The organism is Paeniglutamicibacter quisquiliarum, from assembly GCF_019084045.1.
Classification (GTDB): Bacteria; Actinomycetota; Actinomycetes; order Actinomycetales; family Micrococcaceae; genus Paeniglutamicibacter; species Paeniglutamicibacter quisquiliarum.
Window position 1 is genome coordinate 57,672 of the sequence record NZ_JAHRED010000010.1, and the last position, 57,671, is coordinate 115,342.

The following is a 57,671-nucleotide window of genomic DNA, read 5'->3' on the forward strand; positions in this document are numbered from 1 at the left end:
TACGAAAGTGAGCTTAAGGTCTTTCGGGGTGACCTGGCGATTACCGCAAAGCGGGAGATCGTACAACACGACTCGTCAGACGGTGTATCGACCCTTCACTTCCTTACGAACTCGCTTCCGCATACGGGAAGCGGATATGCCCAGCGTTCGCACTCGATCCTGACCTCTTTGCGAGACGAAGGGTGGAAGATTGAAGTCCTCACGCGGGCGGGCTACCCGCTTACGGTCGGGAAGATCCGGGCAAAGGGACAAGACATCGTTGATGGTATCGCCTATCGGCGGGTGTTCCCCGCTCGTTACAGGTCGGATATGGGATCCAAGATCCAGCAGCAGGCAGATGCCCTCGCCAGTGCCGTGGAGCGTCTGCGACCCAGCGTCCTCCACACCACAACCGACTTCTCCAACGCCCTAGCCGTCATGAGCGTTGCAGAGGCGTATGGGCTGCCGTGGGTCTACGAGGTTCGTGGGCAGCTGGCGGATACTTGGGCCTCCACTCGGCCCGAGAGTGCGAGGTCCTCCCAACGCTACCGATTGTTCAAGGAACGAGAAGCCTTTGTCGCAGCGCGCGCGACACATGTTGTGACCCTGGGCGAAACCATGAAGAGTTTGCTTGTGGCACAAGGAGTCCCAAGCGACAAGATCTCCATAGCACCGAACTCCATCGGTGATGCCTACTTGGAGGAGCCCATCGAACGCTCGTGGGCCCGAGCGAGCCTCGGCTTGTCCCCTGACCTGCAATATGTGGGCACGGTCAGTAGCTTGGTTGCCTACGAAGGATTGGACCTACTGATCCGGGCTGCTGCGGAGCTTATTCCGGAAAATCCGAAGCTTCGCGTCTTAATAGTCGGAAGTGGTGTTGAATCTAACAACCTCAGGGAACTCGGCATCGAACTGGGAATCGATGAATATTGCATCTTCACGGGACGCGTGCCGCGTAATGATGCTCGGACTTATCATTGTGCCCTGGACATTTTCGTGGTTCCACGCAGGGATCTTTCGGTGACCCAGGCAGTAACCCCCTTGAAACCCGTTGAGGCATTGGCCTGTGAAGTCCCAGTGATTGCAGCGGACTTGCCAGCCCTTCGTGAGATTGTTGCCGATGGGGTAACTGGCAAGTTGGTCCCGCCGGAAGATGCAGGAAAGCTGGCCCGCGCGATTCGATCATTGCTCGAAGACCCGTCCAAGAGAGCTTCAATGGGGGTGGCCGGAAGGCGAACCATGCTGGCCGAGAGGACCTGGTCGGCGAACGCACGAAAGTTGTCTGAGACATACAAGTTGATCACCGACAAACTGCAATGAATGGATGAATGCAGTATTCTGGACGAGGTTACGAATCGTAGCCTCCTGAACTTCAGTGCCTGTGGCGGGTTGCTTTGCACGCCTAGGTGCGCCCACTATTACCAAGGGGAAACGTCATAGTGACGAGTATCAAAGAAGTTGCCGTAGTTGGACTTGGCTACATCGGGTTGCCTACGGCAGCAATCCTGGCGTCGAAGGGGATCGTCGTCAAGGGAGTGGACGTCAGTCCGCGGACGGTTGATGCCGTGAATCGTGGAGAAGTTCCATTTGTTGAGCCCGCGCTCGGTGACTTCGTTGCTGCCGCGGTGGCTAACGGCACCTTGAGCGCCGGCTTGGACACCCCGGCAGCAGATGCCTACATCGTGGCCGTTCCGACTCCGTTCAATGCCGACCACAGCGCCGATCTGTCCTACATCGAGGCCGCTGCCGACAAGATTGCTCCTCAACTTCGCGGCAACGAGCTGGTCATCCTTGAATCGACCTCCCCCCCAGGTGCCACGCAGCACATGGCCGACCGCTTGTTTGCCGCGCGGCCGGATCTAGATTCCTCGAGCATCCATATTGCGCACTGCCCGGAACGAGTATTGCCCGGCCGTGTCATGGAAGAACTCGTCACCAACGACCGAATCGTCGGTGGCATCACGCCCGAGGCCGCACAAATGGCCAAGGGCCTGTACAGCGTGTTCTGTGAAGCTGAAATCCTGGTCACGGACGCAACCACCGCCGAAATGGCCAAGTTGGTTGAAAACTCCTTCCGCGACGTCAACATCGCCTTCGCCAACGAGCTGTCGGTGATTTCCGACAAGGTCGGCATCAACGTTTGGGAGCTCATCGAGTTGGCCAATCACCACCCGCGCGTAAACATCCTGCAGCCGGGCCCGGGCGTTGGCGGACACTGCATCGCCGTTGACCCCTGGTTCATCGTCGCAGCGGCACCCGAGGAATCCAAGTTGATTCGACAGGCGCGCGAAACCAATGACGCAAAGCCTTCCTGGGTCGTGGACAAGGTCATCAAGTCGACCGAAACCCCGGGCTTCAACGGCAAGGTTGCGGTTCTGGGCCTGGCGTTCAAGGCCAACATCGACGATCTGCGCGAATCCCCGTCCATCGCGATCGCCAAGTCTCTGTCGGAAAAGGCACCTGGCGTTGAATTCTTCTTGGTTGAGCCGCACATCGAGGAATTGCCCAGAGGCCTGGCCGGAATCCACAACGTATCCTTGCGCAGCACCGAGGCCGCCCTTGAAGAGGCTTCCACGGTCGTGGTCCTGGTTGACCACGACCAGTTCAAGACCGTTCCCGCCACCGCCTTGGCTGGCAAGGATGTCATCGATACTCGCGGACTGTGGCGCTAGGCTGTTGACAGCACGTCGAACCAACTCAATATTCGCCCCAACGGATAGGTTATCGTGAAGAAGATCATGCCGATTTACGGCACTCGGCCGGAAGCCATCAAGGTGGCACCGATTGTGAAGGCCCTGCAGGAATCCGAGCTCTTCGACTGTGTGGTGACCGTTACCGGCCAGCACCGTGAGATGCTCGACCAGGTCAACGAACTTTTCGACATCACACCTGAATACGATCTCGACGTCATTCAGCCGCGGCAGACCCTCAACTCGTTGCTCACCAAGACCATCAATGGCTTGGATGCAATCTTTGAAAAGGAAAAGCCGGACGCCGTGGTGGTCCAGGGGGACACCACCACGTCTACTGCAGGTGCCATCGCCGCGTTCTACCGGGGTATCCCGGTGGTCCACGCCGAGGCGGGGCTTCGCAGCTACGACATCTTCTCTCCGTTCCCGGAGGAAGCGAACCGCAAGATGACGTCCCAGATCGCCAGCTTGCACCTTGCTCCAACGACACTGAGCCAGCTGAATCTGATCAACGAGACCATTGATCCGAAGACCATTACGGTCACGGGCAACACCGTCATCGACGCCCTGTTCACGGTGGTTGAAAAGAACATTCCGTTCGGCGACCCCAAGCTTGAAGAGCTGGTGTCGTCCGGCCGCAAGATCGTCTTGGTGACGACACACCGTCGCGAGAACCAGGGTGAGCCCATGCGCGGCATCGGCCGCGCCTTGGCACGCCTCTCGGCTGCGGAGCCGGAGGTTGAATTTATTCTTCCCCTGCACCGCAACCCCGCCGTGCGTGAAGCTTTGCTTCCGGAAATCGAGGGGCGCAAGAACATCACCCTGACCGAGCCGCTGGCCTACGGCGAGTTCACCCGGCTCATCGCCGCGGCCAACATCGTGCTGACCGACTCCGGCGGCGTGCAGGAAGAAGCTCCGAGCCTTGCAAAGCCGGTGCTCGTCATGCGCCAGAACACCGAGCGACCGGAAGCCGTTGTCGCCGGCACCGTGAGGCTCATCGGCACCGACGAAGAGAAGATCTTTGAATCGGTCGAGCTCTTGCTCAATGATGCTGCCGCCTACGAGCAGATGGCCATGGCGACCAACCCCTACGGTGACGGCAAGGCGGCTATCCGCACGGTTGCAGCGATTGCCGAGCTGCTTGGAGTTGGCACGCGCATGGAGGACTTTGACTCGAACTTGCCCTCCGAGGACAGCCTGGTGAATGCCGCGAGCATGTAGTTCGAAGCACATCAAGAGGCACTGATTACCAACGCCTTGTTGGAGATCAGTGCCTCTTTTATCTGGCAGCTGTCGCTACTGCGCCAGGGGTCGTCCAAGCGTGAAATCGGGCCGAAATCAGCGCCCGAAAACTAGGGCGAGACTATTCCGGTCTCGTAAGCGATCACGACAGCTTGCACGCGATCCCGTGCGTTGAGCTTGGCCAGGATGTGCCCCACATGCGTCTTGACCGTTGCTTCGGAAAGAAACAGTTCGGCGGCGATTTCCGGATTAGACCGGCCCAAGGCAATCAATTCAAAGACTTCGCGCTCTCTTCTCGTTAGGGACTGCACCGACACGACATGGGAGCTGTCCGGAAGGGTGGAGCGTCTCAGCATCGGCGCTACATGGTCAAGAAGGCGCCGGGTCGTGGACGGTGCTATGACTGCATCCCCGCGGTGGACGGTACGGATGGATTCAAGCAGCTCCTCCGGGGGAGCGTCCTTGAGCAAGAAGCCGCTGGCCCCGGCCTGAATGGCTGCCAGCGCGTACTCGTCGAGGTCAAAGGTCGTGAGGACAATGACCTTGGGCCCGGGTGCAGCCTTGGATTGTCCTGAAAGCAACAGCTCGGTTGTTTCTATCCCGTTCATTTCCGGCATGCGCACGTCCATAAGAATGACATCCGACGCGGCAAGTGCAGGGGAGGCGATGGCCTCGCGGCCGTTCGATGCCTCGGCAACAACCTCAAGATCAGCCTGGGAATTGATGAGCATCCTAAAGCCGCTGCGGACCAGGAGCTGGTCATCGACCAGCGCGACGCGGATGGGGTTTTCTTTTGGCAAAGCTTTTTAGTCCTCGGTGTAGGGGATGAATACGGAAACGCGGAAGCCTCCGCCGGGTGTGGGTCCTGCTTCGACGTCACCCTCGTAGAGGGCAACTCGCTCGGCCATTCCCCGAAGGCCCTGGCCGGATGCGGAGCTTCCCAGGGCACCGGCCCCGCGTCCGTTGTCAGATACCAGCAGCTGGAGTCCCCGATTGTCCCAGCGCAGAGTCACGCCGGCCGCGGCTTCGGGTCCGGCATGCTTCAGGACGTTGGTCAGGGCCTCCTGCATGGCCCGGTATACGGTGAGCTCGGCACCTGCCGGAAGCTCGCGCCGGGCGGTGCCAACTTGTGCGAAGTTGATGGCCAAGCCGCTCATGCGCGTGGCATCCAGCAATTCGGGAACGTCGACGAGGGCGGGGAGGGGACGGGTTGAAGCCTCCTCATCGCTGCGCAGAACACCCAGCAGCCGGCGCATCTCGCGCAACGAGCTTCGCCCCGTCTGCGAAATGGTGGCGAGGGTTTCCCGGGCGATCCCCGGATCGTGTTCACTTGCGTAGCGCGCACCATCGGACTGCGTGATGATCACCGAAAGTGAATGGGCAACGATATCGTGCATTTCTCGCGCAATGTGGCTGCGTTCATCGGCAGCGGCCAAAGCGCGTTCCTGCTCCCGCTCAATTTCGAGCCTTCTGGCGCGGTCCTCGAGCGTTTGCAAGGTCAACCGTCGGGTCCGGGCCAAATCCCCAAACGTCCAGGCCACCAAGACCAAGAGGCCGAGACCGATGAAATTGCGCACCGCACCTTCCGGTGAGCTGCCTGCGGACCAGGACCCCACTCGAATACTGGCAAGAAGGGCGCCCACGAATCCTGCGGCGAGACCAGCGAATGACTGCCAGCGTCGTCCATAGGCGGCCAACGAATACACCGTAATCGGCACGGCAATTTGGGAAGGCAATAACTCGTCGGTGACGGCAACTTGGATGAGGTGGGCGAGGACAATTATTCCGGCAGCCAGCCCAGGGTGCCGGCGGCGCCAAATCAATGGAAGCGTTTGGACGGTACCCAGGATGGCCAATTGCCAGCCGTTTCCCGAAACTCCAAGCATGATTCCGGCGAGAAGTCCGAAGACGAGCCATATGCCGAGGCCAAGGATGAGGTCGACCTTGTGTGGATTCTGGCGAATCCACTTATCTAGGCTGCGGTGTGGCGTCATCGATTCCTGCACGGGCAATGGGGCTGCTTCTTCTTCCTTGATTAGCCTACGGTGTTGAAGTGCGGCATTCGTCATGCCGTGGCATGAGAATTGGAACGTAATCGCTGCGTCGCTCACTATGTGAGATGGGTTGCTCACATAGTGATACGAGTCGATAAACTCGTAGGCATGAGCGAATCCTTGAATATTGCCGTCATTCCAGGTGATGGCATTGGTCCTGAAGTAATTGCCGAGGCCGTGAAGGTCCTGAAGAAGGTAACCGAAGCCTCTGGCGTGCAGTTGGCACTGACCGACTACAAGCTCGGTGCCGAGCACTGGCTGGAGACGGGGGAGACCCTTCCGGAGGAGACGCTCACTGCGCTCCGCGGCCACGACGCCATCCTTTTCGGTGCTGTCGGCGCAGCGCCGGGGGATACCCGCATTCCGTCGGGGTTGATCGAGCGCGAAATGCTCCTCAAGCTGCGCTTCAGCCTGGATCACTTCGTGAACCTGCGCCCCTCCAAGCTTTACCCAGGGGTCCCGAGCCCGTTGGCAAACCCCGGCGAAATCGACTTCATCGTCGTCCGCGAAGGCACCGAGGGACCCTACGTCGGTAACGGCGGCGCCCTGCGCGTGGGTACACCGCACGAAATCGCCACCGAAGTGTCAATCAACACTGCCCATGGCGTCGAGCGAGTCGTGCGCGACGCCTTCCGCCGTGCCAATGAGCGTACCCGCAAGCATGTGACGCTGGTCCACAAGCACAACGTGCTGGTCTTTGCCGGCCACCTGTGGCGCCGGACCGTTGAGGCAGTCGCCGCCGAATTCCCCGATGTCACCCACGACTACCTGCACGTCGATGCCGCAACGATCTTCATGACGACCAACCCGTCGCGCTTTGACGTCATCGTCACCGACAACCTCTTTGGCGACATCCTCACCGACCAGGCCGGCGCCATCACCGGTGGCATTGGCTTGGCCGCATCCGGAAACATCAACATGGACCGCACCGCGCCTTCAATGTTTGAACCGGTCCACGGATCGGCCCCGGACATCGCCGGCCAGCAAAAGGCGGACCCGACTGCGGCAATCCTTTCGGCAGCCCTCTTGCTTGACCACGTGGGTCTTCCGGAGGCGGCCCGCCGGGTCGAGGAAGCAGTGGAAAGCGACATTGCCTCACGCGATGAAATGACCGATCCGCGCACCACGGCGGAGATCGGCGATGCAATCGTTGCCGCACTGGCTTAAGCTGGTGACTAGGTTCATTTAGGAACCAATTCTTAGGGTGGCAAGCCCCTGCTGGCTTGCCACCGCAACACCCTGTCGAAGAGGAAGCCTGACGGCATCATGGAATTCATTGAAGATCTCTCAACTCACCGTAAAAGCGATCAGGAACGCGCCGAGATTCTGGCGAACCCAGGTTTTGGGGATTTCTTCACTGACCACACCGCGGTCATCGACTGGTCGGCCGATGGTGAAGGACCGCAGGGCACCTGGAGCAACGCGCGCATCGAACCCTACGGCCCCATTGCCATGGATCCAGCGGCCTCGGTGCTGCACTATGGCCAGGAAATCTTCGAAGGCCTAAAGGCCTACCGCCATGCAGACGGCAGCATCTGGACGTTCCGTCCGCATGCGAACGCAGCCCGCCTGAATCGATCCGCCGAGCGCCTGGCGCTTCCGCAGCTGGACGAGGAAGCTTTTGTCGAGTCACTGCGACGATTGGTCAAGGCGGATGTGCAGTGGGTCCCCAGCGGCGACGGTGAAGCGCTCTACCTCCGCCCCTTCATGATTGCCACGGAGGCCTTCCTGGGCGTTCGGGCGGCTCGCAAGGTTTCCTACCGCGTCATTGCGTCCCCGGCAGGCAACTACTTCGGCGGAGAGCTGAAGCCGGTGGGCATTTGGGTGTCGCACAACTATGCGCGCGCCGGACGCGGCGGCACCGGGGCTGCCAAGTGCGGCGGCAACTACGCCGCTTCCCTTGTTGCGCAACTGGAAGCCGAACAAAACGGCTGCAAGCAGGTCCTCTTCCTCGACCCGTTCAACAATGAGGCGGTGGAAGAGCTCGGTGGCATGAATGTCTTCTTCGTGATGAAGGGCGGCAAGCTCGTCACCCCGCGCCTGACCGGCACCATCCTCGAAGGCATCACACGTTCCTCGATCATCCAACTGGCCACGGACCGCGGCCTTGAGGTGGAGGAACGCACCATCACCTTAGGCGAATGGCGCGAAGGTATCGCCACCGGTGAAATCGAGGAGGTCTTTGCCTGCGGCACCGCCGCCGTCATCACCCCGATTGGCGTATTGAAGAACGGCGACGAGCACATCGGCGATCCGGAAGCACCCGCAGGAGAAGTGACCATGGCGCTGCGCGAAGAATTGCTGGGCATCCAGACCGGTGCCGTTGAAGACCGTCACGGTTGGCTCGAACGACTCGCATAGGCGATGCACGTGAGCGGTGGGGCGGGATTCCAATGGAATCCCGCCCCACCGTTGTTTGAGTCGGCCGTATGGCGCAGCGTTCCATAGAATGGATTGCATGCGCATTCTGGTCACCGGCGGTGCCGGCTACATTGGATCCCACACTGTCCTGCTTCTGTTGGAAGAGGGACACGAGGTCCATGTCTTTGACAACCTGAGCAACTCCTCGCCCGAGGCCCTGCGGCGGGTCGCCGAACTTACGGGCCGCCACGCCCAACTGCATGTCGGCGACTTGTTGGATGAGAGTCGTCTCGGGGACGTGTTCGATGCGTCCAGGCCCGAGGCCGTGATCCACTTTGCCGGGCTCAAGGCGGTGGGGGAGTCCGTTTCGAAGCCGCTGATGTACTACCGCAACAACATCACGGGCACGCTGAACCTGTTGGAGGCCATGGATGCCCACAGCGTTCGCACCTTGGTCTTCAGCTCGTCGGCGACGGTGTACGGCGAGACCCTCGAACTCCCGATCACTGAAGCAACGGCATTGTCCGCCACCAACCCCTACGGACGGACCAAGCTCCACATCGAGGGCATGCTTGACGACGTTGCCGCCTCGGACCCGCGGTGGTCCATTGCGAAGCTGCGCTATTTCAATCCGGTGGGGTCCCATGAATCCGGCCAAATCGGGGAGGACCCGCAAGGGATCCCCAATAACTTGATGCCCTACATCGCGCAGGTGGCGGTGGGCGTTCGGGACCGAGTCAGTGTCTTTGGCGGAGATTATCCGACGCTCGACGGGACAGGCGTGCGCGACTACATCCACGTGGTGGATCTCGGTGCCGGACACCTGGCCGCACTTGACTACCTGCAGGACCATGGCGGATTGCACGCCTGGAACCTGGGCACGGGGCACGGTTCCTCGGTCCTCGAGGTGATCCAGGCCTTCGCCCGCGCCTCCGAACGCGAAATCCCCTACGACGTCGTGGACCGCCGCCCGGGCGACGTGGCAGCGAGCTACGCGGATCCAACGCTGGCCCGCGAGGAAATCGGGTGGAAGGCCGAACGCGGACTTGAGCAGATGGTCGGGGACATGTGGCGCTGGCAGTCATCCAACCCCACCGGATACCCGGACACGGAACCAGTCGACCCGCAGGACGAACACCAAGTCGAGGCAGACGTCGCCAAGGGCCCGAAGCCGAAACGCGCAACCGGTTCCAACGAACCCACTAAGCTATAAACCATGCGTATTGCTCGTTTTGTCGTTGACAGTGACCCCATGTACGGCGTCGTGGAAGATGACCAGGTCATCGTTATTTCCGGTGACCCCTTCTTCCAAGGAATCAAGCCAACCGGAGCCAAGCACAAGCTTGAGGATGTCCGGTTGCTGGCCCCGATCATTCCACGCTCCAAGGTGGTGTGCTTCGGACGTACCTACGCCGACCACGCTGCCGAGCTTGGCAATGAAGTGCCGGCCGAACCCTTGATGTTCCTGAAGCCCAATACCGCGGTCGTCGGGTCGGGCGACCCGATCACCTTGCCAAGCTTTTCCGAGGAAATTTCCTACGAAGGCGAGCTCGCCGTTGTCATTGGCAGGATCTGCAAGGACGTCCCTGCCGAGAAGGCCCAGGACGTGATCTTCGGCTACACCATCGCCAATGACCTCACCGCGCGCGATGCACAGCGCACCGACGGACAATGGGCACGCGCCAAGGGCTGGGATGGATCCTGCCCGCTGGGACCATGGATCCAGACCGAGCTGGACCACGAAGACACCCAACTGACCACCCGCCTCGATGGAACGGTCGTTCAGGACGGCAACACTTCCCAGATGGTTTGGGGGATCAACGACCTGGTTGCCTATGCATCGGCGGCATTCACCTTGCTTCCGGGTGACGTGATCCTCACAGGCACCCCGGCGGGAGTTGGCTTGGTGACCGAGGGACAGCGCGTGGATGTTGAGATTGAGGGAATCGGCACCTTGAGCAACCCGTTCCGACGCTGAAAATACGACCGGAGGTGATGGGATTGGTGCAGAACCTCATTTTGAATAACCACGTCCACGGATTAATCTTTTCCAGTCGGTTTCTTTTTTGCCATCGAAGCTGACACCACACTGTGATCGGCCCCGGTTTCCGGGGCCGATTGCTTTTGGCTATTGTCTTACGAGTCGCAACAAGTGCCCGCCTACCGGGTGAACCGGTGCGGGGACATAGAATGGTCACATCATGACTGATGTATCCCTCATTCCCACCGTGACCGATGAAACCCCCGTCCGCGTACGCTTCTGCCCGTCTCCGACCGGCACACCGCACGTAGGCCTGATTCGCACCGCCCTGTTCAACTGGGCCTATGCGCGCCACACCGGCGGAAAGATGATCTTCCGCATCGAAGACACCGACGCCAAGCGCGACTCCGAGGAAAGCTACCACCAATTGCTTGACGCCTTGGATTGGCTCGGGATCACCTGGGATGAGGGTGTCAACGTCGGCGGTCCCCACGAACCGTACCGCCAGTCCCAGCGCGGGGACATCTACCAGGACGTCATCGCCAAGCTTCGTGCCGGCGGACACGTCTACGAATCCTTCTCCACTCCCGAAGAAGTTGAAGAACGCCACAAGGCTGCCGGCCGGGACCCGAAGCTGGGCTACGACGGCTTTGACCGCAACCTCAGTGACGAGCAGATCGCCGCCTACCGTGCCGAGGGCCGCGAGCCGGTGCTCCGCGTGCGCATGCCGGACGAGGACCTCACCTTCACCGACCTGGTTCGCGGGGAAATCACCTTCAAGGCCGGATCCGTTCCTGACTTCGTGGTCGTGCGCGCCAACGGACAACCGCTTTACACGCTGGTCAACCCCGTGGATGACGCGCTCATGGGCATCACCCACGTGCTGCGCGGCGAGGACCTTCTCTCCTCGACCCCCCGCCAGATTGCCTTGTACCGCGCCTTGATCGATATCAAGGTCGCGCAGTACATGCCCCTCTTTGGGCACCTGCCGTATGTGATGGGCCAGGGGAACAAGAAGCTTTCGAAGCGCGACCCGGAGTCGAGCCTCTTCCTGCACCGTGACCGCGGATTCATTCCCGAGGGCCTGCTGAACTACCTGTCGCTGCTTGGATGGTCCTTGAGCGCGGATGAAGACATCTTCACCCGAGACCAGCTCATCGAGGCGTTTGACGTCCACGACGTGCTCTCCAACCCGGCACGCTTTGACATCAAGAAGGCCGAGGCCATCAACGGCACCCACGTGCGCATGCTTGAGGCCGCCGACTTCCGTGACCGGCTGATCCCGTACCTTCGCGCCCACGGCTTGGTGGGGGAGCAGCTAACCGAGCGCCAGAACGAGATCCTGACCGAGGCCGCACCGCTCGTCCAGGAACGCATCACGCTGCTGGGCGAGGCCCCGGACATGCTGGAGTTCCTTTTCACCGAGGATTCGGCCATCGAGCCGGCCGCGGATGCCTTGAAGGGCCTGCCGGAAAACACCGCCGAGGTCCTGGACGCCGGTCTGGCCGCGCTCGAGGCCGCGAACCAGTGGGACGCCGAGACAATCCAAGATGTCTTGAAGACTTCCTTGGTTGAGGGGCTCGGTATCAAGCCGCGGCATGCCTTTGGTCCGATCCGCACCGCCGTGTCCGGCAAGCGGATCTCCCCGCCGTTGTTTGAGTCCATGGTGATCCTGGGCAAGGAATCCTCGCTGAACCGCGTGCGCTCGTTCCGGGCAGCCCGGTAACCAGGAACTCGCGAGAATCGTGGATAACGCGAACGACGCCCTCAACCCATCTCCCGGAGCAGCTTCCGTGGCCCGGGTTGAGGGCGTTCTCTTTGATATTGACGACACCCTTGTGGACCTGAACTCCGCTGCGGTCAAGGGCTTCAACCAGCTCACGGCCGAGGACTTCAGCGACGTTCCGGCGGCACTGCGGGAATATGTGGCCCGCGACTACGCGGACGACGGTGCCGGCGCTTACGAGCGCTACATGGCGGGGGAGCTGACGTTCCTTGGCCAACGTGCCGAGCGGATCCGGCGCGCCTTCGACCTCGTGGGATTGGAAGCCCCGCCGGCTGAGGCGCTTGGGGCGTGGAGCGCACGTTACGAGGAAGCGGTGCAAGGCATGTGGGCGCCGTTCCCCGACGTGCACGCCTGCCTTGACGCACTGGATGCCTTGTCCATTCCCTACGGGGCGGTGAGCAACAACGTGGAGCGCTACCAGCGCAACAAGTTGCAGCTTTCCGGTCTTGGGCGGATCGGGGTGCTCGTTGGCTCGGATACGGCTGGTGCGCCGAAGCCGGATCCACGCCCATTCCATGCCGGCTGCCGGCTGCTGGGAACCGCTCCTGGTGCCACGCTCTACGTGGGGGACAACCCGGTCAATGATGTCCAGGGCGCAAAGGATGCAGGACTGCAGGGAATCCTGCTGGATCGTGCGCCAGATCACAAAATCGAGTCGGCTGAAATCCTGCAAAATTTGGGGTCCCTGGCCGCAATAATCGGCGGAAACTCGGGGTTTTTGGCCCACTAGGATCCTAGTGAGCCCCCGATTTGTACTTTATGCAGATCCGCCGGTATAGTTATTTCTCGTGCTGAGGCGCACGAAAGCTTTCGAAAAGAAAGCCGGAGAGCAAATCAACGCTGTGGGGTATGGTGTAATTGGCAACACACTGGTTTCTGGTACCAACATTCTAGGTTCGAGTCCTGGTACCCCAGCGTCACGGTCTTCGCGAAAGCGAGGACCGGTTTGCGTGGGGGACGAAAGTCCTCCACGCAAAGCATACGGCCCCATCGTATAGCGGCCTAGTACGCTGCCCTCTCACGGCGGTAACGCGGGTTCGAATCCCGCTGGGGTCACGATTCAATTGAATCGGACGGTAACAGTCCTAAAACGTTGCAGCTATGCGGCCCCATCGTATAGCGGCCTAGTACGCTGCCCTCTCACGGCGGTAACGCGGGTTCGAATCCCGCTGGGGTCACCAGCACAAATGGTTCCAAACCTAGTTTGGAGCCTTTTGTCTTTAACGCATGTTTTCCATTTCGTCCTTGATAACTAGGGCCAGCTTGCCAATAAAAAGCCAGAGTGTTTGGCATGATGTAGTGGTGACTACTAGCAATGGCTCTGAACCCCAAGGTTCGCCACCACTCTCGGCCGTGCCGGCCGACATGGAAGCCATCAATCTGCTCACCGACGTCCGGACGGATCTTTCGGGCAGCATCCTGCCGTTGGATATTGCCGGCGTCACCCAGGCACGTGAAAATGCCCGCACCGCGGTGGAACAACTCGACGACTACATCCTGCCTCGATACCGCAGCCTGGACGCGCCGTTGCTTGCCGTCGTGGGCGGCTCCACCGGAGCCGGGAAATCCACGCTGGTCAATGCAATCGTTGGCCACCCGGTTACTCGGGCCGGAGCCATCCGACCCACCACACGCCAACCCATCCTCCTGCACCACGAGCTGGATCGGGCATGGCTGGAGAACGACAGGATCCTCCCCGGGCTCCGGCGCATCACCGGTACGGCCGTCAGCCGGAACCAAGCGATTCCCGCGGCACAGGTCGGTGCCACACCGGATGCCGCCGTGACCGACTCGATCATATTGGTGCAAGATGACGCGGTTCCCCGAGGCCTGGCAATCCTGGATGCTCCGGATGTGGATTCCATCTCGGATGAAAACCGCCGCCTGGCCGGGCAGCTGCTGGCTGCGGCCGACCTCTGGATATTTGTCACCACTGCCAATCGGTATGCCGACGCCGTACCCTGGAAGCTTCTCTCGGAGGCCGCGGGACGCAACATCACCGTGGCAGTGGTCCTGGACCGGGTGCCCGCGGGTGTCGAGGACGAGATTGCCACCGACCTGCGCGGCATGCTCCAACGCGAAGGCCTGGGCAGCGCCGAGCTCTTCGTGGTCCCCGAAGTCGAGCTCGACGAGCTGGACATGCTGCCGGCAATCGCCGCCGCACCGCTCAAGGCCTGGCTGGGCGAGCTGGCTGCCAATGCCGAATCGCGTGCTGCGATCGCCCGCCAAACCTTGGCAGGGGTGCTTGCACAGCTTGCGGATCGCAGCGACGTCATTGCCACGGCCATGGTGGAACAAGGTGCCAGCAGTGCCCGGCTCGCACAATACGCCGATGAGGCATTCGAGCAGGCGCACGCGGGCATCCTTGCCAGCGTGCAGGACGGGACCCTGCTGCGCGGCGAGGTCCTGGCGCGCTGGCAAGACTTTGTCGGTACCGGTGAATTCTTCCGTTCCTTGGAGTCCGGCATTGGCAGATTGCGGGACCGGATCGGTGCCTTCTTTACGGGAAAGCCCAAACCCGTTGACCATGTGGAGGAGGCCATCGAATCCGGCCTGCATGCGGTGGTGGTTGACCAGGCCGCAAAGGCCAGCGAAACAACGGAGGAGCGCTGGCGGTCCGACCCGGCAGGTAAGGCACTGGTGGGCACTTCCAACTTTGGTTCACTGTCTCCCGGATTCTCTGACCGGGTCGCGGAGCAGGTTCGTGCCTGGCAGGGCGACCTCATGGAAATTATCCGAACCGAAGGTGCGAACAAGCGCATGACCGCACGCATGGTGTCCTTCGGCGTCAATGGCGTCGCAGTGGCCCTGATGGTGGTTGTCTTTGCCTCCACGGCGGGCTTGACCGGGCTTGAGGTCGGAATCGCCGGCGGGTCCGCCGTGGTCGGGCAAAAGCTGCTCGAGGCGATCTTTGGCGAGGACGCGGTGCGCAGACTCACCAAGCAGGCGAAGGATTCACTGGCTGCCCGGTGCACTGATCTCTTGGAGACGGAAAAGCAGCGATTCGCGTCTCGACTCGAAAACATTCCCAGCGCGCAGGACGCAGACCGCATGAAACAGAATTCGGCGGCCATACGCCGACTGGCCCGGGAGCAAGGTGCATGAGCCGCCGTCGTCAAACCACAGCCGTGAGCCCGCTTGAACTTCGGCTCGAAGCACTCAAGGAAGCCACCGAACTGGGTGCCGACCGCATTGATCCGGCGGTGAGTGAAGCGTCGTGGCAGGTCCTTGAACGTTCCTCGACCCGCAGGACCCTGTCGGCTGAGCACACCGTGGTCGGCTTTTTCGGTGCCACCGGCAGCGGAAAGTCGTCCCTGTTCAACGCCGTAGTCGGACAGGACCTCGCCCGGACCGCGGCAACCCGGCCGACGACCAGCCAGCCCCTGGCCGGTATCTGGGGACGGGCCGGCTCGGATCCGTTGCTTGATTGGTTGGGAGTGCAGGAGCGCCACGTCCTCGACTCGCCCTTGCGCTTGGAAAAAAAGGGATTCTTTGGATCGGAAAAGGAAGCCAGCGGGCTGATCCTTTTGGACCTTCCGGACTTCGATTCCACGGTTGCGGCAAACCGTGAGATCGCCACCAAGCTGGCCGGGCAGGTGGACGTCCTGATTTGGGTCCTGGATCCCCAGAAGTATGCGGACGCGGCCGTCCACCATGATTTCATCAGGCCGCTGGCGACCCACGGCTCGGTTACCTTGGTGGTCCTGAACCAGATCGACAAGCTCAGGGAAAACCAGCGCGGTCCCGTCATGGATTCGTTGCGTTCCATCCTGCTGGCGGACGGCTTGGCCAGCCCCAGGATTCTTGGCGTCTCGGCTCTGACCGGAGAGGGCCTGGACCCATTGCGCCAGGAGATTGCCCGGGTCGTCACCCAACGCGGTGCCGCAACCAACCGACTCACGGCCGATGTGGCAACCATCGCCGGACGGATGGCGGAGGGATCTCCCCAAGAAGAACTCAAGCTGCCCGGTGACCCTGCGAAGAAAGCCCTGACCGGGGAGCTGGCCACGGCCGCGGGCGTGGATACCGTGGTGAATGCCGTGCGCACTTCCTACCGGATGGACGCGCACAAGAAGACCGGTTGGCCGCTCACGCGTTGGTTGGCCAAGGTTCGCCCGGACCCGTTGCGCCGGCTCAATCTCAAGAGCACGGATGTCAATCCGAAGCTCAACCGCACCTCCCTGCCGGCCCCCGGTGCCGCGCAAAAGGCCCAAGCCGATTCCGCCGTCCGGCGCTTCGCCGATGAAGCAAGCGCCGGCGCCCCGGACACCTGGCAGGGATCGATTCGCCGTGCGGCGCGAGCCGGCGGGACGACGCTGCCCGATGAATTGGACCAAGCCATTGCCAACACCAATATCGGTGCCACCACCGGGGCCTGGTGGTGGCCGGTGGTCTCCGTCATCCAGTGGATATCGCTGGCCACCGCCCTGGCCGGGGCACTATGGCTCGGTGCCCTCTTCGGTGCGCAGTACCTCCAATTCACCCTGCCGGAGGTTCCCAAGGTCGAAGGCTTCCCGGTTCCCACGCTGATGCTCGTTATTGGCATATTATTGGGAATCGTCCTGGGCCTTGCCACAGGGCTGATCGCCCGCTTTGGGGCCGCTGGACGCGCCCGCAAGGCCCGACGTGCACTGCACGCCTCGATCGGTGCGGTGGCGAAGCGTTCGGTCATTGACCCGGTGGGTGCGGAAATCACCAGACACAACCTTTTCATTGGAGCCTTGCAACGTGCCCGCAGCTGATCCCCAGACCGTAGGAAACCTAGGCGAAAGCGGGCTGCTGGCCAGAATATTGCCGCGACTCCAGGGTGCATCGGCCTTGCTCGGCCCCGGGGACGACGCCGCCTTGATTGCCGCCCCAGGCGGCAAATTCGTGATCACGGTGGATACCCTGGTGGAAAACCAGGACTTCAGGCTGGACTGGCCCAGCGGATTCCGAAGCAGCGGCTTCGACGTCGGCTGGAAGTCCGCCGCCCAAAACCTTTCGGACGTCAATGCCATGGGTGCCATTGCGACGTCCGCGGTGATTTCTCTTACGTTGCCACACTCCACGCCCATTGCCTGGGTCGAAGACCTGGCCGATGGCTTCAGTGCCGCCGTCCGTGAACTGGGCGCCACCTCATGTGCCGTTGCCGGGGGAGACCTTGGGCGGGGGAGCGAGGTGTCCATCACCGCGGCCGTCACCGGATCACTTGCCGCGGACCATCCGGTACTGCGCAGCGGGGCGAGGCCGGGGGACGTAGTGGCGGTTTGCGGGTCCCTGGGGGTTGCGGCCGCGGGACTGGCACTTCTGGATGCACCGATTTCGCATCTGGAATGGTCCGCCGACGAGCAACTCCTGGTCCACGGCCAGCGGCGTCCACAGCCCCCCTTGGAGGCCGGACCCCTGGCTGCCCGCGCCGGGGCCACGGCCATGATGGACCTCTCGGACGGACTGCTCAAGGACGGGCGCCGCATGGCGACCGCCAGCGGAGTGGTCATTGATTTTGACGCCCGGGCCCTCTTAGCCGATGCGCAACGACTGTCGTCGGCTGCTGCACGGCTGCGGACAGTACCCATGGAATGGGTACTCGGAGGCGGGGAAGACCACGGGCTGTTAACCACGTTCCCGAACGCGGTGGAACTGCCGGAAGGTTTCCGGGCCGTGGGTGTGGTCAAGGAACCGGGTGGCGGGAAGACGGGTTCGGGAGTTCTCCTGGATGGCCGGATTCCGGGGACGGCTCAGGGGTTTGACCACTTCGAAGGTTGGGACGGGACTGCCGATTAGTCGCCGGTTTTTCTCAAGGCCTCGCTCAAGGCGTTGGCGGTCTGAACGACGACTTCCTGGTGGGCCTTGCCCGGCTGGCGAGAGAGCCGTTCAATGGGCCCCGACATCGACACTGCGGCAATCACCCGTCCGGATGGTCCGCGCACGGGAGCCGAGACCGAGGCAACCCCGGGTTCACGTTCGCCCAGGCTTTGTGCCCAGCCGCGTCGCCTGACCCCTGCCAAGATGGTTGGAGTGAAGCGGGCGCCATGCAGGCCATCCAGCAGCCGTTCGTGGTCCTCCCAGGCCAACAGGACCTGGGCGGCCGAGCCTGCCTTCATCGAAAGTTGCGTTCCCACCGGGATGGTGTCGCGCAGGCCCACCGGCCGTTCGGCGGAGGCAACACACACCCGGTAGTCGCCCTGGCGGCGGAACACTTGGGTGCTCTCGCCCGTGGAATCACGCAATTGGATCAGCAGCGGGCCGGCCGCCGCAATCAGCCGGTCTTCGCCGGCCGCCGAAGCCAATTCCACCAGGCGGCCACCCAGGACGAAGCGCCCATGGATGTCCTTGCCCACCAGCCGGTGGTGAACGAGCGCCTGGGCGAGGCGGTGCACGGTGGGCCGGGAGATCTTGGTCAGTGAGACCAACTGGGCCAGGGAAGTGGGCCCGGCCTCAAGGGCATTGAGGATGAGGGCCGCTTTGTCGATGACGCCAACGCCACTTGATGTGTCCATAGTTTGATATTGCTATCTCACTATTTGAGATGCAAATCCGCTTACTGGATATTACGTGCGCACGGGTGGAAGAGTTGTCACATAGGATTTTTATCAAGTGAGGGAGTCGGTCATGGCCGCACACCAGGCAGCACAGACGCTGGCCGAAAAAGTATGGAACGCGCACGTGGTGCGCAAGGGCGAGGGAACGGGCGGATCTCGCCAGCCCGACCTGATCTATATTGACCTGCACCTGGTTCACGAGGTGACGTCCCCGCAGGCATTCGAGGGACTCCGCCTCACCGGGCGCCAGTTGCGCCGTCCGGATCTGACGATTGCCACCGAGGACCACAACACCCCGACTCTGGAAATCGACAAGCCGATTGCTGATTTGACCAGCCGCACGCAGATCGAAACCCTTCGCAAGAACTGCGCCGAGTTCGGTGTTCGCCTGCACTCCCTCGGCGACAAGGAGCAGGGTATTGTCCATGTGGTGGGCCCCCAGCTGGGCCTGACCCAGCCGGGCATGACCGTTGTCTGTGGCGATTCCCACACTTCGACCCACGGTGCATTCGGCGCCCTGGCGTTCGGCATCGGCACCTCCGAGGTCGAACACGTCATGGCGACCCAGTCGCTTTCCCTGAAGCCGTTCAAGACCATGGCCATCAATGTTGAGGGAACACTGAAGCCGGGCGTGACCGCAAAGGACATCATCTTGGCCGTCATTGCCAAGATCGGAACCGGCGGGGGACAAGGCTACGTCCTGGAGTACCGCGGCTCGGCCATCCGCGCACTGTCCATGGATGCCCGCATGACGATCTGCAACATGTCGATCGAGGCCGGCGCCCGCGCAGGCATGATTGCCCCGGATGCAATCACCTACGAATACATCAACGGCCGCCCGCACGCACCCCAGGGCGCAGACTGGGACGCAGCCGTCGCCGAATGGGACACGCTGGCCACCGACCAGGGCGCAGCCTTTGACGCCGAGGTGTTCCTCGACGCCAACGAACTGGAGCCTTTCGTCACCTGGGGCACCAACCCCGGCCAAGGCGTCTCGCTTTCCGACAAGGTTCCGGCACCCGAAGACTTCGAAGACGAAAACGCCCGTGCCGCGTGCGAGCGGGCTCTTGACTACATGGGCCTGGAAGCCGGTACCCCCATGAAGGAAATCCGCGTTGACACAGTCTTCCTGGGTTCCTGCACCAATAGCCGCATGGAAGACCTGCGTGCCGCCGCCAGCATCATCCAGGGGCAGGAAAAGGATCCCGACATCCGCATGATCGTGGTTCCGGGATCGGCACGCGTCCGCCTCGAGGCCGAGGCCGAGGGCCTGGACAAGATCTTCAAGGAATTCGGTGCGGAATGGCGGTTTGCCGGCTGCTCCATGTGCCTGGGCATGAACCCCGACCAGCTCGCCGAAGGCGAACGCTGCGCCTCAACCTCAAACCGCAACTTCGAAGGTCGCCAGGGCAAGGGCGGGCGCACCCACCTGGTTTCGCCGATTGTCGCCGCCGCGACGGCGATCCGCGGGACCCTGTCCTCGCCGTCCGACCTGGGCGCCCCTTCCTCTTCCGCAAAAGTAGCCTAAGGATTCATCATGGAGAAGATCACCACCCATACCGGAATCGGCGTCCCGCTGCGCCAAAGCAACGTCGACACGGACCAGATCATTCCTGCCGTCTACCTCAAGCGCATCACCCGGACCGGATTCGAAGACGCGCTCTTCGCAGGTTGGCGCAAGGACGGCAACTTCATCCTGAACCAGCAACCCTTCACCAAGGGCTCGGTCCTGGTGGCGGGACCTGACTTCGGCACTGGTTCCTCCCGCGAACATGCCGTCTGGGCCCTGAAGGACTATGGCTTCAAGGCCGTCCTTTCCTCGCGCTTTGCCGATATCTTCCGCGGCAACTCGGGTAAGCAGGGGCTGGTCGCCGCCGAGGTGGCACAAAGCGATATCGAGTTGATTTGGAAGGAAATCGAGAACCACCCGGGAACTGAAGTCACCGTGGACCTCGAAGCCCGCACCGTCACCTGCGGATCCATCATTGCCCCTTTCGAGATTGACGACTACACCCGTTGGCGGCTCATGGAGGGCCTGGATGACATCGGCCTGACACTCCAGCATGAGGAAGAGATCACGGCCTTTGAAGCCCAGCGTCCGGCATTCAAGCCGACCACGCTTCCGGCACGCTATTCCCAGCCTTAGCTGTCCGCTTAACGCCAGCCCGAGGGGCGGTAGTTGCCGCTGATCATCCCCGGATTCCCGGGGAAAAGGCGGGCAAGGTCCGCCGCGGCGCGACCAGCGTTACATGAGCCATGCGGCCCTCGGCAATGCCGGGGGCTGTATGCTTGCTAAGTCTTTCCTTCGTTTTCGAAGGCCTAACAATTTTGGTGAGGTACTCAAGTTCATGGCGAAAGTCCTAACGATTCATGGTGGCGTGCCACTCAAGGGAAAAGTGACCGTCAGGGGTGCCAAGAACCTGGTTCCCAAGGCCATGGTTGCTGCTCTCTTGGGGGATTCGCCCTCTGTCTTGCGCAATGTCCCTGAGATCAAGGACGTGGCCGTTGTCACGAGTCTGCTGAAGATCCACGGCGTCACCGTCACCAAGGACGAAGCCACTGGCGACCTGACCATGGACCCCAGCGGCACCAAGACGGCCACCAGCAACGAGATCGACACGCACGCCGGCGACTCGCGTATCCCCATCCTCTTTTGCGGCCCGCTGCTCCACAGCCTGGGCGAGGCCCTGATTCCGAACCTCGGCGGCTGCAAGATCGGTGACCGCCCGATTGACTTCCACCTGGACGTGTTGCGGCATTTCGGGGCCGAGATTGACAAGGCAGGTCCACTGGGTACCAGCATCCGGGCACCTCACGGCCTGACCGGTGCCAAGATCTCCCTGCCGTACCCGAGCGTTGGCGCCACCGAACAGGTGTTGCTGACCGCCGTGCGCGCCAAGGGAACCACGGAAGTTGAAAACGCGGCCATTGAGCCCGAAATCCTTGACCTTATTTCCCTGCTCCAAAAAATGGGTGCCATCATCACGGTTGGTCGCGACCGGGTCATTCGCATCATCGGCGTCGAACGCCTCAACGGCTACAACCACAAGGCACTGCCGGATCGCAACGAATCCGCATCCTGGGCCTCGGCCGCCTTGGTCACCAACGGCGACATCTACGTCGAGGGCGCGGCGCAGCGCGACCTGACGGCGTTTCTGCACACCTACCGCCAAATTGGCGGGGAGTTCGAGGTCACGGATGGTGGAATTCGGTTCTTCCATCCGGGCGGAGAGCTCAAACCCCTGATCCTTGAAACGGACGTCCACCCCGGATTCATGACGGACTGGCAGCAGCCCCTGGTCGTTGCACTGACCCAGGCCACCGGCGTTTCCATCATTCACGAGACCGTGTATGAGAACCGCTTCGGCTTCACCAACGCCTTGGTGGAAATGGGAGCCAAGGTCCAGCTGCACAGCGAATGCCTCGGCGCCATCCCCTGCCGCTTCGGCCAGCGCAACTTCCAGCACTCCGCCGTCATCACCGGGCCGACCCTGTTGACCGGGGCTGACATCGACATCCCCGACCTGCGCGGCGGGTTCTCCCACCTGATTGCCGCACTTGCCGCCGAAGGCACCAGCCATGTCACCGGAATCGAACTGATCAACCGCGGCTACGAAAAGTTCATGGACAAGCTCACTGACTTGGGTGCGCGCGTCGAGATGAACGAAATCGCCTGATCCGCATAGGCTGACCTGCATGAAAGAATCTCGCGGGACAAAAACCGCGTTTGCAATAGCGGCCGGAATCGTTCGTCCGGTCATGAATCTCATGATCGGCCGAAGATGGCGGGACTTCGACAAGCTGCCCGACGGCGGGTTTATCCTCTGCCCCAATCACGTTTCGGAAATCGATCCCCTGGTTGTCGGCCACGCGATCTACAGCAGCAAGCGCTACCCGCGCTACCTGGCCAAGGAATCCTTGTTCAAGGTCCCGGTGCTCGGCACGCTGCTGCGGCGAACCGGACAGATTCCGGTGGCCCGGACCTCCGCCGGCGCGTCCCAGTCGCTCAAGACGGCTCGGGAGGTCCTTGACGCCAACGGGGTCATCATCATCTACCCCGAGGGCACCCTCACCAGGGACCCGGACCTGTGGCCCATGCGTGGGCGAACCGGTGCCGCCCGGTTGGCCCTGCAGACCGGGGCACCGGTCATTCCCATGGCACACTGGGGAGCGCAGGAGCTGTTTCCCCGGTACGCCAAGGGGATCAGGCTGTTCCCGCGCCGCCATGTGACGGTCACTGCAGGGGACCCGGTGGACCTCGACGACCTGCGGGACAAGCCGCTGACGCGGACCGTGCTCACCGAGGCCACCGAACGCATCATGCGTGCCATCGCCACTGACGTTGCCGTCCTGCGTGGCGAGACGGCTCCGCAGGTCTTGTGGGATCCGGCCGACCACGGCCAGGCTGCCCAGGGACGCAATTTCGAGAACGGTTCGTCACCGAAGCAAACGAAGGAAAACGATTCATGAGGCCCGCTCCAAGGAAAATCGCGGTGATGGGCGCTGGAAGCTGGGGCACCACCTTTGCCAAGGTGCTGGCCGACTCCGGTGCAGATGCAGGGACCGGAATCATGATCTGGGCCCGCCGCGACGAGGTTGCGGTGGAAATCAACACCCGCCACACCAACTCCCGCTACCTGCGTGAAACCGTCCTGCCCTCCAACATCACCTCTTCGTCGAACACGGCCGAGGTCCTTGCCGGAGCCGAACTGGTGGTCCTGGCGGTGCCGGCCCAGAGCCTGCGCGAACAACTGCATTCCTTCAAGGAATTCCTGGAACCCAACGCCGTGCTCATGTCCCTGATGAAGGGTCTTGAACGGGACACCGACGCCCGCATGAGCGAAGTGATTGCGGCCGAGGTCGAAATTTCCCCGGAACACATTGCCGTACTGTCCGGACCCAACTTGGCCATGGAAATTGCCCGCAAGCAGCCCACCGCCTCCGTGGTCGCCTGTTCGGACATCGACACCGCGACCTGGATCGCGTCCCTGTGTTCAACCGACTACTTCCGTCCGTATACCAATACGGACGTCATCGGCGTTGAAATCGGCGGGATTGCCAAAAACGTCATCGCCCTGGCAGTGGGGATTTGCGACGGCCTGGGCATGGGAGACAACACCAAGTCCTCGATCATCACCCGGGGACTTGCCGAGACCACGCGTCTTGCCCTGGCCTTGGGTGGAAGCTATGAAACCCTTTCCGGCCTCGCCGGCCTGGGCGACCTCGTGGCCACCTGTTCCTCATCGCTGTCGCGCAACAACACCGCAGGTCGCCTGCTGGGCCAGGGCCTGTACCTTGACGAGGTCAACGACCGCATGTCACAGACCGCCGAGGGCATCAAATCCGGCCGGGCGGTGCTGGATCTGGCCACGCGCCACAATGTAGAAGTACCCATCACCGAGGCAGTCGTCATGGTTTTGGAAGGCACGCTGAGCGTGGAGAACATGGGAGCACGCCTGTTGGGGCGTCAACTAAAGTCTGAAGGTGAGCTCAAATGAGTCAAGTGAACGCGCACAAGCCCCGGGTCATGCTGCTCTTCGGCGGGCGTTCCTCCGAGCACCCCGTCAGCTGCGTCACCGCTGCCGGGGTCCTCGAGGCCATCGACCGTGACAAGTACGAGGTCGTCCCCGTGGGCATTACCCGCGACGGCGCCTGGACCCTGGTGGACCAGGACGTCACCACCTGGTCGCTGGCCAACAGCCAGAAGCCGGAAGTCACGGCCGGTTCCGAGGTCTTGCGGCTGACCGGAGAACCCGGCAGCCACGAGCTGCTTGCCTCGAACGACGACCACGCCGTGCGCAGCCTGGGCGACATCGACCTGGTGTTCCCGCTGCTGCACGGCCCCTTCGGCGAGGACGGCTCGCTGCAGGGGATGCTGGAAATGGTGGATGTCCCCTACGTGGGGTCCGGCATTGCCGCCAGCGCCATCGGCATGGACAAGCACTTCATGAAGGTGGTCTTCGAGGCCGCCGGATTCGAGGTGGGACCGTACGTTGTCATCCCGGACAAGAACTGGGAACGCGACCAGGCTGCATGCCTGAAGTCGGTCGAGGGGCTTCAGTACCCGCTATTCGTCAAGCCCGCACGGGCCGGATCCTCCGTGGGCATCTCACGGGTGGACACCCCCGACGCGCTGCCGGCAGCCATCGAGGCCGCCCGCATCCACGATCCCAAGGTGATCGTGGAACAAGGAATCATTGGCCGTGAAATCGAATGCGGTGTCCTTGAAGGCCGGGGCTCGCTGCCTCCACGGGCTTCCATGCCCGGGGAAATCATTGTTGATGATACCGGCCACACGTTCTATGACTTTGACGCCAAGTACGTGGACGGGGCCGCGGCACAGCTCAGCTGCCCGGCCGCACTGGACGCCGGGGCCACCGATGAAGTGCGCCGACTGGCGGCCGAGGCCTTTGACGCGGTCAACGCCGAAGGGCTCTCGCGCGTTGACTTTTTCTACACGCCCGAAGGCAAGTGGATCATCAACGAGATCAACACCATGCCCGGGTTCACGCCGTCCAGCATGTACCCGCACATGTGGTCCAAGACCGGGCTTGACTATGCGGACCTCATTGACGAATTGATCCTCCTGGGACTGGGCCGGAAGACCGGTCTGCGCTAAGCCCGCCGCGGGCAGCAATGAGGGGTCGTTCAGCAAGCTTTTTGGCTTGCCGAACGACCCCTCATTGGTGTTCCCGAAACCGTGTCTAGGGCACGTCCACTGTCTTGCTTACCGACGTGCAGGTCCGCTGCGGCGGGATCTTGGACGCCGCGGACGAGAGTGTGGCCAGGACGGTGCTCGAGGGAATCACATTCGGATCAAAGACCAGTTCCGTGGCCGGCGTCCGGCCGTAGGTGGTCAGCGTCCAGGATTCCGCCCCCTCCTTGGCCAACCAGTCAACGCCATTGACGCTGACGCACGGGTCGGTTGACGGAGGCGGGGGAGTGACCCCGCAGCGAAGCACCAATTGCGCAGGGTCTCCCCAGACGGCGGTCGCCTGGCTGTTGGTCTGGCGCTTCTGCTGCTCCGAGATTTCCGGGGGAAGCACCACCATCATTTCGGCGCACAACGGATTGCCCGCGTCATCCGCCGGCTGGACATTGGCGATCGGGGAGCAGCCCGTGAGGACGATGGCGCCGGCGAGCGATGCAGCGATGGCCGTGGCCAGTTTCACGCGACCCGCCTTGCGCGGAGCCTCGTCGCTGGGAAAGAGCTGTGAGTTCAAGGAATCTGGGCTGGTAAAAATCAATCTGGGCACTTAAACAGCCTACCTGTCCCGCGACATGACTAGGATGTAAAGGAGTATTTGCTTGAGAGGCATAAATGACACACTTGAACGGGTCCTTTGAGGACACCGGCTACAAACAGCCGAAAAAGAAAAAGCGCACCGGCCTGATGATTTTGCTGGGTGCCGTGGCGCTGGTCCTGATTGCATTGCTGGTGGCCGGTGGGTACCTGTTCTCGCTTGCGCGCAGCTTCGACAACGGCACCACCAAGTTGCCCGACGCATTTCCCGAGGAAACGTTGCGGCCGCAGAAGGCCGAGACGGCCAAGGACGCTGTGAACATCCTGCTTTTGGGCAGCGACACCCGGGCCACGAACCAAGGCGATGACGAGTTTGCCAAGCTGCCCAACGGCGGCCGCTCGGACACGATGATGCTGGTGCACATTCCCGCGAATCGAGAAGGCGTATACGTCACCTCGATCATGCGCGACACCTGGCTGGATATCCCCGGGCACGGCAAGGCCAAGATCAATGCAGCATTCGCCTACGGGGGAGTCGCGCTGACCGTCCAAACCCTCGAGGGACTGCTTGACACGCGCATCGACCACGTCGCCTCCATCGACTTTGAGGGCTTCAAGGGCCTGACGGACGCGCTTGGCGGGGTGGAAATCAACAATCCCATCGCCTTCAAGCAGAATCTTGCCAACGGATTCTTCTTCCCCAAGGGCGTGCAAACCCTGAACGGCGAAGAGGCACTGGCGTTCGTGCGCGAACGCTACGCCTTCAAGGACGGCGACTACCAGCGAGTCCGCAACCAGCAGCTTTTCGTCAAGGCCATCATGAGCACCCTGCTGTCGAAGGAAACCTTGACCGACCCCGGAAAGATTTCCGCGACCGTCGAGGAATTCGCCCCCTACGTCGCCGTCGACGAAACACTGGACGCGGTCAAGGTCGCGACCCTGGGCGGTTCGATGTCCAAGGTCCGCTCCGGCGACATGACTTTCTTCACGCTTCCCAACAGCGGAACCGGACGCTCCGCGGACGGCCAGTCCATCGTCGTTCCCGACATGGACGTGATTGGCGAATATGCGGAAGCCTTGAAGCAGGACAAGGTGGGACAATTTGTAGAGGATAACGGTCTCTAAGGATCAAGTGATCACTCACACCATGAACCAAAAAATCCACGCCAATGCCAATGCCATGTCCACGTGGCTCGAGCGGATGGTCAAGAGCCTGGGAAACCATAGCGACCGCCTCAACGCGATCAATATTTTTCCGGTTGCAGACGGGGACACCGGCAGCAACCTCTACCTCACGGCCCGCAGTGCCCACGATGCGATTTCCAAGCTGGAAACCGAGAACATCGGTGAGCTTCTCACCATGGCCTCGCGCGCCGCGATGGAATCGGCACGTGGAAACTCCGGGACGTTGCTCGCGGTGTTCATGGCAGGTCTGGCGGAACCCCTGTGCGGCGTGGAGCGGATCACCGCCCCGGTGCTGGCCACAGCCATGGAACGCGGCAAGGTCAGGGCATGGTCCGCCCTCAGCGACCCGGTGTCAGGGACCATGCTCTCGGTCATGCAGGTCGTTGCCGACACGGCCAGGGCAACGCACCGGACGAGTGAATTCGAGCCGGAGAGCAAGGCCGCGCTCGTTGAGATGCTGGGGGCGATGTGCGTTGCAGCGGAAAAAGCCGTGGTGGCAACGGAGAACGAACTCGGGCAGCTGCACGACGCCCAGATCGTTGACGCCGGTGCGGTGGGGATGCTGATCATCCTGGATGAGCTTCGTGGAGCCCTGCTGGGCCAGGCCATCGACCCCGACGAATACTCCAAACTGCACGGGTACGGCATCCAAGACCCGCATATCCACCAAAACGTTTCCCACGACACCGGTGTCGAGGTCATGTGCACCATCAGCCTCGACGCCTTGGGCGCAGCCACCTTGCGGGGACAACTGGACACGATTGGCGACTCCGTCATTATGAGCCCGGTCAACCCCACCGAGGACGGATACCGCTGGCGAGTGCACGTGCATGTGCCCGAGGCCGAGAGCGCCTTGAGTGTCATTCGAGGTATCGGTTCCCCGGTCAATATTTCGGTGACCGATCTCTGCACCCATGACGGCTAGCCCGGAATTCACCAGCGATACGCCACTGAACACCGTCCTTGGCGCAGCTTCGGCACGCAAGGTGGAAACGGCGTTTGGATATACCACGGTGGGGCAGATGCTCTCACACTTCCCCCGCCGCTACATGGAAATCGGCGAACTCTCGAAAATTTCGGAGCTTCCCGTCGGGGAAGACGTCACGATCGTCGCCGAAGTGAAGACGGTGAACCAGCGACGCATGCACTCACGCTCGGGGTTCCTGCTGGAGGTTGTTGTCAGCGACGCACTCGGTCCCGAGCAGTCGACGCTCCGGATGACCTTCTTCAATGGCTATGAAGCGAAGAAGGAGCTGCAGGTCGGGTCCACCGCCATGTTCAGCGGCAAGGTCACCATCTACCGCAACCACATGGAACTGACCCACCCGGAGTATTCCCTGCTCGACACCGCGGAGAGAGCCGACCCGCGTCCCATTCCCATCTATCCGGCCACCGCAAAGTTTCCCAACAAGAAGATCCGGGAAATCATGGAAATGGTCTTGGCCGGGGTCGACCCCTTGGGGTTCCCGGAGTTCATTCCGGAATCGGTCCTGGAAAAGCAGCGTATTCCGGGCCGGGTCGTGGCCTACGAAAATATCCATAGGCCGCAAACCGTCGCCCAAGGGTATGCGGCAAGAAAGCGTTTTGCCTTCGAAGAGGCATTCCTGCTCCAGTTGGCCCTTGCCCAGCGCAGGGTCCACCGCCTGCAGCAGCCGGCCATTGCCCGCCGGGGCACCGGCGACGGGCTCCTGGCCGCATTCGACAAGACACTTCCGTTCACCCTCACCGACGGCCAGGTGTTGGCCGGCATGGAAATCTCAGAGGATCTGGTGCGTGGCCATCCGATGAACCGCCTGCTCCAAGGCGAGGTTGGCTCGGGCAAGACCCTGGTGGCATTGCGGGCCATGCTGCAGGTCATCGACTCGGGAGGGCAAACCGCCCTGCTGGCACCCACCGAGGTGCTTGCCCAACAACACCACCAGTCCATCAAGAAGCTCCTTGGCTCCCTGGGAACCGGTGGCGAGCTGGGCTCCGACCCCCGGGCCACGCGCGTTGACCTCTTGACGGGTTCGGCAGGGGCCAAGGAACGCAAACGCGTACTCCTCGGTGCAGCTTCCGGTGAGACCGGCATCCTGGTGGGAACGCATTCCCTGCTTTCGGACATGGTCAGCTTCGTCGACCTCGGACTTGTCGTGGTGGACGAACAGCATCGCTTCGGGGTGGAACAACGCGATGCCCTGCGGTCCAAGGCCGACACGCCGCCGCACATGCTCGTCATGACCGCCACCCCGATTCCACGCACCGTGGCGATGACAGTCTTTGGAGATCTTGAGGTGAGCCTCATGCGGACGCTCCCTCCCGGGCGGGCACCGATTGCCACGCACCTGGTACCGCTGCAACTCCCCGCCATGCAGCAGCGGCTCTTCGCCCGGATGGTCGAGGAAACCGCAAAGGGACACCAGGTTTACGTGGTCTGCCCGCGCATCAGCGAGAAGGTTCTCGAAGACGACTACCTGCCCATGCCCGTAGAACCCATGCCCAACACAGCGGGAGACGACGGTCCGGCCAGGCCAGCCACCATGACCGTGGAAAAAATGATGGAATTGCTTCAGTCCATGGACATCTTCGCCAACACGGAGATCCGGGCCTTGCACGGTCGCATGCCCAGCGAGGAAAAAGCCGAGGCGATGCAGGCGTTTGACAGTGGGCGGGCCTCCATCCTGGTTTCAACGACGGTGATCGAAGTTGGCGTGGACGTACACAACGCCACACTCATGGTGATCATTGATGCAGAAAACTTTGGGATATCCCAGCTACACCAACTGCGCGGCCGCATTGGGCGTGGAGGGCTGCCCGGCACTTGCCTGATGGCCACCTGGTTGGACGCCGAGCACCCTTCGGTGGCCCGGCTGCGGGCCGTGGAATCCACCACCGATGGATTCCTGCTAGCGGAATCGGATCTCAATGAACGCCGCGAAGGTGACATCCTGGGGGCGAACCAGTCCGGTTCCCGCTCCACGCTCAAGGTCCTGCGCGTGATGAAGGACGCGAAACTTATTGCCCGCGCCAGGGAAGCGGCCGAGTCCGTGGTGGATGGCGAAGCCGGGCTGGGATCCTATCCCGGGTTGCAGGCGGCCGTTGAGGAATGGGTAGACGAAGACATGCAAGCATTCCTGGAAAGGGGATAGATCCACAATGAGTCGCATCGTGGCCGGCGCCGCCGGAGGCATTCCACTTAAGAGCGTTCCGGGGGACTCCACCCGGCCAACCACCGACCGGGTCAAGGAAGCCTTGTTTTCTAGGCTGGAAAGCTACGATGTGCTTGCCAACGCCCGGGTCCTTGACCTTTATGCCGGCGCCGGTTCCCTGGGCCTCGAAGCTGCAAGCCGCGGAGCCCGCTCGGTGCTGTTGGTGGAGCTTGCCCCCAAGGCCGTTGCTGTCTGCCAGGCCAACGCCGGAATCGTCAACAAGGCGCTGCGCAACGACTTGGTCAGCGTTCGCCGCGGCTCGGTGGACTCCGTCCTCGACTCCTTTGCCCCGGTCCACGGGGCAAGCGCCGGAAGGACGTGGGACGTCGTCTTCATGGATCCGCCGTACCCGCTGACCGAAGAAGAGCTGGCCAAAACCCTGGAAAAGGTTTCGCTCGTCCTCGAAGTGGGGGCAACGGTTGTGGTGGAAAGATCCTCGCGATCCGCCGAGCCCACGTGGCCTGCCGGGCTGGAGAGGTTTGCCGAGAAGAAATACGGCGAAACACGACTATGGTTTGCCGAACCCGTCGAGCTCGGCGCCGAATAGGACCGTCCCCGGGTGCGGGCCGGCAGCCCGCAAGCGGTCCACCACGGTAAGGTCGAGCCGCGCCTGGGTGCCCGCCAGAATCATGTTTCCCGGGTACTTCCGGGAGAAGATCTCCGTGGGAGCGCTGGCAACAACGGTGGCAAAGACTTGCGACATCGCCTCGATCTGGCTGTCGGCGAAGGCAAAGGGTGGATCATCGCCGACATTGACCAACACGAGGCCGCCGGGGCGCAACAGGTCATTCATTTCCGCATAAAATTCGGGGACCGTCAAATGCCGGGGCGCGCCGAATCCACTGAAGATATCCAGAACGACGATGTCGAATTCTTCGGTGGCCAATTCATGGGTCAAGACGTTTCGGGCGTCCCCAATAATAGTCCTGAGGTTTCCTGCATCAGCCATGGGCAGTGCGTCAAGGACAAAATCGAGCAGCTCCCTCTCCAAATCCACGGCGACCTGAACGCTGCCGGGCCTCGTATTTTCGACATAGCGGGCCAAGGTCAATGCCCCGGCCCCCAGATGAAGGACCCGCAGGGGCCGTCCGGGCTCCGAATGCTCGTCGACGTGGTTGGCGAGCCGCCGAAGATATTCGTAGAAGATCTCGCCCGGGTGGTCGACGTTCACATGTGACTGCTCGGCTCCGCCCAGTGCCAATACCCAGGCGCCTGCAACGAATGCATCTTCCTCCAAGGTGGCGTGCGCCCCGAGATTGCTTAGCCAACGGCTTGCACGCTTCACCACGATCAGCCACCCACCTTGGCCGAGAGTCGGGAGAGGCGGATTGCAGCTTCCGAGAGCAGCTCCGGCTTCTTGCAAAACGCAAACCGCATGAGGCTTCGCGTGCGTTCGGCACCTTCTGCGTGGCAAAAGACGGACAACGGAATTCCTGCCACGCCAATTGATTCAGGCATCCGGCGGGCCAGATCCAAGGCATTGTCAAAGCCAAGGGGTGCAACGTCGGCGACGATAAAGTATGTGCCTTGCGGCCGGTAGACCGTCATGCCGGCTGCCTCGAGCCCCTTGGCCAGCACCTCGCTACGTTTGCCAAGGTCCTCGGCAAAGTTGGTAAAGAATGCCGTCTCGGAATCCAGGGCTTCCGCGACCGCGGGCTGGAATGCCGTACCGGAGGAGTAGGTCAGAAACTGCTTGACCGTGCGAACGGACGCGACCAGGTGGGACGGCCCGGTGGCCCAGCCGACCTTCCATCCGGTAAACGAAAACGTCTTGCCGACCGAGGATATCGTCAGGGTACGATCCCATGCGCCAGGCAACGTGGCCACGGGTATGTGGGGAACGCCAAAGGTGAGGTGCTCGTAGACCTCGTCGGAGACGATGAGACAATCATGTTCGGCAGCCAAGGCAACGATTTCAGCGAGCAGCTCCTTGCCGAAGATGGTGCCCGTGGGATTGTGGGGATTGTTCAGCACAATCATGCGCGTCCGCCCGGTGAAGGCAGCGCGTAGCTCCGTGATGTCCGGCTGGAAATCCGGTGCGTTCAGGGGCACAGTTTTGTGGATGCCTCCTGCCAATCCAATCGTCGCTCCATAGGAGTCATAGAACGGTTCAAAGGTAATGACCTCGTCTCCGGGCCCAATGAATGCGAGCACGGCCGCTGCAATGGCTTCGGTTGCACCCGTGGTGACAACGATTTCGGTCCCCGGATCCACATCCAGCCCGTAAAAGCGTTTTTGGTGATTGGCGATGGCCTTGCGCAGGGGCAGGATTCCCGAGCCCGGTGCGTATTGGTTGAGATCTCCGGATACTCCCTTGGCGGCCATGTCCTTGAAGATCCGTGGACCATCTGCATCAGGGAATCCCTGCCCCAGGTTTATGGCTTCGTGCTTCACGGCGAGGGTGGTGATTTCCTCAAAGATGGTGATCCCGAGTTCGCCATCGGGGGAAAGCAAATTGGCTCCGGCAGCCATCCGCTGCCATGGGAAATCAAATGTGGACATGGTTCATTATCCCGTGCCTTGGTGGTCCACATGCAAGCACGTCGAAAACGACACGTTGAGTCATCCAGCCGAACGAGGCAGCCCTGCCGAAATCTGCTTGGTAGATTTCAGGGTATGCGTCGAGCCGTCTGCCCCGGGTCCTTTGACCCCATCCATAATGGTCATGTTGAGATCATTGCCCGTGCCAGTAACCTCTTTGATGAAGTCATCGTGGCTGTGTCAACGAATTACGCCAAGAAGTACCGCTTCGAACCGGATGAACGCCTGGAAATGGTTCGCGAAACCATCGGGGGACTGCGCGGTGTCAGCGTCGAACCCATGGGGGATGGCTTGCTTGCAGACTTCTGCAAGCTCCATGGTGCCGATGCCATCGTCAAGGGCCTTCGTTCCACAGTCGACTACCAATATGAGACTCCGATGGCAGTGATGAACCGCCACCTGACAGGGGTGGAGACCGTGTTCCTGGCTGCCGACAACCGCTACACGCACCTGTCCTCGTCGCTGCTCAAGGAAGTCCAGTCGCTGGGGGGCGACGTCGCGGATTACCTTCCGAGGACCGTCCTAAAGAGATTGCGATCTAACACGCCCTGAAGGACGACGGGTTCGTTGGGCCGCTAGGCCATGAAGTAATGTCGTGGCTATGACTGAGAACCGTCGAGTAATCAAAGCCGTTATCCCTGCCGCTGGATTGGGGACACGTTTCCTGCCGGCCACCAAGGCAATGCCCAAGGAAATGTTGCCAGTTGTCGACCAGCCGGCAATCCAGTACGTTGTCGCCGAAGCGTCGAAGGCGGGGCTTACCGATGTCTTGATGATTACGGGACGCAGCAAACGAGCCCTGGAAGACCACTTTGACCGGGTTCCTTCCATGGAGGCAACTCTCGAGGCCAAGGGCGACACCGAGAAATTGCGCCGGGTCCAGGAAGCCACGGATCTAGGTGAAATCCACTACATTCGTCAGCGCGACCCCAAGGGCCTGGGCCATGCGGTGCTGTGTGCGAAGCAGCACGTTGGCAATGAGGCATTCGCCGTCCTGCTGGGCGATGATCTCATTGACGAACGCGACGAATTGCTCTCGATCATGATCGACGTGCAGGAAAAAACCGGCGGGTCCGTCATCGCCGTGATGGAAGTTGAACCGGAGCAAATCAGTGCCTACGGTTGCGCCGATGTTTCGGCCGTGGACGGCGAGGGCTACGTCAAGGTCAACGGGCTGGTGGAAAAGCCGGCGGTGGAGGATGCTCCCTCAAATCTCGCGGTCATCGGTCGCTACGTCCTGCACCCGCGGGTGTTCGAGATCCTCGAGGAAACCCAGCCGGGACGCGGCGGCGAAATCCAGCTGACTGACGCCTTGGAGACCCTGGCCGCTGCAGACGGACCGGGCAGTGGCGTTCATGCAGTGGTGTTCCGCGGGCGTCGGTACGACACCGGTGACAAACTGAGCTACCTCCAGGCAATCATTTCCCTGGCATGCGAACGCGAGGACCTAGGCCCGGACCTCCTGCCGTGGCTCAAGGACTTCGTCGCGGGGCGCTAATATTTATGTAATTGGCAAGGCAATCTCAGCGTCCTCACAGGGACGCTGAATAGCCTTGCCTTAGTTTGTTCGAAAGTTGTCGACCGAAACAATGCCTCGCGTCGTCCGAGACTTCTCGTTCTGGTCTTATGGAGACGTTGATTGAGTATTAAAAAGGAATTCCCCGGCGAGTACGTTCCCCGTCGCCTCGCTCGGCGCAAGAAACGCACGGGTATCGTCGTGCTCCTGAGCACGATCGCCGTGGTTGTCGTGGCCGCCGTGGTGGCCAGCACGTATGTAGCCAATTTGGCCGAAACGTTCAATTCGAAGACACGGGTCATCGGCGAGGCCTTCCCTGAGGAGCAGCTCCGCCCGGTGAAGAATCCCGATGACGGGTCCCTGAACTTCCTGTTGCTTGGCGTAGACCATGGGGAAAGCGGCAAGGATACTTCCGAATTGCTCAAGTCGGGTGCGTCGGACCAGCGGTCCGACTCAATAATGCTGATGCATATTCCTGAGGACCGGAAGGGCGTGTACGTGATGTCGATCATGCGCGACCTCTACACGGAAATCCCGGGCTATGGCAGCCATAAGATCAACTCGGCAATGTCGCTGGGGGGCGTACCCCTGGTCGTCCAAACCGTTGAGGGGATACTTGATACCAAAATCGATCACGTCGCAATGGTCGATTTTGACGGATTCAAGGACCTGACCGCGGCATTGGGCGGGGTTACGGTCCACAACGATATTGAGTTCACCTCGACCGACAGCAAGAAGCATCACTATCCGGTTGGCGATGTTGTTCTCGAAGGCAACAAGGCATTGAGGTTTGTCCGTGAACGCAAGCCGTTCATCGACGGCGACTACCAGCGAGTGCGCAACCAGCAGAAGTTCATCAAGGCGGTCATGACCGAGTTGCTCTCCAAGGACACGCTGACCAACCCGGCGACAGTTTTCGAAGTCATTGACAAGGTCTCGCCGTACCTGGCACTCGATGACGGATTGGATGCCGCCACGGCTGCAGGAATCGGTCTTCAATTGAAGGACCTGCGTGCGTCCGGGATCAAGATGTTCACCTTGCCGACGGCTGGCCTTGGCACCTCGCCCGATGGTCAGTCAATCGTTCTGCGCGATGAACAAGCGCTCCTCGACTTGGGTGAGGCACTCCGGACCGACACACTTAAAGCGCACTTGGACCGCGTTGATTTAGACCAGTGACCACTGATACATAGATCACACATCGCCCTGTCGCCGGATGCAAACCGGCCATCGGCATGCGTATCTACTAGACTTCATTAGGTTCGCCGGCGACAGCAGGCGAGTAAACCGTGATCAACGAGGTAACGAGAATTATGACAGCTGCCGAATATGCGGCGCAGTACGGCCTGAACAGGGTCGGTGCTCGTCCGGACCTGGTGAGCTATCTTAAGCATGCGTGGGCCAGACGAGACTTTGCGTTTGAACTTGCCAGAAGCAAGCTGCAGGCTTCGAACCAGCGCAACCGACTGGGTATGCTCTGGGTTGTAATTCAACCGACAATGAACGCCCTCATGTATGGCTTCATCTTTGGGATTCTTCAAGGCGGGAACAAGCCTCTCGACTTTCCTGCCCACGTCGTAATTGGCGTGTTCCTTTTTGAGTTCTTTGCAGGTTCTGCAAATTCCGGGGCCAAGTCGATCACAGGCAATGCGGCCTTGGTTCAGTCCTTGGCATTCCCACGAATCACGCTGCCCATCGCGGCGGTCATTCAGCAGTTTCTGACGTTGGTTCCAATGCTGGGAGTCATGTTTATCTACTGCATGATCCTTGGCACGACACCAAAATGGAGCTGGCTCATGGTGGTTCCATTGCTCGTCTTATTCACAATGTTCAATACCGGTATCGCACTGGTATGCGCCCGACTGACAGTTCATGTGCGAGACTTCACGCAGATCCTGCCTTTGATTACGCGGATCCTGTTCTTTACTTCGGGGGTTCTCTTCAGCGTCGACCGAATACTGACTGCGTTTCCGGCTCTTGTCCGCTTGTTTGACTTCCATCCGATTTACCAGGCATTGCAAATTGCCCGAGGTTCCATCATGAACGGCGTTGAATACCCGTCGTTCTACTGGGTTGTTCTATCTGTCTGGGCTGTTGCGGCCCTCGTTGGCGGCACCATTTACTTCTGGGCTGCGGAGGAGCGTTATGGTCGAGTTGACTAATTTTGATGATCTGATCAATCCACGCCTGCATGGCAAGTTCGAACCCAAGCCGGTCTACGACGTTGAAACCCAAACTTCAACAGAGACTGCATCAATAGAAATTGATGCTGCCCGCAAGCCCGTGGTTATCGTGGACAATCTTCACGTCAAGTACCAGGTCTATTCGAGTGGCAAGTCCGTTGGTGCCGCGGGTGCCAAGCGCCTGTTGCAGTCATCGACGCGCGGTATTCGGGAAGTCCATGCCGTCAAGGGCGTGTCATTCGTCGCCTACGAGAACGAGTCGATCGGTGTGATCGGCTCGAACGGCTCCGGCAAGTCAACGCTCATGCGCACCATTACCGGCCTGACGAGTCCTGCTGAAGGATCCGTCTACGCCTCCTCGCGCCCGAACATGTTGGGTGTTGGCGCGGCACTGATCCCTGACCTCTCCGGTGACAAGAACATCATGCTTGGTGGTCTGGCCCTGGGGTACAACCGCCAGGAAATCAACGAGATGCGCGAGGACATCACCAAGTTCGCGGAGCTCGAGGAATTCATCGACCTGCCCATGCGTACCTACAGCTCCGGTATGTCCGCCCGGCTGAAGTTCGCCATCGCCGCCTCCAAGCAACACGACATCCTCATCGTCGATGAAGCCCTGGCCGTTGGTGACGCCCGCTTCCGCAAGCGCAGCGAGGCCAAGATCCGTGAGATCCGAGAAAACGCCGGAACGATCTTCTTGGTCTCCCACTCGATGGGATCGATTCTGGATACCTGCAACCGGGTCATTTGGATCGAAAAGGGCGTCCTGATGATGGACGGGGACGCCAAGAAGGTTGTCAATGCCTACAAGGCCAAAAAGAAGTGACTTCCGCGCAGACCCTAGGCGTTTCCTATGTCATGCCGGTGCTCAACGAGGCCGAGTACCTCCGAGATGCCGTCGCCAGCGTTTTTGGCCAGGACTATGCCGGGGACAAGGAAATCGTCTTGGCGTTGGGTCCCAGCACCGATTCGACCGACGAGGTCGCGGCGGAGCTGGCGGCCGAGGATGCCAGGGTCAAGCTGGTCCACAATCCCCAGGGGCGAACGCCCATCGGGTTGAACCTCGCCATCCAGGCTTCGCAGCACCCGATCGTGGTTCGCGTGGACGCCCACAGCGAACTCATGCCGTCCTATACGGCGCGCGGGGTGGAGACCATGTTCCGCGTTGACGCCCACGATGTCGGCGGCCTCATGGATGCACGGGGCAAGACGCCCCTGCAGCGTGCGATAGCCGCTGCCTACCATTCCCCGTGGGGCCTAGGCGGCGCCGCGTACCACAGCGGTGCACCCGAGGGCCCGGCCGAGTCCGCCTACCTGGGTATTTTCCGCCGCGAGGTCTTCGACGAGGTCGGCTACTACGACGAGTCGCTTCACCGCGCCCAGGACTGGGAACTTTGCCTGCGCATCCGCCAGGCAGGATATAGGGTCTGGTTCGATCCCGAACTCGAGACGGCCTATTACCCGCGTGATACCTACAAGGACCTATCCGCCCAGTCATATGCTTCCGGTGTCTGGCGAGGGGAGCTGTCGCGCCGCTACCCTGACGGAAAATCAATCCGCCACGACCTGCCGCCGCTGATGGTTGTCGGTACCACCCTGGGTACTGTTGCCTGGCTGATTGACCCTTGGCTGACGGCCGAGGCGCCCGGCGCCGTGCGGCTCGCGCTGAACCTCCTGAAGCTTGCGCCGGTCGGATATGCGGGCCTGGTGGTCTTTGCGACATTGACAGGCAAGCGAACCACCATGAAGGAGAAGCTTTTGATGCTCGGGGTTTTCCCGGCCATCCACTTCCCGTGGGCCGTCGGCTTCGTCAAGGGTCGCGTGCGTGGTGCGCAGGGCACCTTGGATAGGGGAAGGGTGCGTTCATGAACACCGAATCCATTCGACCCAGCCATCCGACGCTCGAGCAGCTGCGCGCTGTATGCCAGCCCCCGGAAGTCCGAGCCCGGCGCAATGCCGAGCACTGGACGGCGGAACTGTACCTGCGCCACATCTCCATCTACCTGACAGCCGTCCTGGTGCGCACGCGCATCAGCGCCAACGGCGTCACCGGGCTCATGATCCTGGCCGGCTGGCTTATGTCGGCCGCCCTGCTGATCCCTGGGGTGTGGGGACCGCTGCTGGCCGTCGTCCTGTCCCAAGTTCAGCTCTACTTTGACTGCAGCGACGGTGAAGTGGCGCGCTGGCGCGGCACCCAGTCGCCGCGCGGGATCTTCATTGACATGGTCGGTCACCACACCACCGAGGCGTTGATCCCGATCGCCGTGGGCTACCGCGTCTTCGTCGAATTGCAGGCCCAGGGGGCGGACGCGGCGCAGGCCTGGCCGACGCTCTTCATCGCCGCAGTGCTCTCCGTGCTGCTGGTGCTCAACCGCTCGCAGAGCCTGATGGTCCACGCCGCCCGCAGCATGGCCGGACTGGGCAAGCTCCCGGACACGGCCGAGGCACGCGCGGTGGCCTCGGCAAGCCTCGTCGGGAAACTGCGCTCGGCTGCCCGTTTCCTGCCCTTCCACAAGATGCTCCATGCCGTGGAACTCAGCCTCCTCATCCTGGCGCTGTCGATTGTCTCGGCCATCGTGGGCGTTCCGGGCATCGCGGAGAAGTGGATGCTTTGGATCCTCCTGCCGGCCGTGCTGCTGGTGAACGTCGGGCATTTCGTTGCGACCATGGCCTCGTCACGGTTGCGGTGAACCCTTGATGAGCCCAGAAGGCAATCTTCCCTCCATCGGCGTCGTGGTCCTGACCATGGGCAATCGACCCGTGGAACTGAACCGCGCCTTGAAGAGCCTCTTGGGCCAACAAGAGGTCGAACTGGATGTGGTGGTTGTCGGCAACGGCTGGGATCCGGTCGGACTTCCCGCGGGAGTCCGTGCCCACTACCTGGAACACAACCTGGGCATCCCGGCCGGCCGCAACGCGGGTGTCCCGTTGGTGACGGGGGAGTACCTGTGCTTCCTGGACGACGACTCCTGGTTCCTGGACCCGGACTTCCTCGAAGAGGCAATATCCAGGTTCGAGAGCCACCCCCGGATGGGACTCCTCCAGCCGCGGATCACCGACCCGGCCAGCAACGACGACCCAACCCGGTGGATCCCAAGACTGAACAAGCGCACAGCCGGGGAATCGAGCAGGGTCTTCCACGTGGGTGAAACGTGCCTGCTGATGCCCCGCCACATCTTCGACGAGACCGGCGGCTGGGCCGGCGGGTTCTGGTACGCACACGAGGGCATCGAACTTGCCTGGCGCGTCTGGGACACCGGACACCACGTCTGGTACGCCGGCGACATGCGCATCGGCCACCCCGTGGTCGACCAGAGGCGCCACGAGGAGTTCTACCGCCTCAACGCCCGAAACCGGGTGTGGCTGGCCAAGCGCAACTTGCGCTGGCCCTTCAGTTGGGTCTATGTGTCCAGTTGGGCGCTGGTCGAAGCCACGCGCTTGCGCAAGAACCCCGAGGCGGTGCGACAGTACTTCAGCGGATGGCTTGCCGGATGGCGGGAAAGCCCCTGGTACGCAACGCCCCGGCGAAAACTCAAGTGGTCTACCCATCTGCGCATGCTGATGGCCGGCCGACCACCCGTAATCTAGGATTTCGATCCCTGCGCCCCAGGGCGCAACAATGCAGTAATGGAGTTGAACATGGCAAAAACAGTCCTGACCTATGGCACGTTTGATCTTTTTCACATCGGGCACCTGAACATCCTCAAGCGCCTCAAGGAAAAAGGCGACCGCCTGATCGTCGGCGTTTCGACCGACGAATTCAATGCCGTCAAGGGCAAGAAGCCAATCGTTCCCTTCGAGCAGCGCATCGAGATTGTCAGGGCGATCAAGTATGTCGACGAGGCCATCCCGGAAAACAACTGGGAACAGAAGCGCCTGGACATCGCCAAGTACGGCGTCAACGTTTTTGGCATTGGCGAAGACTGGAAAGGCAAGTTCGACGACCTGGGTAACGAGGTCGAGGTCGTGTACCTTCCCCGCACATCAGGCATTTCCACCACGGAATTGAAGCGGGTGCTGAGTGCGTTCGACGAACGCCACGTGGCGAAGCTGAAGGACACCCTGGACAGCCTGAGCCAGATCGTCAAGGAACTGAGCTAGCGACCCCCTTGCATGGATGAGCCCTCCCATCGGGGGCTCATTTGGCGTGCCCGGGCACGGACGCATGGCGTCCGTAATCCTTGGTCTCGCCAACGCGGGTGACCTGGCCGACGGGCCCGTCGAAACGATGAACAACAACGAGCAATTCACCGTGGGCCAGGAGCACCGCCTGGATCCGGCCGGCGGCCCCGGCGACCGCAAGGATTCCGCGTAAAAGGAAACCGATGAGTTCCGCGACTGCAACCAACAGGAGATCATGAGCACCCCTCAGCCAACGCACTTCAGACAAGATATCCAGGGCTTGCGCGCCATAGCCGTCGGCCTCGTGGTCATCTACCACCTGCTGCCGCAAAGCATCACCGGCGGATTCATCGGCGTCGACGTCTTCTTCGTGATCTCCGGCTTCCTGATCACTTCCCATCTCATCAAGCATCCGCCGCGCAAACCGGCGGAATTTGGCACCTTTTGGTTGCGCCGGATCAAGCGGCTCATTCCGGCGTCGATGTTGGTATTGTTTTCCACCGTTGTCGCGGTACGCGTCTTGGCTCCGGAGTCCTTTTGGCGGGACAACACGCTCCAGTCGATTGCGTCGGCGTTCTATTCGCAGAACTGGTACCTGCTCGCCACCAGCGTTGACTATATGGCCGAGGACAATGCCCCCACGGCGGTTCAGCATTATTGGTCGCTGGCGGTCGAGGAACAGTTCTACCTGCTGTGGCCCCTGTGCATCGCCGCCCTTTGGTGGTTTGCTGTCAGGAAGAAACTCATTCCCAAGCGAATCGTGTTGGTCGGTGTTGCGCTGATTGTCGTTCTGTCCAGCGCCTATTCGATCTACCTGACCTCCGTGGAACCCGGGGTCGCCTATTTCTCCACCTTCACCCGTGCATGGGAACTTGCCTTGGGAGCAGTGGTGGCCCTGCTCCCCACTCCGCGGGAGCGCTTCAGTTTCTCGCTTGCGGGCGCCGCGCTTGCCTGGGTGGGCATTGCCGGAATCGTCGGCGCCGGCATCGCATACGATTCGTCCACGCCGTTTCCCGGCTACCAGGCGGCGCTGCCCGTCGTGGGGACGGCGGTGGTGATCTGGGCTGCCGCGACGTCGTGCTATTCGCCGACCACACTGCTTTCCTCCAAGCCCTTCCAGTTCCTGGGGGCGCACTCCTATTCGATCTACCTGTGGCACTGGCCGATCCTGGTCTTGCTGCCGTTCGTTTCCGGTCCCTTGGGCACCCTGGATCTGGTGGCCGTGGCGCTGGCAACCATCGCGCTGTCGATGCTCACCAAGAAATACGTCGAGGACGCCTTCCGCAAGACACTTGACGTCTCGCCCCTGGTGACGCCCCTGCGGTTCCTGGTCGTCGCCACGGCATCCGTTGCCTTGGTCGCAGGAGGCGTCGCCGCGGAAGCCCACCTCCGGGAGCAGGCGGCCAATGTTTCACTCGAAGCGGCACTGCAGGGATCCGTTCCCTGCTTCGGTGCGGCAGCGCTGCCCGATCGGAATGGCGCATGCCAATACCAGCCGAAGAAGGAACTGATCCTGTCTCCGGCCCTGGCAAAGGACGACAAGTCTGCCGCCTATGCTGATGGGTGCTGGTCCACCGAACCGTACGAAAAGAAGCCGACTTGCACCTACGGAACCGGCAAGACCAAGGTCGCGCTGGTTGGAAATTCCCATGCCGGGCATTGGCTACCGGCACTTGAGGAAATGGCCGCCGAGAAGGACTGGACCATCACGACCTACCTGGTGTCGCGGTGCAATCCGACCGAGGCCCCGTTGAAGTTCGACGCCGACGTCAAATCCCAAGGCTGCGCCGACTACGGCAAGTGGGTCCTTGACCAGACCGCCCACGGCCAGTTCGACCTGATCGTCACCTCCGAACGGCAATCGGTACCGGTGCTTGGCCATTCCATGGCCACGACCGAGGCACCCGCCCGTGACGGCTACAACGAGTACCTGGATCAATGGACCGCCTCGGACACGCCGATCGTGGTTATCCGCGACACGCCCTATCCGGGCGCCACGTTGCCGAACATCCCGGACTGCGTGGCCACGGCAACGAACGCCAATGCGCAGTGCTCGGGGAGTCCCGACAGGTGGGAGTGGATGGATCCCCTGGCGGAGGAGGCAGAGGAACGCGCGCACGACAACGTGGCGGTTATCGACCCCACGAGATACTTTTGCCAGGAGGGCACCTGCCCGGCAGTGATCGGTGGTGTCGTCGTGTACTTCGACGCCTCCCACATCACCGCCACCTACGCCAAGACGTTGACCCCGTTCCTGGAAAAGGATCTGGACCAGGCGTTGCGCAAGATCACCTAGCGGCACGGCGTACGACCCCCGGGCGTCGAGACCGGTGCGGTGAATGCTTCCGCACCGCGTCGCGCCTGGCGGTCGCGGCGGCAACCTAGGCCTGGGTCGCGGCGCCGCTGACGGCGATTGCTGCCGCGATGAACCTGTCCGTGGCGCGGCCCAACGAGGGATTGCCGAAGACGTCGTCGCGCAGCGATCGTTGCCGCGCGGAGGGACCGCCGGCGGCCATGCGGGCAACCGTGTCCAAGGTATCGCGCATATTCCCTTCGAGCAGGTCCTCGGCTGCCTCGTCCAGCGACAGCGCCTGCTCCGGGTCCAGTTCCCGGATCATGGGTGTATCGGTGCTGTGCAGCAGCATCAGGGGCCTGTCCAGCCCGATGGCATCCATGGCCATGGCCGAAATATCGCACACGACGACATCCGAGCCCCTGATGCTCAGTGAGGAATCGCCCGCTACCTCGACGCGGTGCCCGGCGTCCTTGTCACCGGCGGCGGCCGCTTCGATGGCTTTTTCAATACGGGAAAGCTCCCGGCGGGCCGTTGCCGACCAAGTTCCGGTTTTGGGGTGTGGCCGAAACACCACACTGAAACGTCCGTCCGCCAGCATCGCCTCGACGAGGCCTGCCCCCACGGTGGTGATGGACGAGTAGGCCATGCTTTTCCCGTCGCCCTCCCAGGTCGGCGCGTACAGCACCCTGGTGCGCCCGGCGGGGGAGTGCACCGGGGAACCCGCAGCGGGGACGTCGAGTTGGGGCCTGCCGATCTCGACGAGCTTGGCAGGGTCAAAGCGGGGGATGGCTTCCAGGATGCGGGTCCGGGCGGCACGGCCCGCAATGAAGGCAAAGTCATAGGCCTTGAGTTGGTTGGAGACCATCGACGACTTTTCGCTTTCGCCGTGGCTCAGGTGCACGTGGGCCGGGCCGCTGATCCGCAGCATGGTGAAGTTGGCCTGTGAGTTGTTGACATAAAAAATGCCGGAGGTACCCCACGATGCCAGGCTCGTCTCGATGCGCTCCATGGAGCGTGACAGAAGGACCGGCAGTCCGGTTCGCTGCGTGACCAGTTCGGCCGTGAGCGCATTCATCACCACCAGGCACACGCCGTGCCCGCTGCGCTGGAGGGCCTCAAAGGGCGCCAGCCACTGTTCAAGTTGGTAGCTCTGCCCGGGACCTTCAGCAAAGAAGACCACGAAATCAACGGTCTCCGAAGGTCCGGGCAAGTTGTTGCGAAGAGTCCTGGCCACCCTTTTCTCGACGGCAACGGCATGGATTTTCCTGGACATGAGTTGGGACTGTCGCAACACGACTTCGAAGGTGCTCACCGGTCCATCCTATGTGCGTCTGCGGGGGAGCCTGCGCCCGGATGTCGGAACCTGCCAGGGAAAATGAATAGACTGGTGGGGCGGCAAACGTACCTGCGCGCGTTGGATTCGATACCTCGAAGGTTGTGTTTATGTCTCTGGAGTCCGGTTGGAAAGGCCGAGTTGCCACCATGGTTCCGCCCGGCTTCTGGCGACGGTCCATCGAACTCCTGGACCGCAAGACCCCCGCTTCCGACCTCTCCATTGCGGAACTCAGGCGGGTGCAAGGGGTCGCCTTTTCAGGCAGCGGACCCGGGTCCGCACATCAGCTCCGGTGGACAGGCGGCAGACCACAGGTCCACGTTGGCGAGCGCGACGCCTCGGCGCTGCGTCCCGCATTGATGTCCGCCGGCTGGGTCCTGGAGCCGATCGCCAAGGACGCACTACCCCCGGGAGCGGTGACCGGTTGGAGCTGCGCGACCAGGTCCCAAACGGGTCGCCGCAGGGACCTCGTCGAGGCGATCGGGGTGCACCTGTTGGTTGTCCCGGATGGCAGGGATTCGGCCGCCAAAAACGTCCTGGAAGTGGCCGAACCCGTCGACCTGGTCTACACGTGGGTGGATGGCGCCGACGAAGAGTGGCAAAGGCAGCGGCGTGAAGCCCGGGCAATGGTATCCGGGAACCTCCTGCCAACCGCTGACGACCAGGCCAGATACGCCTCGCATGACGAATTGCGCTATTCACTGCGATCGGCCGAGGCCTTCCTTCCGTGGATCAACCACATCTATGTGGTCACTGCGGGGCAGCGCCCCGCATGGCTCAACGCCGAGGATCCCAGGATCACGCTCGTGGACCACCGCGAGATCTTTGCCGACCCCGATGCCCTGCCGACCTTCAACTCACACGCCATCGAGTCACAGCTGCACCGGATCCCCAAGCTGTCCGAACGTTTCCTCTACGTCAACGACGACGTGTTCTTCGGGCGCTTGCTGGGACAACAGGTCTTCTACACGCCAACGGGCTACCCGAAGTTCGCACTCACCAACGCGAGATTCGATCTCCCGGAGGCACAGAACCTGCCGGTCAACGTCGCGGCCATGAACAACAACCGTCTCCTGGAAGCCGCCTTTGGCAAATCGGCCGCCCACAAGTTCAAGCACGTGGCCCATGCGCAACTCAAGTCGACCTTGACCACCATTGCTCAGCAACACCCGCTGGAAACCAACCGGACGGCCAGGGCGCGATTCAGAAGCGATACCGACCTGTCCATTCCCTCGGCGCTTGCGCATTACTACGGATGTGCCTTGGGCGCGGCGTTCCCCGCGGAGATCGACTACCAATACGTGGACCTGGGTGCGGAACAGGTGCACCTCAAGCTGGCCAGGCTATTCCTGCAAGAACGTCCCCAGATGTTCTGCCTGAACGAAGTCAGTGTCCATGAACATCAACATGCTGATCGCACCTCGACGGTGAGGCAGTTCCTGCAGCATGTGTTTCCCTGGCCGTCATCCTTCGAACTCGCCAGCGACGGCGGCAGCTAACGTGGGCAACAACGGGGCAGCAGCAGGATCCATGGCAGATTGTCCGGGGCCACTCGGCTCCAGGCGGATGGCGAGAGCGCTCCTCCCCGCCCCAAAGATTTTTCCTGAACGAAAGGTTGCTTTGTGAAGCAAACACCCAAGACCTTGGCCGGCATGGTCCAGGACCTGTACGGAAAGCGCATCCACCGGAAGGACGCCCAAAGCAAATCCCGGACGCTCAAGGGTTCGCATTCCCTCGAGGTCAGCCAAGAAGGGCGTTTTCTGCGGATCCATGCGGTGACTGGCCAAAAGCCGCTGGGATTGAGTGTGCTTCACGGCAAAACGGTCATCGAGCGCATCGCGTTTGACTCCCTCGAAGACGCGGGCACGGATGCCTACCTCGCCAACGGCTCCATCGACCTCGCCTCCCTGTGCGAACAATGGAACGCACTGGCCCCCGGGCTCGTGGGGGAGCCCGAGGAGGAAGCCGACGCGGCGGACGGCATCGTCCGAGTTTGCCTCGAATACGAAGGCGAAATCGGCGCACTCCCACTTGGCGTCGCCGCGGTCGAGCTCGCGGCAGTTGAGGGAACACTGACCCGCGCCGAGGTCAATGATTTGGTGGATGAAGGCTCGAGCGAGGTGGGGGAACCGGTGCGGTACCATCGGGTGCTGGGTCGTGCCGCCCGCACCGAACTGGACGCCCTCGAAGGACATGAAGCACCGGAGGGGCTCGCCCGCCCCTACGTCAACAAGCGCGGCGAGCTCGTGATTGCCATGAACCGCGAGATCCGGCACAGTGTCACGCTGCGCACCGACGCCATTTCCGTTGTCGCCGGAAACCTGCAGCTGTCCGGGGTTGCCTACAGCCGGAGTTCGCGTCTGTCGTCCGCACGCCTCCTGGTTCTGGGGCGGCGAAGCGGCCAGGAATTCAGCGGTGCCGTTGACCTTCGGTTCATGCAGGAACAGACCAGCCTGCGCAACGGATTCGGCAGGTACACGTGGACAGCCAAAGCCGCCCTTGCCGATGTCGACTGGGACAAGATCGAGTCAACGGACAACTTCGACCTCTACCTCGAATTTGGCGTCCAGGGCGTCGACGAACCGAAGCGTGTGCGCGTGGCCAGGACTCCGTACGCGATCCGCGCCACCACCCGCGCCGGCGACGTCACCCGCGACGGCAAGACACTTGTCGTCAATCCGTATTACACGTTCAAGGGCAAGGCAACCTCCCTGATTCTTGAAGTGATTGACGAGGCCTCATTCAAGGTGCTCCAGGACTTCAGCCCCGCCAAGCACCTGTTGGCCAGCCGTGGACGCAGGCCCCTCTGGCTCATCGGGGAACTTCCCTACAAGGCCCAGGACAATGGCTACCACTTCTTCCGCTACGTCCGGGAAAACCACCCGGAAATAGACGCCTACTACGTCATAGACAAGGCCTCGCCGGAATTCGAGAACGTCTCCCGGTTTGGCAATGTCATCGGCTACCAGTCGAAGGAACATTTCGAGATCGCCCTGGCCGCGGATCGCATCATTGGATCGCACCACCCCGATTATCTGTACCCCACGCGCCATCCGTCATTCCTGGCGAAGTCACGCGCCGGGAAGGTCTTCCTGCAGCACGGCGTCATGGGAACCAAATGGATGGTTCCCAACTACGGAAAGAAGTCGGCCGGCTTCCAGACAGACCTGTTCTGTGTTTCTTCCGAGCGTGAGAAGTCCTATATCGTCAAGGACTTTGGCTACGATCCCGGCGAGGTGGTCGTGACGGGCCTGCCGCGCTTCGATGCGCTCTTCGACACGGACGTGCCCGTCCAACCCCGACAAGTCCTGATCATTCCCACCTGGAGGGACTGGCTGCAAGACGAAGAATCGTTCCTCGAGTCCGACTACTTCCAGCAGTGGAACGAATTCCTGCATGATCCGGCCCTGGCCGGCCTGGTGCGGGATCAAGAACTTGAACTGGTCTTCTGCCTGCACCCGAACATGCAGCACCTGAGGTCATTCTTCGCCGGAGCGCCGGTCCGGATTGTCGGGCAAGGCGAAGTCGACGTGCAGTTCCTCATGAAGCAAAGCGCGGCAATGGTCACCGACTACTCCAGCGTTGGCTTTGACTTTGGTTTCCTTGACAAGCCCGTCCACTACTTCCAGTTCGACCGTGACCGGTTCCTGGGCACATTGGGATCGCACCTGGACCTGGATCGCGAGTTGCCCGGTCGGATCTCATTTACGCGCGAAGCGCTGATTGAATCCCTGGCCTCCACGGTGCGGCGCGGGATGAAGATGGAAACCACCCACCACGACCGCGCATCCAAATTCATCGTGGCCCGTGACCGCGGCCATTCCGCCCGTGTCTTCGAAGCCATCCGGGAGATGCACGTGCCGCTGGTCGACATCAAGGATCCGCGGGAAAGCGAGTTGGTCGATCGCGCACAAATACGCTTCCGGAACAGCCGCTTCTATTTCCCGCTGATGAAGCGCATGCTGGTGCTCGCCGGCAAGCTGCCCATGGACAACGACCTCGTCGTCTTTGAAGCCGGCCTCGGCAAGCAGTATGCAGACTCCCCGCGCTACATCTACGAGGAAATGCTCCGGCGCGGGGACACGCGCAAGAAGGTCTGGATCTACTCGGGAACCCATGGGTTCACCGACCCAAACACCACGACCGTCAAGCGCCTGTCGCCGGCATACTTCTGGAACCTGGCGCGCGCCAAGTACTGGGTGGTTAACCAGAACCTGCCCTCCTACATGACGCGGCGCAAGAACGGCGTCTATGTCCAAACCTGGCACGGTACTCCGCTCAAGCGGATGCTCAACGACATCGAGGACATCCACGGCCGCGACGACGGGTACCTGGACCGGGTGACGCGTGCCATCGGCCAGTGGACCCACCTCCTGTCGCCAAGCCCCTATGCGACCGAGGCGATGCGCAGCGCCTTTGCATACAAGGGACCGGTCCTGGAACTGGGGTACCCGCGCAACGACCCCTTGCTGCGACCGGAGTCGCGGGTGCGGGCGCAGGAAGTCAAGACCACCCTGGGGATCCCCGAAGGCCACAAGGTCGTGCTCTATGCGCCCACGTTCCGTGACGATGCCAGCAACGGCAAGGGACGGTTCACCTTTGAGCTGCCCTTCGACCTCGAGGCCTTTGACAAGCGCTTTGGGGAAGACACCGTGCTGCTGTTGCGGATGCACGTGCTGGTCAGTTCCGGGCTCCAGATTCCCGAGGAGTTGCGGGGGCGGATCGTCGACGCTTCGGCCTATCCGGAGATCCAGGACCTGTACCTCGCCAGCGATGTCCTGATCACCGACTACTCGTCGGTGTTTTTCGATTTCGCGCTGCTGCGCCGGCCGATCATATTCTTCGCCTACGACCTTGAGAACTACCGCGACAACCTGCGTGGTTTTTACCTGGACTACGAAAAGGAACTGCCTGGACCCATTGTCACCGAAGAGGAGCAACTGTGGTCAACCCTCAGAAGCGCCCTCGACGGTAAACTGGATGAATCCGGACCCAGCGATGGATTCATTTCACGGTTTGCGCCTCATGACGACGGAGAATCAGCAGGCAGGGTGGTCGATGAAATCTTCGGCACCGGGGCTACTGTGACGCAACGCTCTATCCTCAGTGGTTTTGGCTCCCGTCGCAAACCGCGCTAGGATGTAATGTCGGTCTATGTTCTACAGGAGTCATCATTAGCGAAAAGCGTTCAGATCGTTCGTCGTCACACGACATCGATCGCAGTTCGCCCCTGGTTTTCTTAACCAAGGATCTTGGGCGAAGCCCCGGAAACATGACGACCCTTGATGAGGTGGTCGCCGCACCAGCTGAAATCGGTGTGGCACTCATCGGAGTCCGTGAAGGATCAGAAGTTGATCTGGATCTGCGATTCGAAGCCGTGCACGAGGGCATTCTGGTCTCCGGAACCGCCACTGTTGAAATCAGCGGTGAATGCGGACGGTGCTTGGAAGCCATGGCGTACGACTTCGATGCCGACATTCAAGAACTTTTCTACTACGAGGGCTTACACGAGTTCACCGAAGAAGAAGAGCTTGACCAGTACCAGGTTGTAGATGATCGTATTGATCTCGAACCGGTGCTCCGGAATGCAGTGGTGACCGCACTGCCGTTCCAACCGGTATGCCGGGAAGACTGTGCAGGGCTTTGCTCCGAATGTGGAAAAAGCCTGAATGAGGATCCTGAGCATCACCATGAGGTCTTGGATCCTCGTTGGGCAGCGCTTGCCGGGCTGACCGACATCGTCGCAGAGGACGCGACACAGAGTACACATTCAGTCGAGAGAGAAGAGAAGTAGCCGTGGCTGTCCCGAAGAGGAAGATGTCCCGCTCAAACACTCGCGCCCGTCGCGCCCAGTGGAAGGCAACCGCGCCTACCCTGGTGAAGACCATGGAAAATGGCCGCGTCACCTACAGCCTGCCGCACCAGGCAAAGGTTGTTACGGATTCCGCAGGCACCGAGCTGTTCCTTGAATACAAGGGTCGCAAGGTCGCAGACGCGTAAGTCTGTCTGATGCCTTCAACAGAAGAGCTTTTGAAGCGTCTCGGGGTCACTATTGACCCCGAGACGCTTCGTCTTGCCCTCACACACCGTTCCTATGCCTACGAGCATGGTGGCATCCCCACCAACGAGCGCCTGGAATTCCTGGGAGACTCGGTCCTCGGCTATGCCGTCACCGACCACCTCTACAAGAACTACCCGGATCTGCCCGAAGGCGACCTGGCCAAGCGTCGTTCCGCCGTGGTCAGCACCCGTGCACTGGCCGGCATCGCGCGCTCCCTCGGCGTGGGCGAATTCATCCTGCTGGGCCAAGGAGAAATCCTGACCAATGGCAAGGACAAGTCGTCAATCCTTGCCGACACCATGGAATCCCTGATCGGTGCAACGTTCCTCAACCACGGGATCGAAGTTGCCCGGGACATGGTCATGCGCATGGTCCTGCCATTGCTGCACGACGTGGACGTGTTGGGAGCCGGCACCGACTGGAAAACCGCCATCCAGGAGATTGCCGCAGCCAAGAAGCTGGGCATCATCGAGTACCGCGTCACGGGTTCCGGCCCTGACCACGCACGCACCTACGTGGCCGTGCTTCACATCGGCGGCACACCCTACGGCCAGGGAAGCGGACCTTCCAAGAAGGAAGCCGAGCAGGAATCGGCCGCGGCAACCTGGAAAATGGTTCGCCCCCAGGACGACACCGCCAAGGCCAAGTAAGCAATGCCCGAACTGCCGGAAGTCGAGGTGGTTCGACGCGGCCTGGACGACTGGGTCGTCGGCCGGACCGTCGAATCGGTCCAGGTCGTGGATCCGCGATCAGTTCGCCGACACGTCGAGGGCCCAGCCGACTTCGCCGCAAGCCTCACATACACCCGCATCGGCGCCGCCGTACGCCGCGGAAAATTCCTTTGGCTGCTCCTGGACGGATTGCCCACGCCGAGCGCTCTGGTTGCCCACCTGGGCATGAGCGGGCAACTGTTGGTGGAGGAGCCCGCCGCGCCGGACGAGAAGCACCTCAAGGTCCGCCTCGGGCTCTCTCCCGTGGCGACCAAGCCCAACCAACTGCGTTTCATCGACCAAAGAATCTTTGGCGGGATGTTTCTCTCGCAACTGGTGCCCACCGATGACCAATTTCCCGGGGGCATGGGTTCGGAGCTTCCGTGGGTTCCACAAGCCGCGGCACACATTGCCCGAGATGTCTTGGACCCCGCCTCCACGCCCGAGGCCCTCTACCAGGCCTTGCGCAGGAAAAATACCCAGCTCAAGCGCGCCATTCTCGACCAACAGGTGATTTCCGGTGTGGGGAACATCTATGCGGACGAGGCGCTCTGGGCTGCCAAATTGCACGGGCTGCGCTCCACCGCAACGATCCGGCGACCCGACGTGGCGCGTCTTCACGCTGCCCTCGTCGAGGTCATGGGACGTGCCCTGGATGCCGGCGGCACCAGCTTCGACTCACTGTATGTAAACGTCAACGGTGCCTCCGGATACTTCGACAGATCGCTCAACGCCTACGGCCGCGAGGGCAAGGATTGCCGACGCTGTGCCGAGGAAGGCCTGGTCTCGGTGATCAGGCGGGATCCCTTCATGGGACGCTCCTCCTACAGCTGCGCCAGGTGCCAGCGCAAGCCCCGCTGAGCTGATTGGCCCAGCGGGACTCGACCGCTAGCGGCCCTGGATCTCGGAAACGACGCCGTCGTTGAATGGAGTCCACGCTTCGACGGCCCAAGGCCCAAACGGCTTGTCGGTCAGTGTCACGCATGCCGCGCCCAATGCCGGATCGACCCACAGGAACGTCCCCGCCTGGCCAAAGTGCCCATAGGTTTCCGGCGAGTTCAGCAGGCCGGTCCAGTGCGGGGACTTCTCCGAACGGATTTCGAATCCCAGGCCCCAGGTGTTGTCCCTTTGGCGTCCGTAGCCCGGAAGGATCCCGGCAAGATCCGGGAACACCACGTGCGTGGCCTGGGAATGGGTCTGCACATCCAGCAGGGTCGGGCTCTGCAGCTCGGCCGCAAAAGCCACGAGATCGCCGAGCGTGGAAACGCCGTCCGCTGCGGCGCTGCCGTCCAGGGAGGTGCCCGCCATGCCCAGTGGCTGCAGGACGGCCTCACCCAGGTAGTCGGCAAATCTCATCTCCGTGGCCTTCTCTAGGGTTTCGGCAAGGACCTCAAAGCCGACATTCGAATACAGCCGCCTGGCCCCGGGGGCAAAGCGCACCGTTCGTTCGGCAAAGTCGTAGCCGGAGGTGTGCGCCAAGAGGTGCTTTACGGTGGAACCTTCCGGTCCGGCCGGGGTATCGAGCTCGAAGGCGCCCTCCTCCAACGCCACCAGGAATGCATAGGAGCTGAGCAGCTTCGTGACCGAAGCCAGCGCAAAGCGGCGGTCGACGTCACCGTGTGAGCCCAGGACGGCACCGTCGGCGGCAACCACGGCCGAGGCCGCGTGTGTCGAAGGCCATGAATCAATGGCCAAAAGACTCTTCAAGGGGTCTTCTCCTAGCATTCTTGATGAAAATACCTGTCTGCAGGGCCTGACCTACGCCGTTGAGCCAAGGCGACTCGATAGGATGGAGGCCAGCCCTCCGACCACTTTAGCCACCAAAAACCCAGGACGCTTCCACGTGCATTTGAAAACACTCACCGTTCGCGGATTCAAGTCGTTTGCCTCGGCAACGACCTTCGAATTCGAACCGGGTGTCACGGCAGTGGTCGGTCCCAACGGTTCGGGCAAGTCAAACGTCGTGGACGCCCTGGCCTGGGTCATGGGGGAGCAGGGGGCAAAGACCCTGCGTGGCGGCAAGATGGAAGATGTCATCTTCGCCGGCACCTCCGGCCGCGCCCCGCTCGGCCGGGCCCACGTCTCCCTGACGATCGACAACGCCGACGGCGCGCTGCCCATCGAATACGCCGAGGTCACCATCTCCCGGACGCTGTTCCGCGCGGGCGGCTCCGAATACGCGATCAACGGGAATTCCTGCAGGCTCCTGGACATCCAGGAACTTCTGTCCGACTCCGGGCTGGGCCGTGAAATGCACGTGATCGTCGGCCAGGGCCAGCTCGACCGGATCCTGCACGCCACGCCCGAGGACCGCCGCGGATTCATCGAAGAGGCGGCCGGGGTGCTCAAGCACCGTCGGCGCAAGGAAAAGACCGTGCGAAAACTCGACGCCATGCAGGGAAACCTGAACCGGCTCGAGGACCTGACCACTGAGATCCGCCGGCAGCTCACGCCCCTGGGCAAGCAGGCCAAGATCGCCCGCCGGGCCCAGAGCGTGCAGTTCGAGGTGCGGGACGCCAAGTCCAGGCTCATGGCCGATGACCTGGTGACCCTGCGAGCTGCCCTTGACAAGGACATAGCCGACGAGGCCGAGCAACGCGCCGCACAGCAAGTGGTCCAGGGTCGGCTCGAGGAATCCCGCGCAGAACTCACCACACTTGAAGTGGCCGCGGCCCATGCCACCCCGGCCCTGAACAAGGCCCGGGACCTGTGGTTCGGGCTGACCTCGACCCGCGAGCGATTCCGCTCCCTGGGAGCGCTGTCGGCCGAACGTTCCCGCTTGCTGGGTTCCGACGGCGTTGAATTTGACCCAAGCCGCGACCCCGACCGCCTGGAGGCCCAGGCCGAGCGCCTGCGCGATGAGCTGGAGGAACTCGAGGAAAACCTGGAGATGCGCCAGGACCTGCTGGAGGAAGCACTCGAGGCCAAGTCGGATGCCGAGGAAGCGGCCCATGCCGAACAGCAGCGCTTGACCAACGAGCTGCGGGTTGCCGCTGACCGCAGGGAAGGACTGGCCAGGCTCGCCGGCCAGGTGGGCGCCTCCCGCAGCAAGGTCGAGGCCGCCGAGGGCGAGCTGGGCCGTTTGCGCGAGTCGCTCCAGGGTTGGGCTGCGCGCCGCGAGGGCACGGCCAACGAGTTTGCCGCCCTGGAGCAGCAGGCCGCCTCCGTCCAGGACGGCGAGGAGGACCTTGACACGGCCTATGAACACGCCGCCGACCGCCACGAGGCTTTGGTTGCAACCATGGATTCCCAGCGCAAACGGGAACAGGAACTTGCCACGCGGTTGGGTTCCCTGCGTGGAAGGCTTGAGGCCTTGCGTGAGGGTGCCATCCGCAAGGATGCCTCGGAAGACGTCTTGGCCGGCGGGCACGATGGTTTGATGGGTCGCCTCTCGCAATATCTGGAAGTCGAACCTGGATTCGAGGTCGCCGTGGCGGCTGCCCTGGGTCCGATTGCCGAGGCCATAGCGGTGGAGGAATTGGACCACGCGCTGGCAATTCTTGGAGGACTCCGGGAAGCGGACGGGGGTCGCGTCCACCTGGTGAGCGGCAACCTTGACGCGGCCGCCAACAACACATCCCCGGCCCCCTTCGGGAAACATGCGCTGGACGTTATCAGCGCACCCGAGGCCTTGCGCGGCACGCTGGCGCACCTGCTGGGAGCCACGGTGGTTGCCACCGACCTTGCCGAGGCGCAGCAGCTTCTGGCACACGATGCGAACGCCCGTGCAGTGACATTGGCCGGCGACATTCTCACCGCCGGCTCTGCCAGCGGCGGAACCACTGCTGCTCCCTCACTGATCGAACAGACCGCTGCAATCGCGGAAACGGCCGCCGAGCTTGCAGCGGTCGAGGAAAGCCTCGGCGCCCTGCGCCTTGAGGCAGCCGACCTCACGGCCAGGCTCATGTCCGCAGAGGAAGCGGCCGACTCGGCGCTGAGCCGGTTGCACGATTCGGATGCCAGGATTTCGGCTGTGGCCCAGCGAATGGAACAGTTGGGGTCGCTGCTGCGCCAGGGGCAGGGGGAACGCGAACGCCTCGAACAGCAAATCGCGGTGGCCCAGGAGAAGCTTGAGGTGGAGCAGGAGAAGCTCGCCGAGCTCATCGAGCGCCTGGACATGGCCCAGGAGGCCCCCGAGGACCACGAACCCGAGACCGACCGGCGTGACGAACTGGCCGCGGCAGCGGCCGCCGCCCGCCAGAAGGAACTTGACGCGCGCCTGGCGCTGCGCAGCGCGGAGGAGCGGGCCAACGCGCTGCGCGGCCGTGTCGAGTCGCTCAAGCGCGCCGCGGAGACCGAACGCCGCGCGCGTGCGGAGGCGCAACGCCGGGCCGAGATTCGCCGCAAGCAGGCAATTGCTGCCCGCGAGGTCTCGGCAAAGGTCGAGCGCGTCGTCTCCTTCATGGATGTTTCCATCGAGCTTGCCGACAGGGAACGGGAACAATTCCAGGCACGCCGCGAGGAACTGGAGGCGGAGCTGTCAGTGGTCCGCGGCAGGGTCGACAAGCTGGGCCACGAGCTGGCGGAGCTGACCAACTCGGTGCACCGCGACGAATTGGCACGCGCCGAGCAGCGCATGCGCATCGAGACGCTGGAGAACCGGTCCATCGAGGAACTCGGACTGACCAGCGAGCACCTGATCGAGAACTTCGGACCGCACCTGCCGGTGCCGCAGCCGGCGGCCGAGGACGACAAATGGGCGGCCCTTCGCCAGGAAGTCGACGACGAGGGGAACGAAATTCCCGAGGGAATCCCGTTCGACCGGGTGGAGCAGGAAAAACGGCTGAAACGGGCCGAACGGGATCTCTCGGCGCTGGGACGGGTCAACCCGCTGGCGCTGGAGGAGTTTGCCGCGCTCGAGGAACGCCACCAGTTCCTGACCTCGCAGCTCGAGGACCTGAAGAAGAGCCGCAAGGACCTGCTGGACATCATCAAAGACGTCGACGAGCGGGTCGAGCGTGCCTTCACGGAGGCCTATGAGGACACCGCGGCACAGTTCGAGCGCGTCTTTGGCAGGCTCTTCCCCGGGGGAGAGGGACGTTTGGTCCTCACCGACCCGGAGAACATGCTGACCACCGGCATCGAGGTAGAGGCACGCCCGGCGGGCAAGAAGATCAAGCGCCTTTCCCTGCTCTCCGGAGGCGAGCGGTCGCTGACCGCCGTTGCTCTTCTGGTGGCCATCTTCAAGGCCCGGCCCTCCCCGTTCTACGTCATGGACGAGGTGGAGGCGGCCCTGGACGACACCAACCTGGGCCGGCTGATCACGATCTTCGAGGAGCTGCGCGAATCGAGCCAGCTCATTGTGATCACGCACCAAAAGCGCACCATGGAGGTCGCCGACGCGCTCTATGGCGTCACGATGCGCGGGGACGGCGTTTCCATGGTCATTAGCCAGCGCATCGACCGGCTGGCGCACGATGCCGAGCTGATATGATGCTTGTCAATCTTCGATTCATACGTTAAAGGGTGGGCATGGGCTTGTTCGGTTTTGGCAGGAATTCGTCGCGGGCCAGAGAAACGAAGTCCATGAAGCCGGTCGAGGTGGCTCCATCCTCCGCTGCGGTTTCGGTGGCCGAATCGGCGGTTCCTGCGCTGCCGGAATTCAGCGCGCAGGCGGTAACGGAAACAGCCGGTGCCGGCGCGGACGGCTGTGTCATCAGCGTCATCATCCCGGTCTACAACACCATGCCCTACCTTACGGAGTTGCTCAACTCGCTCGAGGGCCAGGACATGGACAAAGACCGCTTTGAGGTCATCGCCGTCAATGACGGCTCGACAGACTACAGTGGCGAGATCCTGGACGTCTATGCCAAGCGCAACGCGAACTTCCGCGTGGTCCACCAGGAGAACAGCGGGTGGCCGGGCAAGCCCCGCAACGTCGGCGTAGACATCGCCCGCGGTGACTACGTCTTCTTCTGCGACGGCGACGACGTGCTGGGACGCGAGGCGCTGCGCCGCATGGCAGAGTACGCCCAACGTCACGACGTGGATATCCTGATTCCCAAGATGGTCGGGTTGGGCGGGCGCAAGGTCATGTCCGGGCTTTACCGGGCGACGCGTCTTGACACCCCGCTGGAGGTCGCGCTGCGCTCGCTAAACCCCATCAAGCTCATCCGCCGGTCGATCATGATCGAGCAGGGGATCCGTTTCAAGGAGGAGCCGGTGCGTCTGGAGGACGGCATGGCCGTCACCGAGGCCTACATGGCGGCCGGGCGCATCTCGATCCTCTCCGACTACGACTATTACCAGGCGCGTTCACGCAGTGACGGGCAAAACATCAGCATTCGGCTCATCGAGCCGCTGGGCTATGTCGGCTCGCTCAGCGAAATCGCCCGGATCGTGACCGAACACGTCGCCGATGCCGAGCGCGCACGGGCGTTGGTGGCTGCACTGTTCATCCGCAAGGGCCTGCGGTTTTACGAAGGCAAGCGCTTCCTGGACTACGACGACGAGGGGCGCGGCCAGTGGGTGGCTGCGCACGCGCAGCTTCTGGAGCGGTTCCTGCCGGCGGAAACCACCGGCCTGTTTGAAGGCGTGCACCGCGTACGGGTGGACGCGATCCGTGCCGGACGGCTTGACGAGCTAGTGCAGCTGGCAGAGGCCGATCTCGCCAGCGCCCGCAACCCGGATCTGGTCACGCTGGACGCCACCGTTTCCGGCGCCCAACTACAGATTC

The 57,671-nt window shown here is 62.0% G+C and carries 49 protein-coding genes and 3 tRNA genes (2 of these 52 cut by a window edge); 44 read left to right on the top strand and 8 right to left on the bottom strand.

The features are described from left to right. From KRR55_RS16615 to wecB, 3 genes are all read left to right on the top strand, one after another. Nucleotides 1–1,299 carry the 3' portion of a glycosyltransferase family 4 protein gene (locus KRR55_RS16615; protein WP_217390429.1) on the top strand. It extends 492 nt beyond the left edge of the window, so 1,299 of the gene's 1,791 nt are visible here — the last part of the coding sequence; the start codon falls outside the window, past its left edge; it ends in the stop codon at nt 1,297–1,299. A gap of 119 nt (nt 1,300–1,418) precedes the next feature. Then, nucleotides 1,419–2,651 carry a UDP-N-acetyl-D-mannosamine dehydrogenase gene (gene wecC, locus KRR55_RS16620; protein ID WP_217390430.1) on the top strand — a complete coding sequence of 411 codons (1,233 nt, stop codon included), beginning with the start codon at nt 1,419–1,421 and terminating at the stop codon, nt 2,649–2,651. Nucleotides 2,652–2,705: 54 nt separating this feature from the next. Next, nucleotides 2,706–3,890: a non-hydrolyzing UDP-N-acetylglucosamine 2-epimerase gene (gene wecB, locus KRR55_RS16625; RefSeq protein ID WP_217390431.1), complete on the top strand. Its 1,185-nt coding sequence runs from the start codon at nt 2,706–2,708 to the stop codon at nt 3,888–3,890. Nucleotides 3,891–4,021: 131 nt separating this feature from the next. Here wecB and KRR55_RS16630 read toward each other — a convergent pair whose 3' ends face one another. Continuing rightward, a complete protein-coding gene (locus KRR55_RS16630) occupies nt 4,022–4,711 on the bottom strand; it encodes a response regulator (protein ID WP_217390432.1) in 690 nt (229 codons plus the stop codon). 6 nt (nt 4,712–4,717) lie between these two features. Continuing rightward, the gene (locus KRR55_RS16635; RefSeq protein WP_217390504.1) at nt 4,718–5,905 is read right to left on the bottom strand and encodes a sensor histidine kinase; all 1,188 of its coding nucleotides are present in this window, start codon (nt 5,903–5,905) and stop codon (nt 4,718–4,720) included. Nucleotides 5,906–6,073: 168 nt separating this feature from the next. On the opposite strand from KRR55_RS16635, the gene KRR55_RS16640 reads away from it, so the two are divergent. The 12 genes from KRR55_RS16640 to thiL all read left to right on the top strand — a co-directional run bounded on the left by KRR55_RS16640 (nt 6,074) and on the right by thiL (nt 17,859). Continuing rightward, on the top strand, nt 6,074–7,132 hold the full coding sequence (locus KRR55_RS16640) for a 3-isopropylmalate dehydrogenase (protein ID WP_217390433.1): 1,059 nt from the start codon (nt 6,074–6,076) through the stop codon (nt 7,130–7,132). A 99-nt stretch (nt 7,133–7,231) separates the two neighbouring features. Next, nucleotides 7,232–8,326, top strand: a complete 1,095-nt coding sequence (locus tag KRR55_RS16645) for a branched-chain amino acid aminotransferase (RefSeq protein ID WP_217390434.1) — start codon at nt 7,232–7,234, stop codon at nt 8,324–8,326. Between the two features lie 97 nt (nt 8,327–8,423). Continuing rightward, nucleotides 8,424–9,539, top strand: a complete 1,116-nt coding sequence (galE, locus tag KRR55_RS16650) for a UDP-glucose 4-epimerase GalE (protein ID WP_217390435.1) — start codon at nt 8,424–8,426, stop codon at nt 9,537–9,539. A 3-nt stretch (nt 9,540–9,542) separates the two neighbouring features. Next, nucleotides 9,543–10,304 (top strand): fumarylacetoacetate hydrolase family protein, encoded by a 762-nt coding sequence (locus KRR55_RS16655; protein WP_217390436.1) that lies wholly within the window; start codon nt 9,543–9,545, stop codon nt 10,302–10,304. Between the two features lie 223 nt (nt 10,305–10,527). After that, on the top strand, nt 10,528–12,033 hold the full coding sequence (gene gltX, locus KRR55_RS16660; protein WP_217390437.1) for a glutamate--tRNA ligase: 1,506 nt from the start codon (nt 10,528–10,530) through the stop codon (nt 12,031–12,033). Nucleotides 12,034–12,052: 19 nt separating this feature from the next. Next, nucleotides 12,053–12,823 carry an HAD family hydrolase gene (locus KRR55_RS16665; RefSeq protein ID WP_217390438.1) on the top strand — a complete coding sequence of 257 codons (771 nt, stop codon included), beginning with the start codon at nt 12,053–12,055 and terminating at the stop codon, nt 12,821–12,823. A 113-nt stretch (nt 12,824–12,936) separates the two neighbouring features. Continuing rightward, a tRNA-Gln gene (locus tag KRR55_RS16670) sits at nt 12,937–13,008 on the top strand. A gap of 68 nt (nt 13,009–13,076) precedes the next feature. Further along, nucleotides 13,077–13,149: transfer RNA gene (locus KRR55_RS16675), tRNA-Glu, on the top strand. Nucleotides 13,150–13,198: 49 nt separating this feature from the next. Beyond that, nucleotides 13,199–13,274 (top strand) — tRNA-Glu (locus tag KRR55_RS16680). 184 nt (nt 13,275–13,458) lie between these two features. Then, nucleotides 13,459–15,198 carry a dynamin family protein gene (locus KRR55_RS16685; protein ID WP_217390505.1) on the top strand — a complete coding sequence of 580 codons (1,740 nt, stop codon included), beginning with the start codon at nt 13,459–13,461 and terminating at the stop codon, nt 15,196–15,198. Further along, the gene (locus KRR55_RS16690; RefSeq protein WP_217390439.1) at nt 15,195–16,835 is read left to right on the top strand and encodes a GTPase; all 1,641 of its coding nucleotides are present in this window, start codon (nt 15,195–15,197) and stop codon (nt 16,833–16,835) included. The genes KRR55_RS16685 and KRR55_RS16690 overlap by 4 nt, the downstream gene beginning before the upstream one ends. Then, on the top strand, nt 16,822–17,859 hold the full coding sequence (gene thiL, locus KRR55_RS16695) for a thiamine-phosphate kinase (RefSeq protein ID WP_217390440.1): 1,038 nt from the start codon (nt 16,822–16,824) through the stop codon (nt 17,857–17,859). The genes KRR55_RS16690 and thiL overlap by 14 nt, the downstream gene beginning before the upstream one ends. Here the strand turns inward: thiL and KRR55_RS16700 are convergent. Further along, nucleotides 17,856–18,575, bottom strand: a complete 720-nt coding sequence (locus KRR55_RS16700) for an IclR family transcriptional regulator (protein ID WP_217390441.1) — start codon at nt 18,573–18,575, stop codon at nt 17,856–17,858. The two genes, thiL and KRR55_RS16700, sit on opposite strands and share 4 nt — an antisense overlap. Before the next feature lie 112 nt (nt 18,576–18,687). Between KRR55_RS16700 and leuC the strand changes: the two genes are divergently transcribed. From leuC to KRR55_RS16730, 6 genes are all read left to right on the top strand, one after another. Then, the gene (gene leuC, locus KRR55_RS16705) at nt 18,688–20,145 is read left to right on the top strand and encodes a 3-isopropylmalate dehydratase large subunit (protein WP_217390442.1); all 1,458 of its coding nucleotides are present in this window, start codon (nt 18,688–18,690) and stop codon (nt 20,143–20,145) included. Between the two features lie 9 nt (nt 20,146–20,154). Beyond that, the gene (gene leuD, locus KRR55_RS16710) at nt 20,155–20,763 is read left to right on the top strand and encodes a 3-isopropylmalate dehydratase small subunit (protein ID WP_217390443.1); all 609 of its coding nucleotides are present in this window, start codon (nt 20,155–20,157) and stop codon (nt 20,761–20,763) included. A gap of 202 nt (nt 20,764–20,965) precedes the next feature. After that, nucleotides 20,966–22,294 (top strand): UDP-N-acetylglucosamine 1-carboxyvinyltransferase, encoded by a 1,329-nt coding sequence (gene murA, locus KRR55_RS16715; RefSeq protein ID WP_217390444.1) that lies wholly within the window; start codon nt 20,966–20,968, stop codon nt 22,292–22,294. Nucleotides 22,295–22,313: 19 nt separating this feature from the next. Then, complete coding sequence (locus tag KRR55_RS16720) at nt 22,314–23,087, top strand: lysophospholipid acyltransferase family protein (protein ID WP_217390445.1); 774 nt, start codon at nt 22,314–22,316, stop codon at nt 23,085–23,087. Beyond that, nucleotides 23,084–24,115: an NAD(P)H-dependent glycerol-3-phosphate dehydrogenase gene (locus tag KRR55_RS16725; protein ID WP_217390446.1), complete on the top strand. Its 1,032-nt coding sequence runs from the start codon at nt 23,084–23,086 to the stop codon at nt 24,113–24,115. The genes KRR55_RS16720 and KRR55_RS16725 overlap by 4 nt, the downstream gene beginning before the upstream one ends. Next, nucleotides 24,112–25,236 (top strand): D-alanine--D-alanine ligase family protein, encoded by a 1,125-nt coding sequence (locus tag KRR55_RS16730; protein WP_217390447.1) that lies wholly within the window; start codon nt 24,112–24,114, stop codon nt 25,234–25,236. The genes KRR55_RS16725 and KRR55_RS16730 overlap by 4 nt, the downstream gene beginning before the upstream one ends. 85 nt (nt 25,237–25,321) lie before the next feature. Here KRR55_RS16730 and KRR55_RS16735 read toward each other — a convergent pair whose 3' ends face one another. Beyond that, on the bottom strand, nt 25,322–25,789 hold the full coding sequence (locus KRR55_RS16735) for a DUF3515 family protein (protein WP_217390448.1): 468 nt from the start codon (nt 25,787–25,789) through the stop codon (nt 25,322–25,324). A gap of 149 nt (nt 25,790–25,938) precedes the next feature. Here KRR55_RS16735 and KRR55_RS16740 point away from each other — a divergent pair, with 149 nt between their 5' ends. Genes KRR55_RS16740 through rsmD form a run of 4 tightly spaced genes read left to right on the top strand, consistent with a single transcriptional unit; the run spans nt 25,939 to nt 30,780 of the window. Then, nucleotides 25,939–26,985, top strand: coding sequence for an LCP family protein (locus KRR55_RS16740; protein ID WP_217390449.1), 1,047 nt, complete (start codon nt 25,939–25,941; stop codon nt 26,983–26,985). Nucleotides 26,986–27,007: 22 nt separating this feature from the next. Further along, nucleotides 27,008–27,970 carry a DAK2 domain-containing protein gene (locus KRR55_RS16745; RefSeq protein WP_217390450.1) on the top strand — a complete coding sequence of 321 codons (963 nt, stop codon included), beginning with the start codon at nt 27,008–27,010 and terminating at the stop codon, nt 27,968–27,970. Further along, nucleotides 27,960–30,173: an ATP-dependent DNA helicase RecG gene (locus KRR55_RS16750; protein ID WP_217390451.1), complete on the top strand. Its 2,214-nt coding sequence runs from the start codon at nt 27,960–27,962 to the stop codon at nt 30,171–30,173. The genes KRR55_RS16745 and KRR55_RS16750 overlap by 11 nt, the downstream gene beginning before the upstream one ends. 7 nt (nt 30,174–30,180) lie before the next feature. Then, nucleotides 30,181–30,780 (top strand): 16S rRNA (guanine(966)-N(2))-methyltransferase RsmD, encoded by a 600-nt coding sequence (rsmD, locus tag KRR55_RS16755; protein WP_217390452.1) that lies wholly within the window; start codon nt 30,181–30,183, stop codon nt 30,778–30,780. Here the strand turns inward: rsmD and KRR55_RS16760 are convergent. Together KRR55_RS16760 and KRR55_RS16765 are read right to left on the bottom strand one after the other, a co-directional pair. After that, nucleotides 30,742–31,596, bottom strand: coding sequence for a spermidine synthase (locus tag KRR55_RS16760; RefSeq protein WP_336245149.1), 855 nt, complete (start codon nt 31,594–31,596; stop codon nt 30,742–30,744). The genes rsmD and KRR55_RS16760 overlap by 39 nt on opposite strands. Continuing rightward, entirely contained in the window at nt 31,524–32,735 is a 1,212-nt protein-coding gene (locus KRR55_RS16765) for an aminotransferase class I/II-fold pyridoxal phosphate-dependent enzyme (RefSeq protein WP_217390454.1), read from the bottom strand. Before KRR55_RS16765 ends, KRR55_RS16760 begins: the two co-directional genes overlap by 73 nt. Nucleotides 32,736–32,849: 114 nt before the next feature. Here KRR55_RS16765 and coaD point away from each other — a divergent pair, with 114 nt between their 5' ends. From coaD to KRR55_RS16820, 11 genes are all read left to right on the top strand, one after another. After that, nucleotides 32,850–33,326: a pantetheine-phosphate adenylyltransferase gene (coaD, locus tag KRR55_RS16770; protein WP_217390455.1), complete on the top strand. Its 477-nt coding sequence runs from the start codon at nt 32,850–32,852 to the stop codon at nt 33,324–33,326. Between the two features lie 49 nt (nt 33,327–33,375). Continuing rightward, complete coding sequence (gene galU, locus KRR55_RS16775) at nt 33,376–34,272, top strand: UTP--glucose-1-phosphate uridylyltransferase GalU (protein ID WP_217390456.1); 897 nt, start codon at nt 33,376–33,378, stop codon at nt 34,270–34,272. A gap of 141 nt (nt 34,273–34,413) precedes the next feature. Beyond that, nucleotides 34,414–35,469, top strand: a complete 1,056-nt coding sequence (locus tag KRR55_RS16780; protein WP_217390457.1) for an LCP family protein — start codon at nt 34,414–34,416, stop codon at nt 35,467–35,469. A gap of 110 nt (nt 35,470–35,579) precedes the next feature. Further along, nucleotides 35,580–36,452 carry an ABC transporter permease gene (locus KRR55_RS16785; protein WP_336245150.1) on the top strand — a complete coding sequence of 291 codons (873 nt, stop codon included), beginning with the start codon at nt 35,580–35,582 and terminating at the stop codon, nt 36,450–36,452. Next, nucleotides 36,436–37,299, top strand: a complete 864-nt coding sequence (locus KRR55_RS16790) for an ABC transporter ATP-binding protein (protein ID WP_217390458.1) — start codon at nt 36,436–36,438, stop codon at nt 37,297–37,299. Before KRR55_RS16785 ends, KRR55_RS16790 begins: the two co-directional genes overlap by 17 nt. Then, nucleotides 37,296–38,342 carry a glycosyltransferase family 2 protein gene (locus KRR55_RS16795; RefSeq protein WP_336245151.1) on the top strand — a complete coding sequence of 349 codons (1,047 nt, stop codon included), beginning with the start codon at nt 37,296–37,298 and terminating at the stop codon, nt 38,340–38,342. The genes KRR55_RS16790 and KRR55_RS16795 overlap by 4 nt, the downstream gene beginning before the upstream one ends. Next, a complete protein-coding gene (locus KRR55_RS16800; RefSeq protein WP_217390459.1) occupies nt 38,339–39,163 on the top strand; it encodes a CDP-alcohol phosphatidyltransferase family protein in 825 nt (274 codons plus the stop codon). Before KRR55_RS16795 ends, KRR55_RS16800 begins: the two co-directional genes overlap by 4 nt. Before the next feature lie 7 nt (nt 39,164–39,170). Next, on the top strand, nt 39,171–40,061 hold the full coding sequence (locus KRR55_RS16805) for a glycosyltransferase family 2 protein (protein ID WP_217390460.1): 891 nt from the start codon (nt 39,171–39,173) through the stop codon (nt 40,059–40,061). Nucleotides 40,062–40,100: 39 nt separating this feature from the next. Beyond that, a complete protein-coding gene (locus KRR55_RS16810) occupies nt 40,101–40,574 on the top strand; it encodes an FAD synthase family protein (protein ID WP_336245152.1) in 474 nt (157 codons plus the stop codon). Nucleotides 40,575–40,638: 64 nt separating this feature from the next. Next, complete coding sequence (locus tag KRR55_RS16815; RefSeq protein ID WP_217390461.1) at nt 40,639–40,788, top strand: hypothetical protein; 150 nt, start codon at nt 40,639–40,641, stop codon at nt 40,786–40,788. Between the two features lie 42 nt (nt 40,789–40,830). Continuing rightward, nucleotides 40,831–42,891 (top strand): acyltransferase family protein, encoded by a 2,061-nt coding sequence (locus tag KRR55_RS16820; RefSeq protein ID WP_217390462.1) that lies wholly within the window; start codon nt 40,831–40,833, stop codon nt 42,889–42,891. Nucleotides 42,892–42,976: 85 nt separating this feature from the next. Here the strand turns inward: KRR55_RS16820 and KRR55_RS20690 are convergent, their stop codons facing one another. Beyond that, a complete protein-coding gene (locus KRR55_RS20690) occupies nt 42,977–44,203 on the bottom strand; it encodes a CDP-glycerol glycerophosphotransferase family protein (RefSeq protein ID WP_217390463.1) in 1,227 nt (408 codons plus the stop codon). Between the two features lie 131 nt (nt 44,204–44,334). On the opposite strand from KRR55_RS20690, the gene KRR55_RS16830 reads away from it, so the two are divergent. The 6 genes from KRR55_RS16830 to mutM all read left to right on the top strand — a co-directional run bounded on the left by KRR55_RS16830 (nt 44,335) and on the right by mutM (nt 51,856). Then, the gene (locus KRR55_RS16830; protein WP_217390464.1) at nt 44,335–45,723 is read left to right on the top strand and encodes a stealth family protein; all 1,389 of its coding nucleotides are present in this window, start codon (nt 44,335–44,337) and stop codon (nt 45,721–45,723) included. Between the two features lie 123 nt (nt 45,724–45,846). Then, complete coding sequence (locus tag KRR55_RS16835; protein ID WP_336245153.1) at nt 45,847–49,362, top strand: CDP-glycerol glycerophosphotransferase family protein; 3,516 nt, start codon at nt 45,847–45,849, stop codon at nt 49,360–49,362. Nucleotides 49,363–49,454: 92 nt separating this feature from the next. Then, entirely contained in the window at nt 49,455–50,018 is a 564-nt protein-coding gene (locus KRR55_RS16840; RefSeq protein ID WP_217390510.1) for a YceD family protein, read from the top strand. Nucleotides 50,019–50,020: 2 nt separating this feature from the next. Further along, entirely contained in the window at nt 50,021–50,224 is a 204-nt protein-coding gene (gene rpmF / locus KRR55_RS16845) for a 50S ribosomal protein L32 (RefSeq protein ID WP_007273166.1), read from the top strand. A 9-nt stretch (nt 50,225–50,233) separates the two neighbouring features. Next, a complete protein-coding gene (rnc, locus tag KRR55_RS16850) occupies nt 50,234–50,935 on the top strand; it encodes a ribonuclease III (protein ID WP_217390465.1) in 702 nt (233 codons plus the stop codon). Between the two features lie 3 nt (nt 50,936–50,938). Then, nucleotides 50,939–51,856, top strand: coding sequence for a bifunctional DNA-formamidopyrimidine glycosylase/DNA-(apurinic or apyrimidinic site) lyase (gene mutM / locus KRR55_RS16855; RefSeq protein WP_217390466.1), 918 nt, complete (start codon nt 50,939–50,941; stop codon nt 51,854–51,856). 27 nt (nt 51,857–51,883) lie between these two features. Here mutM and KRR55_RS16860 read toward each other — a convergent pair whose 3' ends face one another. Next, complete coding sequence (locus tag KRR55_RS16860; protein ID WP_217390467.1) at nt 51,884–52,702, bottom strand: serine hydrolase domain-containing protein; 819 nt, start codon at nt 52,700–52,702, stop codon at nt 51,884–51,886. A gap of 136 nt (nt 52,703–52,838) precedes the next feature. Between KRR55_RS16860 and smc the strand changes: the two genes are divergently transcribed. After that, on the top strand, nt 52,839–56,429 hold the full coding sequence (smc, locus tag KRR55_RS16865; RefSeq protein ID WP_217390468.1) for a chromosome segregation protein SMC: 3,591 nt from the start codon (nt 52,839–52,841) through the stop codon (nt 56,427–56,429). Between the two features lie 92 nt (nt 56,430–56,521). Further along, nucleotides 56,522–57,671, top strand: partial view of a glycosyltransferase family 2 protein gene (locus KRR55_RS16870; protein WP_217390469.1) — the 5' portion only. 302 nt of this gene lie beyond the right edge of the window; only the first 1,150 of its 1,452 coding nucleotides appear in the window; it begins with the start codon at nt 56,522–56,524; its stop codon lies beyond the right edge, outside the window.

What these genes read in the sequence shown, in the direction of transcription:
- KRR55_RS16800 (WP_217390459.1), top strand. Translation starts at nt 38,339, where the DNA reads ATGAACACCGAATCCATTCGACCCAGCCATCCGACGCTCGAGCAGCTG.
- galE (WP_217390435.1), top strand. Translation starts at nt 8,424, where the DNA reads ATGCGCATTCTGGTCACCGGCGGTGCCGGCTACATTGGATCCCACACT.
- KRR55_RS16810 (WP_336245152.1), top strand. Translation starts at nt 40,101, where the DNA reads ATGGAGTTGAACATGGCAAAAACAGTCCTGACCTATGGCACGTTTGAT.
- KRR55_RS16720 (WP_217390445.1), top strand. Translation starts at nt 22,314, where the DNA reads ATGAAAGAATCTCGCGGGACAAAAACCGCGTTTGCAATAGCGGCCGGA.
- KRR55_RS16790 (WP_217390458.1), top strand. Translation starts at nt 36,436, where the DNA reads ATGGTCGAGTTGACTAATTTTGATGATCTGATCAATCCACGCCTGCAT.
- galU (WP_217390456.1), top strand. Translation starts at nt 33,376, where the DNA reads ATGACTGAGAACCGTCGAGTAATCAAAGCCGTTATCCCTGCCGCTGGA.
- leuD (WP_217390443.1), top strand. Translation starts at nt 20,155, where the DNA reads ATGGAGAAGATCACCACCCATACCGGAATCGGCGTCCCGCTGCGCCAA.
- murA (WP_217390444.1), top strand. Translation starts at nt 20,966, where the DNA reads ATGGCGAAAGTCCTAACGATTCATGGTGGCGTGCCACTCAAGGGAAAA.
- KRR55_RS16730 (WP_217390447.1), top strand. Translation starts at nt 24,112, where the DNA reads ATGAGTCAAGTGAACGCGCACAAGCCCCGGGTCATGCTGCTCTTCGGC.
- KRR55_RS16700 (WP_217390441.1), bottom strand. Translation starts at nt 18,575, where the DNA reads ATGGACACATCAAGTGGCGTTGGCGTCATCGACAAAGCGGCCCTCATC.
- gltX (WP_217390437.1), top strand. Translation starts at nt 10,528, where the DNA reads ATGACTGATGTATCCCTCATTCCCACCGTGACCGATGAAACCCCCGTC.
- KRR55_RS16690 (WP_217390439.1), top strand. Translation starts at nt 15,195, where the DNA reads ATGAGCCGCCGTCGTCAAACCACAGCCGTGAGCCCGCTTGAACTTCGG.
- KRR55_RS16815 (WP_217390461.1), top strand. Translation starts at nt 40,639, where the DNA reads ATGGCGTCCGTAATCCTTGGTCTCGCCAACGCGGGTGACCTGGCCGAC.
- KRR55_RS16645 (WP_217390434.1), top strand. Translation starts at nt 7,232, where the DNA reads ATGGAATTCATTGAAGATCTCTCAACTCACCGTAAAAGCGATCAGGAA.
- mutM (WP_217390466.1), top strand. Translation starts at nt 50,939, where the DNA reads ATGCCCGAACTGCCGGAAGTCGAGGTGGTTCGACGCGGCCTGGACGAC.
- KRR55_RS16805 (WP_217390460.1), top strand. Translation starts at nt 39,171, where the DNA reads ATGAGCCCAGAAGGCAATCTTCCCTCCATCGGCGTCGTGGTCCTGACC.
- leuC (WP_217390442.1), top strand. Translation starts at nt 18,688, where the DNA reads ATGGCCGCACACCAGGCAGCACAGACGCTGGCCGAAAAAGTATGGAAC.
- rnc (WP_217390465.1), top strand. Translation starts at nt 50,234, where the DNA reads ATGCCTTCAACAGAAGAGCTTTTGAAGCGTCTCGGGGTCACTATTGAC.
- KRR55_RS16745 (WP_217390450.1), top strand. Translation starts at nt 27,008, where the DNA reads ATGAACCAAAAAATCCACGCCAATGCCAATGCCATGTCCACGTGGCTC.
- KRR55_RS16635 (WP_217390504.1), bottom strand. Translation starts at nt 5,905, where the DNA reads ATGACGCCACACCGCAGCCTAGATAAGTGGATTCGCCAGAATCCACAC.
- KRR55_RS16820 (WP_217390462.1), top strand. Translation starts at nt 40,831, where the DNA reads ATGAGCACCCCTCAGCCAACGCACTTCAGACAAGATATCCAGGGCTTG.
- KRR55_RS16685 (WP_217390505.1), top strand. Translation starts at nt 13,459, where the DNA reads ATGGAAGCCATCAATCTGCTCACCGACGTCCGGACGGATCTTTCGGGC.
- KRR55_RS16765 (WP_217390454.1), bottom strand. Translation starts at nt 32,735, where the DNA reads ATGTCCACATTTGATTTCCCATGGCAGCGGATGGCTGCCGGAGCCAAT.
- rsmD (WP_217390452.1), top strand. Translation starts at nt 30,181, where the DNA reads ATGAGTCGCATCGTGGCCGGCGCCGCCGGAGGCATTCCACTTAAGAGC.
- KRR55_RS16740 (WP_217390449.1), top strand. Translation starts at nt 25,939, where the DNA reads ATGACACACTTGAACGGGTCCTTTGAGGACACCGGCTACAAACAGCCG.
- KRR55_RS16750 (WP_217390451.1), top strand. Translation starts at nt 27,960, where the DNA reads ATGACGGCTAGCCCGGAATTCACCAGCGATACGCCACTGAACACCGTC.
- KRR55_RS16640 (WP_217390433.1), top strand. Translation starts at nt 6,074, where the DNA reads ATGAGCGAATCCTTGAATATTGCCGTCATTCCAGGTGATGGCATTGGT.
- coaD (WP_217390455.1), top strand. Translation starts at nt 32,850, where the DNA reads ATGCGTCGAGCCGTCTGCCCCGGGTCCTTTGACCCCATCCATAATGGT.
- KRR55_RS16830 (WP_217390464.1), top strand. Translation starts at nt 44,335, where the DNA reads ATGTCTCTGGAGTCCGGTTGGAAAGGCCGAGTTGCCACCATGGTTCCG.
- KRR55_RS16725 (WP_217390446.1), top strand. Translation starts at nt 23,084, where the DNA reads ATGAGGCCCGCTCCAAGGAAAATCGCGGTGATGGGCGCTGGAAGCTGG.
- KRR55_RS16655 (WP_217390436.1), top strand. Translation starts at nt 9,543, where the DNA reads ATGCGTATTGCTCGTTTTGTCGTTGACAGTGACCCCATGTACGGCGTC.